76 protein-coding genes, 1 tRNA gene and 1 other RNA gene (2 of these 78 cut by a window edge) are annotated in these 52291 nt (G+C 58.2%); 13 read left to right on the forward strand and 65 right to left on the reverse strand.

Annotated elements, in window-relative coordinates; genetic code table 11:
- The 5 genes from JOE65_RS03250 to JOE65_RS03270 form a co-directional block, all read left to right on the forward strand.
- Positions 1–130 carry the final stretch of a S8 family serine peptidase gene (locus tag JOE65_RS03250; RefSeq protein ID WP_338021538.1) on the forward strand. The gene continues 3026 nt to the left of window position 1, outside the view, so 130 of the gene's 3156 nt are visible here — the last part of the coding sequence; the start codon falls outside the window, past its left edge; it ends in the stop codon at positions 128–130.
- 168 nt (positions 131–298) lie between these two features.
- Entirely contained in the window at positions 299–526 is a 228-nt protein-coding gene (locus JOE65_RS03255) for a hypothetical protein (RefSeq protein WP_239536603.1), read from the forward strand.
- 118 nt (positions 527–644) lie between these two features.
- Positions 645–1589 (forward strand): AraC-like ligand-binding domain-containing protein, encoded by a 945-nt coding sequence (locus tag JOE65_RS03260; protein ID WP_205161886.1) that lies wholly within the window; start codon positions 645–647, stop codon positions 1587–1589.
- 149 nt (positions 1590–1738) lie between these two features.
- Complete coding sequence (locus JOE65_RS03265; protein ID WP_205161887.1) at positions 1739–3169, forward strand: aldehyde dehydrogenase family protein; 1431 nt, start codon at positions 1739–1741, stop codon at positions 3167–3169.
- A gap of 18 nt (positions 3170–3187) precedes the next feature.
- Positions 3188–4714, forward strand: a complete 1527-nt coding sequence (locus JOE65_RS03270) for a GMC family oxidoreductase (protein ID WP_205161888.1) — start codon at positions 3188–3190, stop codon at positions 4712–4714.
- A gap of 35 nt (positions 4715–4749) precedes the next feature.
- Here JOE65_RS03270 and JOE65_RS03275 read toward each other — a convergent pair whose 3' ends face one another.
- Entirely contained in the window at positions 4750–6072 is a 1323-nt protein-coding gene (locus JOE65_RS03275) for an aspartate kinase (protein ID WP_205161889.1), read from the reverse strand.
- Positions 6073–6258: 186 nt separating this feature from the next.
- Between JOE65_RS03275 and JOE65_RS03280 the strand changes: the two genes are divergently transcribed.
- Positions 6259–6699, forward strand: coding sequence for a hypothetical protein (locus JOE65_RS03280; RefSeq protein ID WP_205161890.1), 441 nt, complete (start codon positions 6259–6261; stop codon positions 6697–6699).
- Here the strand turns inward: JOE65_RS03280 and recR are convergent.
- The 4 genes from recR to JOE65_RS03300 form a co-directional block, all read right to left on the reverse strand.
- On the reverse strand, positions 6692–7288 hold the full coding sequence (gene recR / locus JOE65_RS03285; RefSeq protein WP_205161891.1) for a recombination mediator RecR: 597 nt from the start codon (positions 7286–7288) through the stop codon (positions 6692–6694). The two genes, JOE65_RS03280 and recR, sit on opposite strands and share 8 nt — an antisense overlap.
- A gap of 48 nt (positions 7289–7336) precedes the next feature.
- Complete coding sequence (locus tag JOE65_RS03290; protein WP_205161892.1) at positions 7337–9718, reverse strand: DNA polymerase III subunit gamma and tau; 2382 nt, start codon at positions 9716–9718, stop codon at positions 7337–7339.
- 100 nt (positions 9719–9818) lie between these two features.
- Positions 9819–9914, reverse strand: an RNA gene (gene ffs / locus JOE65_RS03295) — signal recognition particle sRNA small type.
- A 7-nt stretch (positions 9915–9921) separates the two neighbouring features.
- A complete protein-coding gene (locus JOE65_RS03300) occupies positions 9922–10506 on the reverse strand; it encodes a hypothetical protein (RefSeq protein ID WP_205161893.1) in 585 nt (194 codons plus the stop codon).
- A 170-nt stretch (positions 10507–10676) separates the two neighbouring features.
- On the opposite strand from JOE65_RS03300, the gene JOE65_RS03305 reads away from it, so the two are divergent.
- Positions 10677–10761, forward strand: a tRNA-Ser gene (locus JOE65_RS03305).
- Positions 10762–10869: 108 nt separating this feature from the next.
- A complete protein-coding gene (locus tag JOE65_RS03310; protein WP_205161894.1) occupies positions 10870–12045 on the forward strand; it encodes a tyrosine-type recombinase/integrase in 1176 nt (391 codons plus the stop codon).
- A gap of 3 nt (positions 12046–12048) precedes the next feature.
- Here JOE65_RS03310 and JOE65_RS03315 read toward each other — a convergent pair whose 3' ends face one another.
- The 7 genes from JOE65_RS03315 to JOE65_RS03345 all read right to left on the reverse strand — a co-directional run bounded on the left by JOE65_RS03315 (position 12049) and on the right by JOE65_RS03345 (position 15233).
- Entirely contained in the window at positions 12049–12216 is a 168-nt protein-coding gene (locus tag JOE65_RS03315) for a hypothetical protein (protein ID WP_205161895.1), read from the reverse strand.
- Positions 12213–12527, reverse strand: a complete 315-nt coding sequence (locus JOE65_RS03320; protein WP_205161896.1) for a DUF6221 family protein — start codon at positions 12525–12527, stop codon at positions 12213–12215. Before JOE65_RS03320 ends, JOE65_RS03315 begins: the two co-directional genes overlap by 4 nt.
- Before the next feature lie 33 nt (positions 12528–12560).
- Entirely contained in the window at positions 12561–12893 is a 333-nt protein-coding gene (locus tag JOE65_RS03325) for a hypothetical protein (RefSeq protein WP_205161897.1), read from the reverse strand.
- 200 nt (positions 12894–13093) lie between these two features.
- Positions 13094–13318, reverse strand: a complete 225-nt coding sequence (locus JOE65_RS03330) for a hypothetical protein (RefSeq protein WP_205161898.1) — start codon at positions 13316–13318, stop codon at positions 13094–13096.
- Complete coding sequence (locus tag JOE65_RS03335; protein WP_205161899.1) at positions 13315–14202, reverse strand: N-acetylmuramoyl-L-alanine amidase; 888 nt, start codon at positions 14200–14202, stop codon at positions 13315–13317. The genes JOE65_RS03330 and JOE65_RS03335 overlap by 4 nt, the downstream gene beginning before the upstream one ends.
- Positions 14203–14220: 18 nt before the next feature.
- Positions 14221–14979 (reverse strand): collagen-like domain-containing protein, encoded by a 759-nt coding sequence (locus JOE65_RS03340; RefSeq protein ID WP_205161900.1) that lies wholly within the window; start codon positions 14977–14979, stop codon positions 14221–14223.
- Positions 14976–15233: a hypothetical protein gene (locus JOE65_RS03345; RefSeq protein ID WP_205161901.1), complete on the reverse strand. Its 258-nt coding sequence runs from the start codon at positions 15231–15233 to the stop codon at positions 14976–14978. Before JOE65_RS03345 ends, JOE65_RS03340 begins: the two co-directional genes overlap by 4 nt.
- A gap of 79 nt (positions 15234–15312) precedes the next feature.
- Here JOE65_RS03345 and JOE65_RS03350 point away from each other — a divergent pair, with 79 nt between their 5' ends.
- Positions 15313–15504, forward strand: a complete 192-nt coding sequence (locus tag JOE65_RS03350; RefSeq protein WP_205161902.1) for a hypothetical protein — start codon at positions 15313–15315, stop codon at positions 15502–15504.
- A gap of 149 nt (positions 15505–15653) precedes the next feature.
- Here JOE65_RS03350 and JOE65_RS03355 read toward each other — a convergent pair whose 3' ends face one another.
- The 4 genes from JOE65_RS03355 to JOE65_RS03370 all read right to left on the reverse strand — a co-directional run bounded on the left by JOE65_RS03355 (position 15654) and on the right by JOE65_RS03370 (position 24020).
- Positions 15654–17561 carry an SGNH/GDSL hydrolase family protein gene (locus JOE65_RS03355; RefSeq protein ID WP_205161903.1) on the reverse strand — a complete coding sequence of 636 codons (1908 nt, stop codon included), beginning with the start codon at positions 17559–17561 and terminating at the stop codon, positions 15654–15656.
- Positions 17562–17625: 64 nt separating this feature from the next.
- Positions 17626–19848, reverse strand: coding sequence for a hypothetical protein (locus JOE65_RS03360; protein ID WP_205161904.1), 2223 nt, complete (start codon positions 19846–19848; stop codon positions 17626–17628).
- A gap of 3 nt (positions 19849–19851) precedes the next feature.
- Positions 19852–20667 (reverse strand): hypothetical protein, encoded by an 816-nt coding sequence (locus tag JOE65_RS03365; protein ID WP_205161905.1) that lies wholly within the window; start codon positions 20665–20667, stop codon positions 19852–19854.
- Complete coding sequence (locus tag JOE65_RS03370; RefSeq protein ID WP_205161906.1) at positions 20664–24020, reverse strand: phage tail tape measure protein; 3357 nt, start codon at positions 24018–24020, stop codon at positions 20664–20666. Before JOE65_RS03370 ends, JOE65_RS03365 begins: the two co-directional genes overlap by 4 nt.
- A 42-nt stretch (positions 24021–24062) precedes the next feature.
- Here JOE65_RS03370 and JOE65_RS03375 point away from each other — a divergent pair, with 42 nt between their 5' ends.
- Entirely contained in the window at positions 24063–24275 is a 213-nt protein-coding gene (locus JOE65_RS03375; RefSeq protein WP_205161907.1) for a hypothetical protein, read from the forward strand.
- A 352-nt stretch (positions 24276–24627) separates the two neighbouring features.
- Here the strand turns inward: JOE65_RS03375 and JOE65_RS03380 are convergent, their stop codons facing one another.
- From JOE65_RS03380 to JOE65_RS15300, 28 genes are all read right to left on the reverse strand, one after another.
- The gene (locus JOE65_RS03380) at positions 24628–25161 is read right to left on the reverse strand and encodes a hypothetical protein (RefSeq protein ID WP_205161908.1); all 534 of its coding nucleotides are present in this window, start codon (positions 25159–25161) and stop codon (positions 24628–24630) included.
- Between the two features lie 11 nt (positions 25162–25172).
- Positions 25173–25448: a hypothetical protein gene (locus JOE65_RS03385; protein ID WP_205161909.1), complete on the reverse strand. Its 276-nt coding sequence runs from the start codon at positions 25446–25448 to the stop codon at positions 25173–25175.
- Between the two features lie 94 nt (positions 25449–25542).
- Entirely contained in the window at positions 25543–26058 is a 516-nt protein-coding gene (locus tag JOE65_RS03390; protein ID WP_205161910.1) for a phage tail tube protein, read from the reverse strand.
- Positions 26059–26253: 195 nt separating this feature from the next.
- Positions 26254–26655, reverse strand: coding sequence for a hypothetical protein (locus tag JOE65_RS03395; protein ID WP_205161911.1), 402 nt, complete (start codon positions 26653–26655; stop codon positions 26254–26256).
- Positions 26652–27056 (reverse strand): hypothetical protein, encoded by a 405-nt coding sequence (locus JOE65_RS03400; RefSeq protein WP_205161912.1) that lies wholly within the window; start codon positions 27054–27056, stop codon positions 26652–26654. The genes JOE65_RS03395 and JOE65_RS03400 overlap by 4 nt, the downstream gene beginning before the upstream one ends.
- Positions 27053–27472 (reverse strand): DUF6093 family protein, encoded by a 420-nt coding sequence (locus tag JOE65_RS03405; protein ID WP_205161913.1) that lies wholly within the window; start codon positions 27470–27472, stop codon positions 27053–27055. Before JOE65_RS03405 ends, JOE65_RS03400 begins: the two co-directional genes overlap by 4 nt.
- Positions 27469–27894, reverse strand: coding sequence for a hypothetical protein (locus tag JOE65_RS03410; RefSeq protein WP_205161914.1), 426 nt, complete (start codon positions 27892–27894; stop codon positions 27469–27471). Before JOE65_RS03410 ends, JOE65_RS03405 begins: the two co-directional genes overlap by 4 nt.
- Before the next feature lie 159 nt (positions 27895–28053).
- A complete protein-coding gene (locus tag JOE65_RS03415) occupies positions 28054–28950 on the reverse strand; it encodes a phage major capsid protein (RefSeq protein ID WP_205161915.1) in 897 nt (298 codons plus the stop codon).
- A 16-nt stretch (positions 28951–28966) separates the two neighbouring features.
- The gene (locus JOE65_RS03420; protein ID WP_205161916.1) at positions 28967–29443 is read right to left on the reverse strand and encodes a hypothetical protein; all 477 of its coding nucleotides are present in this window, start codon (positions 29441–29443) and stop codon (positions 28967–28969) included.
- Positions 29444–29510: 67 nt separating this feature from the next.
- Entirely contained in the window at positions 29511–30722 is a 1212-nt protein-coding gene (locus tag JOE65_RS03425) for a hypothetical protein (RefSeq protein ID WP_205161917.1), read from the reverse strand.
- Positions 30719–32059, reverse strand: a complete 1341-nt coding sequence (locus tag JOE65_RS03430) for a phage portal protein (RefSeq protein WP_205161918.1) — start codon at positions 32057–32059, stop codon at positions 30719–30721. Before JOE65_RS03430 ends, JOE65_RS03425 begins: the two co-directional genes overlap by 4 nt.
- A 12-nt stretch (positions 32060–32071) precedes the next feature.
- Positions 32072–32683: a terminase TerL endonuclease subunit gene (locus tag JOE65_RS03435; protein ID WP_239536605.1), complete on the reverse strand. Its 612-nt coding sequence runs from the start codon at positions 32681–32683 to the stop codon at positions 32072–32074.
- On the reverse strand, positions 32652–33713 hold the full coding sequence (locus JOE65_RS03440; RefSeq protein ID WP_205161919.1) for a terminase: 1062 nt from the start codon (positions 33711–33713) through the stop codon (positions 32652–32654). The genes JOE65_RS03435 and JOE65_RS03440 overlap by 32 nt, the downstream gene beginning before the upstream one ends.
- Positions 33703–34161: a hypothetical protein gene (locus JOE65_RS03445; RefSeq protein ID WP_205161920.1), complete on the reverse strand. Its 459-nt coding sequence runs from the start codon at positions 34159–34161 to the stop codon at positions 33703–33705. The genes JOE65_RS03440 and JOE65_RS03445 overlap by 11 nt, the downstream gene beginning before the upstream one ends.
- Before the next feature lie 117 nt (positions 34162–34278).
- Entirely contained in the window at positions 34279–35097 is an 819-nt protein-coding gene (locus JOE65_RS15425; RefSeq protein WP_338021539.1) for an HNH endonuclease, read from the reverse strand.
- A gap of 69 nt (positions 35098–35166) precedes the next feature.
- Positions 35167–35496: a hypothetical protein gene (locus JOE65_RS03455; RefSeq protein ID WP_205161922.1), complete on the reverse strand. Its 330-nt coding sequence runs from the start codon at positions 35494–35496 to the stop codon at positions 35167–35169.
- Between the two features lie 672 nt (positions 35497–36168).
- Positions 36169–36741, reverse strand: coding sequence for a DUF7341 domain-containing protein (locus JOE65_RS03460; protein ID WP_205161923.1), 573 nt, complete (start codon positions 36739–36741; stop codon positions 36169–36171).
- Complete coding sequence (locus JOE65_RS03465) at positions 36738–36992, reverse strand: hypothetical protein (protein WP_205161924.1); 255 nt, start codon at positions 36990–36992, stop codon at positions 36738–36740. Before JOE65_RS03465 ends, JOE65_RS03460 begins: the two co-directional genes overlap by 4 nt.
- Positions 36989–37135, reverse strand: a complete 147-nt coding sequence (locus JOE65_RS03470) for a hypothetical protein (protein WP_205161925.1) — start codon at positions 37133–37135, stop codon at positions 36989–36991. The genes JOE65_RS03465 and JOE65_RS03470 overlap by 4 nt, the downstream gene beginning before the upstream one ends.
- Complete coding sequence (locus JOE65_RS03475) at positions 37132–37491, reverse strand: hypothetical protein (RefSeq protein WP_205161926.1); 360 nt, start codon at positions 37489–37491, stop codon at positions 37132–37134. The genes JOE65_RS03470 and JOE65_RS03475 overlap by 4 nt, the downstream gene beginning before the upstream one ends.
- 192 nt (positions 37492–37683) lie before the next feature.
- Positions 37684–38931 (reverse strand): replicative DNA helicase, encoded by a 1248-nt coding sequence (locus tag JOE65_RS03480; RefSeq protein ID WP_205161927.1) that lies wholly within the window; start codon positions 38929–38931, stop codon positions 37684–37686.
- A gap of 10 nt (positions 38932–38941) precedes the next feature.
- Positions 38942–39631, reverse strand: coding sequence for a hypothetical protein (locus JOE65_RS03485; RefSeq protein ID WP_205161928.1), 690 nt, complete (start codon positions 39629–39631; stop codon positions 38942–38944).
- The gene (locus tag JOE65_RS03490; protein ID WP_205161929.1) at positions 39631–39840 is read right to left on the reverse strand and encodes a sigma-70 RNA polymerase sigma factor region 4 domain-containing protein; all 210 of its coding nucleotides are present in this window, start codon (positions 39838–39840) and stop codon (positions 39631–39633) included. Before JOE65_RS03490 ends, JOE65_RS03485 begins: the two co-directional genes overlap by 1 nt.
- Before the next feature lie 149 nt (positions 39841–39989).
- Positions 39990–40328: a VRR-NUC domain-containing protein gene (locus JOE65_RS03495; protein WP_205161930.1), complete on the reverse strand. Its 339-nt coding sequence runs from the start codon at positions 40326–40328 to the stop codon at positions 39990–39992.
- Between the two features lie 70 nt (positions 40329–40398).
- Positions 40399–40539, reverse strand: a complete 141-nt coding sequence (locus tag JOE65_RS03500; protein WP_205161931.1) for a hypothetical protein — start codon at positions 40537–40539, stop codon at positions 40399–40401.
- Entirely contained in the window at positions 40536–41222 is a 687-nt protein-coding gene (locus JOE65_RS03505; RefSeq protein WP_205161932.1) for a DNA-methyltransferase, read from the reverse strand. Before JOE65_RS03505 ends, JOE65_RS03500 begins: the two co-directional genes overlap by 4 nt.
- A complete protein-coding gene (locus JOE65_RS03510) occupies positions 41219–41524 on the reverse strand; it encodes a hypothetical protein (RefSeq protein ID WP_205161933.1) in 306 nt (101 codons plus the stop codon). The genes JOE65_RS03505 and JOE65_RS03510 overlap by 4 nt, the downstream gene beginning before the upstream one ends.
- Before the next feature lie 178 nt (positions 41525–41702).
- The gene (locus JOE65_RS15300) at positions 41703–41837 is read right to left on the reverse strand and encodes a hypothetical protein (RefSeq protein WP_275587530.1); all 135 of its coding nucleotides are present in this window, start codon (positions 41835–41837) and stop codon (positions 41703–41705) included.
- 265 nt (positions 41838–42102) lie between these two features.
- Between JOE65_RS15300 and JOE65_RS03515 the strand changes: the two genes are divergently transcribed.
- A complete protein-coding gene (locus tag JOE65_RS03515; RefSeq protein WP_205161934.1) occupies positions 42103–42354 on the forward strand; it encodes a hypothetical protein in 252 nt (83 codons plus the stop codon).
- Here the strand turns inward: JOE65_RS03515 and JOE65_RS03520 are convergent, their stop codons facing one another.
- From JOE65_RS03520 to JOE65_RS03610, 19 genes are all read right to left on the reverse strand, one after another.
- The gene (locus JOE65_RS03520) at positions 42355–42822 is read right to left on the reverse strand and encodes a single-stranded DNA-binding protein (RefSeq protein WP_205161935.1); all 468 of its coding nucleotides are present in this window, start codon (positions 42820–42822) and stop codon (positions 42355–42357) included. It lies immediately after the preceding gene.
- Positions 42823–42825: 3 nt separating this feature from the next.
- Positions 42826–43554 (reverse strand): hypothetical protein, encoded by a 729-nt coding sequence (locus tag JOE65_RS03525; protein ID WP_205161936.1) that lies wholly within the window; start codon positions 43552–43554, stop codon positions 42826–42828.
- Positions 43547–44356, reverse strand: a complete 810-nt coding sequence (locus JOE65_RS03530) for a PD-(D/E)XK nuclease-like domain-containing protein (RefSeq protein WP_205161937.1) — start codon at positions 44354–44356, stop codon at positions 43547–43549. Before JOE65_RS03530 ends, JOE65_RS03525 begins: the two co-directional genes overlap by 8 nt.
- Before the next feature lie 380 nt (positions 44357–44736).
- Entirely contained in the window at positions 44737–44949 is a 213-nt protein-coding gene (locus JOE65_RS03535; protein WP_205161938.1) for a hypothetical protein, read from the reverse strand.
- 133 nt (positions 44950–45082) lie between these two features.
- Positions 45083–45415, reverse strand: coding sequence for a hypothetical protein (locus JOE65_RS03540; protein WP_205161939.1), 333 nt, complete (start codon positions 45413–45415; stop codon positions 45083–45085).
- Positions 45412–45681: a hypothetical protein gene (locus tag JOE65_RS03545; protein ID WP_205161940.1), complete on the reverse strand. Its 270-nt coding sequence runs from the start codon at positions 45679–45681 to the stop codon at positions 45412–45414. Before JOE65_RS03545 ends, JOE65_RS03540 begins: the two co-directional genes overlap by 4 nt.
- Positions 45678–45980: a hypothetical protein gene (locus JOE65_RS03550; protein WP_205161941.1), complete on the reverse strand. Its 303-nt coding sequence runs from the start codon at positions 45978–45980 to the stop codon at positions 45678–45680. The genes JOE65_RS03545 and JOE65_RS03550 overlap by 4 nt, the downstream gene beginning before the upstream one ends.
- Positions 45977–46414, reverse strand: coding sequence for a hypothetical protein (locus JOE65_RS03555; protein WP_205161942.1), 438 nt, complete (start codon positions 46412–46414; stop codon positions 45977–45979). Before JOE65_RS03555 ends, JOE65_RS03550 begins: the two co-directional genes overlap by 4 nt.
- Positions 46411–46554, reverse strand: a complete 144-nt coding sequence (locus tag JOE65_RS03560) for a hypothetical protein (RefSeq protein WP_205161943.1) — start codon at positions 46552–46554, stop codon at positions 46411–46413. The genes JOE65_RS03555 and JOE65_RS03560 overlap by 4 nt, the downstream gene beginning before the upstream one ends.
- The gene (locus JOE65_RS03565; RefSeq protein ID WP_205161944.1) at positions 46551–46796 is read right to left on the reverse strand and encodes a hypothetical protein; all 246 of its coding nucleotides are present in this window, start codon (positions 46794–46796) and stop codon (positions 46551–46553) included. Before JOE65_RS03565 ends, JOE65_RS03560 begins: the two co-directional genes overlap by 4 nt.
- A 52-nt stretch (positions 46797–46848) precedes the next feature.
- On the reverse strand, positions 46849–47097 hold the full coding sequence (locus JOE65_RS03570) for a hypothetical protein (RefSeq protein ID WP_205161945.1): 249 nt from the start codon (positions 47095–47097) through the stop codon (positions 46849–46851).
- On the reverse strand, positions 47094–47249 hold the full coding sequence (locus JOE65_RS03575) for a hypothetical protein (RefSeq protein ID WP_205161946.1): 156 nt from the start codon (positions 47247–47249) through the stop codon (positions 47094–47096). Before JOE65_RS03575 ends, JOE65_RS03570 begins: the two co-directional genes overlap by 4 nt.
- On the reverse strand, positions 47246–47494 hold the full coding sequence (locus tag JOE65_RS03580) for a hypothetical protein (RefSeq protein WP_205161947.1): 249 nt from the start codon (positions 47492–47494) through the stop codon (positions 47246–47248). Before JOE65_RS03580 ends, JOE65_RS03575 begins: the two co-directional genes overlap by 4 nt.
- Complete coding sequence (locus tag JOE65_RS03585; RefSeq protein WP_205161948.1) at positions 47491–47850, reverse strand: hypothetical protein; 360 nt, start codon at positions 47848–47850, stop codon at positions 47491–47493. The genes JOE65_RS03580 and JOE65_RS03585 overlap by 4 nt, the downstream gene beginning before the upstream one ends.
- Entirely contained in the window at positions 47847–48098 is a 252-nt protein-coding gene (locus tag JOE65_RS03590) for a hypothetical protein (RefSeq protein WP_205161949.1), read from the reverse strand. Before JOE65_RS03590 ends, JOE65_RS03585 begins: the two co-directional genes overlap by 4 nt.
- A complete protein-coding gene (locus JOE65_RS03595; RefSeq protein ID WP_205161950.1) occupies positions 48095–48370 on the reverse strand; it encodes a hypothetical protein in 276 nt (91 codons plus the stop codon). Before JOE65_RS03595 ends, JOE65_RS03590 begins: the two co-directional genes overlap by 4 nt.
- A complete protein-coding gene (locus tag JOE65_RS03600) occupies positions 48367–48828 on the reverse strand; it encodes a hypothetical protein (RefSeq protein WP_205161951.1) in 462 nt (153 codons plus the stop codon). Before JOE65_RS03600 ends, JOE65_RS03595 begins: the two co-directional genes overlap by 4 nt.
- Positions 48825–49058, reverse strand: a complete 234-nt coding sequence (locus JOE65_RS03605) for a hypothetical protein (RefSeq protein ID WP_205161952.1) — start codon at positions 49056–49058, stop codon at positions 48825–48827. The genes JOE65_RS03600 and JOE65_RS03605 overlap by 4 nt, the downstream gene beginning before the upstream one ends.
- A 490-nt stretch (positions 49059–49548) precedes the next feature.
- The gene (locus tag JOE65_RS03610) at positions 49549–49782 is read right to left on the reverse strand and encodes a hypothetical protein (protein WP_205161953.1); all 234 of its coding nucleotides are present in this window, start codon (positions 49780–49782) and stop codon (positions 49549–49551) included.
- Positions 49783–49973: 191 nt separating this feature from the next.
- Here JOE65_RS03610 and JOE65_RS03615 point away from each other — a divergent pair, with 191 nt between their 5' ends.
- Together JOE65_RS03615 and JOE65_RS03620 are read left to right on the forward strand one after the other, a co-directional pair.
- Positions 49974–50402: a hypothetical protein gene (locus JOE65_RS03615; RefSeq protein ID WP_205161954.1), complete on the forward strand. Its 429-nt coding sequence runs from the start codon at positions 49974–49976 to the stop codon at positions 50400–50402.
- 28 nt (positions 50403–50430) lie between these two features.
- Positions 50431–50832, forward strand: coding sequence for an ImmA/IrrE family metallo-endopeptidase (locus JOE65_RS03620; RefSeq protein ID WP_205161955.1), 402 nt, complete (start codon positions 50431–50433; stop codon positions 50830–50832).
- A 198-nt stretch (positions 50833–51030) separates the two neighbouring features.
- Here the strand turns inward: JOE65_RS03620 and JOE65_RS03625 are convergent, their stop codons facing one another.
- The gene (locus JOE65_RS03625) at positions 51031–51936 is read right to left on the reverse strand and encodes an oxygenase MpaB family protein (protein WP_205161956.1); all 906 of its coding nucleotides are present in this window, start codon (positions 51934–51936) and stop codon (positions 51031–51033) included.
- 32 nt (positions 51937–51968) lie between these two features.
- A protein-coding gene (locus tag JOE65_RS03630; protein ID WP_239536606.1) for a Cof-type HAD-IIB family hydrolase crosses the window boundary here: on the reverse strand, positions 51969–52291 show its end. The gene runs 574 nt beyond the window's last position; the window shows 323 of its 897 coding nt (coding positions 575–897); its start codon lies beyond the right edge, outside the window; it ends in the stop codon at positions 51969–51971.

The raw sequence follows: 52291 nt of genomic DNA on the forward strand, positions 1-52291 counted from the left end.
AACGTTCGTGACGGTTGTTGTGACTGGCACGTCGTCGGGCCTTCCGGCACTTGAGCTTCCGGAATTGAACCCGGTAGACAAGCTACCTACGGGACCGCGTGAGTCGATCACGCCGACGTCGGGTGTCTAGTTCCTCACGGGACAGCTGATTAGCTGAAAACAGGAAAGTGGCCGGTGCATATGCACCGGCCACTTTCCTGTTGGGAAGCAAGCAACCAGTTCACGATTGCCGGGTCCTTTCTTGTGCTGCGGGCTTAAACTGGGGGTACGCAGCGAAGCGGGATTGAAGGTGGTTCCAATGGAAACCCGTTCAGCACGAAGGCGTTCCGCGGTGGCGCGATTCATGGGGTTCACGGACGTGGCGCGTGCCTGTCTTGGACCAGCAGACCATGGCGATCTGGAATCGCCTGTGGTTCATCGGCACGATGCGCTTGAAGACGCCGCCGAAGAAGAAGTGTCAGACTTCGACATCGAACTGGACTCCCACCACCGCCACTACGCAGTCAGGAAATTGTCGGGGCAGTAGCCGCCCGATCCAACGTCGTGATTCCCTCCATCCATTGCGTCTGTGAACCTTTCCGTTTCGGGCCCGGTGGTTAGACTGAGGCTTCGGCTGCACTTGTGCAGGCTTGGGAAGGGTTGCGATGTATCACGTTCAACAGGTTGATTCGTTTTCCGCTTGGAGAAAGTTGATTTCGAATACTTTCGTGCCGTTGGAAGCAAAGCCTGTGCGAACAGGGCCTTTCAGCGGACGGCTCAGTGGGCGGCAACTGCACGATGTGGGCATCATGCGTTTGGAAGCCGGCCCCCAGACGGTGTCCCGCTCTCCCGAACTCATTGCTCGAGGCGGGGTGGGCCACTACAAGTTGAGCTTGCAGCTCTCGGGGCACGCTCTGCTCCTGCAGGATGGCCGGGAAGCGGTGCTGCAGCCCGGTGATGTGGCTATCTACGACACCCAACGTCCCTACACGCTGACCTTCGATGACAGCTTCGAGACCCTGGTTTTGATGTTCCCGCAGCATCTGCTCGGTCTTCCATCGGACGACGTTTCGGATCTCACCGCGGTTCGCATGGGCAAGGGCAACCGTCTCGCCGAATCCGTTGCACCATTTGTGGCGAGCATCGCTACACAGTTACCGGAACTCAGAAGCCCGATCGGGCACCGGCTGGCATTGAATATTGTCGACTTGCTCTCCACTATGCTGGCCGACGAAATCTACTCACAGCCGGACCAAAATATCGATAACCACGGACGCATGCTCTCCCGGATTCAGCACCACATCGAGGCGAACCTTGCAGACCCGACACTTGGGCCAGACGCCATAGCGAGGACCCACCACATCGCCACCCGTACCTTGCACAAGATTTTTTCGGAGTCGGCGCTGACGGTCGCGGGGTGGATCCGCGAGCGTCGCATGGAGCACTGTCGCAGGGATCTGGTCGACCCACTTTACGAACATGTTCTAGTAGGAGAGATCGGAGCTCGTTGGGGCCTGCCCGACGGCGCCCACTTCAGCCGCGTCTTCCGAACCACCTACGGGCTCTCCCCCAGCCAGTATCGGCGAAGCCCGGCCGCATTGGCGGGTTAGTGCACACCATGTCGGTGCATGCACTGGGGCGCTAACGGTCAAGAAGCGTACGGGGAAAGCCAAGCTTTCTTCATGTGGTGCAGGACACACTGGAGGTAAGCAGCCTTTAGGCCGACATCAGCGGCCAACCCTTACCTCAAGGAGTGCACATGTCCACCGACACCATCAAGACCTTCGCCACTGCCGACGATCTCCTGGCGCTCATCCAGCCGTCTTCCGGCGGACGCGTCATCAATGATCCCGCTACCGGCGAAAAGGTGGGCCGCGCGCCGGAGCACAGTGTCGGCGATCTCAACTCCGCCATTGAGGCTGCCCGTGCGGCTCAAGAGGGCTGGGCTGCGCTTGGTCATGAAGCCCGCATCGTTGCGTTGAACAACGCAGCCGACGCCGTTGAGGCTAGCGCCGAAGCTCTGGCGGTGCTCCTGTCCAGGGAGCAGGGCAAGCCGCTGAACGGACCCAATGCTCGTTTCGAAGTCGGTGCATGCGCGGCTTGGCTGCGCGCCACTGCTAGCTTCGAATTGGAGCCCGAGGTGCTGGTGGATGACGAAGGGGGCCGAGCCGAGCTGCACTACCGCCCTCTGGGAGTAGTCGGTGCCATTGGGCCGTGGAACTGGCCCATGATGATCTCCGTGTGGCAGCTGGCACCGGCCCTGCGCATGGGCAATACCGTGGTCCTCAAGCCCTCTGAATACACTCCGCTCTCCGTACTCGCCCTCGTCCATGTCATCAACACTGCCCTGCCGGAGAATGCGCTGCAGGTGGTTTCCGGCGGTCGCGACGTTGGAGAGGCAATGACCGCCCACGAGCAGATCGACAAGATCATGTTCACCGGGTCCACTAGCACTGGTAAGGCGATCATCCGTTCCAGTGCGGACACAGTCAAACGCATCACCTTGGAACTTGGCGGCAATGATGCCGGCATCGTCCTGCCTGATGCCGATCCGAAAGCCATGGCTCAGGACCTTTTCTGGGGCGCGTTCATCAATACCGGTCAGACCTGTGCCGCGCTTAAACGTCTCTACGTGCATGAAGACATCTACGACTCCGTCTGCGAGGCGTTGGTCGAGGTTGCAGGCCAGATGCCCATGGGAGTGGGGCTGGACGAAAACAACGTCCTCGGCCCGCTGCAGAACGAGGCGCAGTTCAACATTGTGTCCTCGTTGGTACAAGAAGCGAAGGATTCCGGGGCCCGAGTCTTGGTGGGCGGAAATCCGGATGCCGAGCAGCCCGGGTTCTTCTACCCAACCACTCTGGTTGCGGACATTGACAATGCGAACCCGCTGGTGACTCAGGAGCAGTTCGGACCTGCCCTGCCGATCATCAAATACTCGACCATCGATGAGGCCATCGAGATGGCAAACGGGCTGGACGTGGGCCTCGGCGCCTCGGTCTGGTCTAGCGACAAGGCCCAAGCGCGCGAGGTTGCCGCCCGCATTGAGGCCGGCACGGTGTGGATCAACAAGCATGGCGCCGTGGACCCCCGGGTCCCCTTCGGCGGCACTAAGCAGTCCGGGTATGGCCTCGAATTCGGCGTCGAGGGCCTGAAGCACCTGGGCCAGCCACAGGTCATCAGCTACTAGGACGGTAGGAAAACAGACATGGAACTTGATTACCTTGTGATTGGCGCTGGCTCAGCTGGCAACGTCATTGCCCGCCGACTGCTGGACGCGGGCAAGCGCGTTGCTGTCCTCGAAGCTGGCGACCAAGACACCAATCCCCACATCGCCAAGCTCTACACCCTGGGCCTGATCTGGCACAGCGAACAGGACTGGGACTACTACACCACTGAGCAGGCCGGGTGCGCCGGGCGACGCATCCATTTGCCGCGTGGCAAGGTCATGGGCGGCTCTCACGCGCTCAACGCCACCATTTGGGTGCGCGGGGACCGGTGGGATTACGAAACCTGGGAAAAGGAAGGCTGCGCCGGTTGGGGGTGGGGCGACGTCCTGCCCGTCTACAAGGCCATCGAGAACTTTGACGGCGGATCCTCGGAAACGCGTGGCGATGCAGGATTGCTGGATGTCGTCCAGGACTTTGCGCGCAATCCGATCCAGGAAGACATGCTGGCCGGCGCGGTAGAAGCCGGGATTCCACTGAATGAGGACTACAATTCCGGTGACGTGGCGGGCGTTTCCCGCATGCAACTCAATGTCCGCGACGGCGACCGCTTCAACACCTGGCAGGCCTACCTAAAGCCGGTGGTAGACCACCCAAACCTGACCTTGCTCACCGGCGCCCACGTGCGTCGTCTGCTCATTCAGGAGGGCCACGTGGCGGGAGTCGAGTTTGACCATGAAGGACGGAGACAGACGCTGCACGCGGGGGAGACCATCCTGGCGGCCGGGGCCATCAACTCGCCTGAACTCCTGCTGCGTTCAGGCATCGGCCCGGTCGAGGAACTGCGTGCGGCCGGCATTGAGCCAGTGCATGACCTACCCGGTGTAGGCAAGAACCTCCAGGACCACCTGCTCTCTCCTGTTATCTTCTCCACCAAGGCCAAGCCGGTCCCGATGGGCGATGTTGCCCCGGCAGAGGTGCACTTCTTTGCCAAGAGCCGCCCAGAACTTCCCGTGGTGGACACCCAACCGATCTTCTTCTCGGTTCCCATGTATTCGCAGGACTATGGCTCAGGCGAGATGACCGGACCGGACAACGCTTTCTCCATGCTTGGCGGTTTGGTCAGACCAAAGAGCCGCGGGGAAATCACGCTCAGCGGCCCGAACGAGGAAGATCCACTTCGGATTGATCTGGGCGCGCTCTCGGAACAAGCTGATGTTGATGCTCTGGTGGCTTCAGTCCGCCAGTGCCGCGAGATCGGCCGTACCCATGCTCTGGCCGGCTGGGAACCCGAGGAACTATATCCAGGTCCCGACATTTCCGACGACGAACTGGAACAGTACGTGCGCGAATCTGTGGTGACCTATCACCATCAGGTTGGTACCTGCAAAATGGGCGTTGACGCAATGGCTGTCGTTGACCCGAGCACGTTCAAGGTCCACGGCCTGTCGGGTGTGCGCATTGCGGATGCGTCGATCATGCCATTGGTGACCACTGGAAATACCAATGCCCCCTCGGTGATGATTGGAGAACGAGCCGCCGCGGTGCTCGTTGGTACCTCGGTTTAGGCAAAGAGCGCCGGGTCTGTCGTTGCACCCGCACTCTACCTGCCGGTGCCGCCGTAGACAGTTGCTTTCGATCCCGCATCGAGGTCAAAAGCGTGGTGGACCGCGCGTACTGCGGCGTCGAGCTTATCTTCGGCGGTGACCACAGAAATGCGAATCTCTGATGTCGAGATGAGGTCAATATTGACCCCTGTATCGCTGAGGGCTTTGAAGAAGCGCGCTGAGACACCCGGATTTGAGCGCATGCCTGCCCCGATGAGGGACAGCTTGCCAATGTGCTCGTTGTATTCAATGGACTCAAAGCCGACGGCGGACTGAGCCGCTTTCAACGCGGCCAGTGCCTCCTTGCCGTCCACTATGGGCAGGGTGAAGGAGATGTCTGTCCGGCCGGAGCCGTGCGTGGAGATGTTCTGGACGATCATGTCGATATTGGCGTGAGCGCCAGCCATGATGTTGAAGATCTCTGCGGCCTTGCCGGGAATGTCGGGGACACCAATCACGGTGACCTTCGCCTCGGATCGGTCGTGGGCTACACCGGAAATGATGGGCTGTTCCAAGGGTTCTCCCTCTTGAATGGTGATGGACGTATCCGGATCGGGTATGACCCAGGTGCCTTCGTTGTGACTGAATGACGAGCGGACATGCAACGGCACCCCAAACCGGCGTGCGTACTCCACACACCGCAGATGCAGGATCTTGGCCCCAGATGCGGCGAGTTCCAACATTTCCTCACTCGAGATCAGGTCGATCTTTCTGGCCGCTGGGACCACCCGGGGATCTGCGGTGTAGACGCCGTCGACGTCGGTGTAGATCTCACACACATCGGCGCCCAACGCCGCTGCGAGAGCAACCGCCGTCGTGTCCGAGCCACCTCGCCCAAGCGTGGTGATGTCCTTGCTGTCCCGGCTCATGCCCTGGAAGCCGGCAACAATGGCAACGTCGCCCTTCTCGATGGCCGTGCGGATACGGTGCGGTGAGACATCAATAATTCGTGCTCGACCATGAATGGAATCCGTGAACATACCGGCTTGGCTGCCCGTGAACGATTGCGCGGAAGCACCCCGACGATGAATGGCCATCGCCAGCAACGCCATCGAGATTCGCTCACCGGCGCTGAGGAGCATATCCATCTCGCGGGCACTGGACACCAGACCATCGGCTTCTGGTGATAATTCTTCCGGATACAGGGTGACCTGCTCGGCCAGATCCAGCAACTCATCCGTGCTGTCGCCCATGGCAGAGACCACGACAACCACCTGATTGCCCGCGGCCTGAGTGTCCACAATGCGGGTCGCGACGCGTTTGATGCCCTCAGCATCGGACACGGACGAACCACCGAACTTCTGGACAATCAAACTCATGCGTGTACACCCACCGTTATTTTCGCGGACACCGCCTACCGAAGGGCACGGAGCGGCCTGAAGCCAGCTTAGATCCACGAAACGCGCGAGGTGCAACTGTGTCAGCGCATGACGGCTCATTCAACCGGAGTTTTGTGCGCGGTGTTGGCTATTGACCGTAGTTGCTATCCGTTCTAGGATCCCAAGATGCCTGTATCAGCGAACGCAGACCTCGACGGGGCTGGATATTGGGTTAGCCTGGCTGCTCTAGGCCAGGAGCCTCATCTCTCAGAGGCCGAAAAGAACTCTGGACCCAGTGCGCTGGGTACCGAGCGGGTTGTGGCAATGGGCGCTCTCTGCGAGTTCTCGAGGGACCCCCAAGAGGAGGGAGCTCTCAGTTTCTTTGTCACCGAGTTCGTTCGACTGGACGTTGGCAAAGTCATCAACGTGGATCACCGAGGGTTTTCTCTTGGCCCTCATCTCGGAGGTCGCACTACGAAACCTCGTGCCGAACACGAGAGTGTGGATTCCATGGTTCAGTTGGTTCTCAATACTGCATTGCCCGACGACGACGAGGTAACCGAGGACCCCCCTTGGGAATGGCTTGCGCACTGTGCACGAGATCAATGTGGAGTCTGGGTCAGCTAAGCGTTCGGCGTCCCTCGAAAGCCCTCCCGAGCGTGATCTCGTCCGCGTACTCAAGGTCCCCGCCAACGGGAAGCCCTGACGCCAACCGGGTGACCTTGATGCCGATTGTCTGCAGCATGCGAACCAAATAGGTGGCAGTTGCTTCGCCCTCAAGATTTGGGTCCGTTGCGATGATGATTTCCTGAATTCTGTCATCGGATAGTCGGCTGAGAAGTTCCCTGATGCGCAGTTGGTCAGGCCCAATACCGGCAATGGGATTGATGGCCCCGCCGAGCACGTGGTAGCGGCCACGGAAGGAACGCGTGCGCTCCACGGCCATGACGTCCTTTGATTCCTCAACAACGCAGACAATGGAAGGGTCACGCCGCTCATCCCTGCAGATGTTGCAGGTTTCCTGTTCGGTGATATTGCCACAGATGCTGCAGAATTTAACGCGTTCCTTGACGGTGGTGATGGCCTCTGAGAGGCGGACCATGTCTTCGCCCTCGGCTTCAAGAATGTAAAACGCAATGCGCTGCGCGGATTTGGGCCCGACGCCGGGCAGCCTGCCCAACTCGTCGATCAGTTCCTGAACCGCACCCTCGTACACGCGCCCTCGTTTACTCTGCTCTATGGTTTTCCTGGACTTGCTCCGCGGTTACACCGCGTCGAGGCTACGCTCCTCGACCAGACGCCCGTTCAGTATTCGTTCAATCGCCGCACGGCCCACGAGCCCTGACTCCTCGATGGTTTCGTCGTCGGCATTCGGAACGTCTTCAACGTATGCCAAGTCTACGTGGCCGGGACGCTGCTCAGCTGTGCCAGCGGCACCGTGTCTGGCAACGGCGGCCTCGTTCAACATGCGCTGATAACGGCTGAGTGGCTTGCCGTTGTCCGGCTCGGGCACCGGTTGCTCCTCAACCGGCTCGGGCACCGGTTGCTCCTCAACCGGCTCGGGCACCGGTTGCTCCTCAGGTACCGGCGGCTCGCGGGATTCATACGGCTCAGGGGAGTCTTGTGGTGGTTCCCGCAGACCCCATGAATCGTTGGCATCCTGTCCTAGGTCTGCTTCTTTTGGCCGCGCCGGAGCCCAAATTTCGCTTCGTTCTTCCGGTTCCGGCGAACTAGCTGGTCCGTCTTCTGACTCTGCAGGTTTTTCTCCGGCGACAGCGCTGCCGCCCCACCCTGTATTGGAATCTGCAACGCTGGTAGCCGGCCTTTGCCGGCTAGGGGCTTTTGGGTCCGGGTCACCCGCTGCCGCTGAGGCATCGTGCAAAGGGTTGATTTGTATCTGTAGGCCCAGGACCTGGTTGATGGCCTGGCTCAAGTTATCCAGGTGGTTGGCACGATTGAATCCAATTGCGTTCCCCGGGCTCTTGAAGACCAGCTCCAGGGTGGACCCATCGAAGGCGCGCGGGGTGGCTTCGTTGACGACAACCATCCACGTAGCTCGTTTGATACCCGCGAGGGTGTCCATGATTTCCGGCCAGGCTCTGCGGATCATCTCCACTTGGCCAGCAGCTGGCGCGGCTGGGCTGCCCGACTTCGATTCCGTGGACTCAGAGCCTGAAGGAGCCGGTGGGGCGTCGACCGGCGGTTTAGGCGGGCTAGCGGAGACGGGCTCAGGGGCTGGTGTGGGAGCAGGCTGATCCTGATCCTGTTTCGGTGCGGAAGCCTTCGATGTTCCGCTGACGGGAGCATCTTCGGCTGTTGGTTCGGGGATTTGCAGTGCTTCGTCTTGCGTGGGGCCATGTGTGGCCCCGGAACCTGCCGACGTCGTGCTGGTTGCTGCTGGTGCCTTGTCGGCAGAAGGCGCCGCCGAACTGTTTGAGCCAGCGATCTGGCCCGCGCCAGCAGCCGACCCTGCGGATGGATCCGCGTAACTGAGCCTGCGCTCGATGCGGTCCACGCGGGCTGTGACGCCGCGCTCGCCCTGGTCAGCGCCGGGAAGCAGGATCCTTGCACACAGCAATTCCAGGTGCAGCCGAGGCGAGGTGGCGCCGGTCATCTCGGTTAGTGCGGTGTTCGTGATGTCCGCGGCACGCGAGAGCTCGCCCGCCCCGAGTTGGTTGGCCTGTGTTTGGAGGCGTGCCAGCTGATCTGCGGGGACGCCGCGCAGAACCGCGGCCGAACTCTCCGGCATGGCGTTGATGATGATTAGGTCCCGGAAACGCTCCAGCAGGTCCTCAACGAATCTGCGGGGGTCGTGTCCGGTTTGGATGACGCGGTCCACGGCTCCGAATACGGTAGCCGCGTCTGTGGCAGCCACTGCCTCGACGACGTCGTCGAGTAAGGACGCGTGGGTGTAGCCGAGCAGAGAAACGGCCAGCTCGTAGTCCAGGCCGCTCTCACCGGCACCAGCCATCAACTGGTCCAGGACGGAGAGCGAATCACGGACTGATCCACCACCGGCACGGACCACCAGGGATAGAACGCCGGGAGCAACGGGCACGCTTTCCTGCTGGCACAAACTGTCCAGATACCCCATGAGGGGTTCGGGCGGTACCAGGCGAAACGGGTAGTGGTGCGTCCGCGAACGGATGGTGCCGATGACCTTGTCCGGTTCCGTTGTCGCGAAAATGAACTTGATGTGTTCAGGCGGTTCCTCCACGATCTTCAGCAGCGCGTTGAAACCTGCCGACGTGACCATGTGGGCCTCATCAATGATGAAGATCTTGTAGTGGTCGCGCACAGGGGCGAAGGTTGCGCGCTCACGCAGGTCCCGTGCGTCGTCCACTCCACCATGGCTGGCGGCGTCGATCTCGATGACATCCAGGCTGCCCGAGCCACCGCGGGCAAGCTCTATGCAGCTGGGGCACTGGCCGCACGGTGTAGCTGTTGGACCCTGCGCGCAGTTCAAGCAGCGCGCCAGGATGCGTGCAGACGTGGTCTTGCCGCAACCGCGCGGACCGGAAAAGAGATAAGCGTGGTTGACGCGATCTTTCCGCAGGGCGGTCATGAGCGGTTCGGTGACGTGTTCTTGCCCGATGACATCCGCGAAAGTCTCTGGGCGATATCTGCGGTAAAGGGCTGTACTCACGATAAGAACCCTAACGGTTGGCACTGACGTTCCGCATCTCTCCGAACGGGCTTGTGGAGAGCGGACACGGGACAGGCGCGGCAGCCACTGGCCTGAGAAAGTAGAAGACCCCCCGTGCACCTGCCAGAGCCAACTTACCCTTGCTACCTTCCGGTCCTGGGGGAGTTCGCAGGATGACACCACACGAGGGGCCGTCCTCTACCCTACCTGACTTTTTGGTTGATGGTGGAGGGCCTGTTGAGCATGAATGACAACACGAAAGCTAGAACCGCTGCGACGAAAAGAATGAATTTGCCCGTGGTGAGGACGCTGGCCAGTGTTGCTGTGGAGTCGGTGGATCCGGCCGCGTTGAAGGCTGCTTCAAGCGCGAAGTTCTCGGCGATATCAACTGCGGCATACACAACGGCTACCAGGTAGAAGACCCAGCGTAGTGGGTTTCTTCCAGCGAATCGACGAACTATCAGGATAATGAGAGAGGCGAATGCCAGGGGGAACAGCAGATCCCAAAAATAGTGGACGCTCTGGTACCGCTCCATTATTTTGGGGTCCATCAGCTGCTTGACTGAGGCAATATATTCGGCGTCGTAGCCGCCAAACATGGTGTCCGGCAATCGCATACCGACGGCGCGTTCTGCAGAGTGCAGTTGAAGCCAACCCAGAGCGAAGGTCACCACTGAGACGACTGCGGCTACGATGATGCTCCACGTGCCTCGGTGACGGCGTTTCCCAGACGGCTCCTGCGCGCGGTCTCCAGTGGCTCTTACTTCTCCATTGTCAGCGTTTCTCATGGAATCAACCTCCAAGAATAGGTTTGCTTTAGCATTCCATGCAGATCTTGCCGACGCAATGGTTGTCATTCTCCCTCCACCCACTGAGTGGAGCCCAACTACGCGGGCACGATTCGGTATCTGGCACCATATTCGGTAGTCTGATATCTGCTCATATTTGAGTAAAGCCTGGAGGATTCGCCTAGCGGCCTATGGCGCACGCCTGGAACGCGTGTTGGGTTCACGCCCTCGGGGGTTCAAATCCCCCATCCTCCGCACTTACGACCCCCGGAATCTAGCGGATTTCCGGGGGTCGTTTTATGTTGTGCTGACTTTGTTTAAGTTCCTGCTGACTTTGACAGCGAGAGAATGGGATAATAGAACATGGCATGGATCAGAGAACGACGGCGTGGAGACGGTGGAATCACCTACTACGTGACATGGCGCGAGCCCGGGGCAACAGAGGAATCCACGCTCACCATCCGTGATGATCGCGCTGCCGCTGAATTGAACGTGCGCCTACTCGAAGCCAACGGCAACTCCTACAGTGCCGCCCAGAAGGTCCAGGAACACGCCCGTATCGGTGGGCCATCAGTCAAGGGCCACATGATCCGGCACACGCAACTACTCACACGCGCTGGCCCAGACCAATTGAAGCGGTACGAGTCCGCTATTAATAATCACTTCTCTAGCACGCTCGGCAAGATGCCACTGGCAGTAGTTAGGCAAGAGGACGTGATCCATTGGATCAGGTACATGCAGAACAAGCTTTATGCTGGTAAACCTTTGTCAGCTAAGACCATTGCGAACCATCACGGACTACTGTCGGCGGCGATGAAGAGGGCGCACGACACCGGACTGATTGCGCTCAACCCATGCGCCGGCGTGCAACTCCCGGAGGATGACCGCACCGAAGAAGTAATGCGCTTTATGACGGCCTCAGAATCACTGGCGGTAACGCTGGCCCAGCCGGAGCGTTATAGGCCGCTGATGGCGTTCCTGCGGGCTACTGGCGCAAGGTTTGGGGAAGCCACTGCCTTAGTTGGGGGAGACTTCCAATTGGACATACCACAGCCAGTCGTGAGGATTGAGAAAGCCTGGAAGCGCGACAGCAATAATCGCTTTTACGTCGGCAAACCGAAGACCAAAAAGTCTCGGCGTACCATCAGCCTCCCGCCATCCCTCGTGAACTACATCAGGGCCATCGTGGAAAGTGCGGAACGCAAGGGGTTAGTATTCGTCACTGGCTACGGTGGACCCATTCGTCACAGCACCTACTATGAGTTTTGGAGCAAGTCACTAGACCATCTTGGTTACTCAGCCGATGAGCGCCCACGGATCCACGACATGCGGCATACTCACGCATCGATCATGTTGGCGGCTGGCATGGATATGTATGAGCTATCAAGGCGACTCGGGCATGAGTCCGTGACGACGACGGTAGACCGCTACTCCCACTTACTGCCCGATGCCCAATTCCGCTCGGCCACCATTGCGGAGAATGCGCTCGGTGGGTTCCCGGATCTCCCTGAGTCCACTCCCCCAGCTATCGATGCGTGAACGCTAACGGTAGCCAACGACAGCACACTCTAGCGCGCCCTTGGCATCGGTCTTGCTCCCGAACCCGCCGAAGGTGACAGCCCCGCAGGTGCACCTCGCGGCGTACCCTTTCCACTGTCCTTGGTCGCCTGACGTGCCCCGCTCAAACGTGGTGGCCTTGTGTGTGCTCATGGGGAAACGCTCCATTCCTGCTGGTAGTCGGGGTGGTCGGCATAGATGGCGGCGAGGGTGTGGATTGTTTCGCACTCGATCGAATTGAACATCAGGTCGTGCGCATCGCATGGATCGACGCCAATCCGATGCAGCTCCACGATCTCCCGTTTCGCGGCACATTCAGCGAGGGCTCGGGTGGGTGTGAAAAGTTCTTGCGTGCCACAGTCGAACTGGATAGTAATGGCGCTTCGTGACATCTCTATGGAGTCAACAAGTGCAACCCCTTCGTCCGCTACAATCCGGGCCAGTAGAAACTCGGTGATGCTCACTTCATGTGCCTTTCCCTCAGTAGTTCGCATAGCCTAGTTAACATAGCGGGTCAACGCCTTGCGGATTACCTCAGATACGTTGGTGTTTTCCAATGCAGCCTTGTCCATGGCGTTCTGCCAAAGACGCGGTGGGATGCGGACGTTCTTTGACTCCATGGATTCCTGATCCACTTCGCGTTCTCTGATGTCGCCATAGTGTGCCGCAACTAGGGCGTCCATCTCCGCGACGACCTGGTCGAGCACACTCCGTGCTTCCTTGGCGTGGAAGAGCGGGTTGCCACCGCTCCACGCATCGGGGACTTCCTTCCGGAGAGTGAGCCCCTGCGCCGACACCTCGATGATTATGTGATTCTCTATTCTTGTCATACCTACATTGTATGTACTCTGTAGGTACAGAGTCAATAGTATGTAGACACAAAGAAACGCCCCGCCATCCGTGGAGGACAGCGGGGCATCTTTACTGGTCTACGTGCTCGAGCGGGTAGTGGATCGTGTTGTGCGGTCGTGGCGGGTGCCTGCGGTCGTACTCGATGGCGTCACGCTCGGCCTGATCCGTGGGCACGGTGTTAGTCGATGGCTCGGTGTTCGCCGTCGCCGGGTTTCGGGCCGTTGGTTTTGGACGCAACACCTGCAGCGGTGACGATGGCCGCAACCATGGCGGTCACCCATTCGCCCATAGTGATGAGCTCCCCGCCAGCGGACACCTCAGTGACGGACGCGCCGATGACGACGGCTGCTGGTGCGATGAAGGCAATGATCGCCTTCGCGTAATAGTTGAGTTGCTCGCTCATGGTGTGACCTCCTGGTCTTCGGTGGGGATGAGCACGGGGACGTACTGGTCGAAGCTGGCGTCCACTGCCTCACGGAGCACTTCGGACGCTTCATCCTTGGAGAGTCTGCTGCCCTTGACGGCTAGCTTGGTGAGCGCGTCGAGCTTGGCGTCGGTCGTGGCCTGTTTGAGTGAGAGCGCGTCGATCTTCGCGTTCTGTCGTGCTCGCTCATGAGGCGCCCACGCGAAGTAGGTGCGAGCCGTTGACTCCTTGCCGTTGTAGCTACCCTTGAGCGTGATGGGTGCGTCAAGGGTTCCGTTTGCGATCTTGGTTACTTCGCTTGCTGGGATGGACATTTCCCACCACTCTTTCGGTTTGGGTTTTGCGGGGATAGATGGTTTTAGGACAGCGCCGCCGCCACCGGGTTTGCCCCCGGCAAGGATGCGGTTGATGCCCTCGATGATTTTCGGGATCTGCCTGTAGATGTAGTCTCCGCAGCACGCTGTCGGTACATGATCCATGTGCCCGTAATACGTGAGACTGCCGAACTCGCGCTCAAGGTCAGCGCAGAGCTCCATTACGGTTTCGAGCGTGCCTGGTGGGAGGTTCGGGTCTATCTCGAATCCGATGGTGGCACCGTTGCCGAAGTTGGTCCCTGCGTGCCATGCTGCCCGTGTTGGTGCGACGAGGCAGGCAGCACGGCGGCCGGAGATGACATAGTGCGCGCTGGTCCCGCTGGCACGGTTGCGGTCGATGAGGAACGCGATAACACCCTCGAAGGTCTGGTTCCACTCGGGCAGTCCCCACCAATGGAAGGTGCCGCCTGTTGGCCTCGAGGGGTAACCATATGCTTGTCGCGTCGACTGGAACGGCGACGTGTACCGTGTGATCAGTTCGTAAGCCATGGCGTGCCTCCTGTGGCGTTAGGGTGTCGGCACCGGCATGGGTGCTGGTGCTGGTTCGTTGCAGACGTCGGGCACGGAGAGGGTGCGCCCGTCCGTGGTCATGATGATGAGCGAGGTTCCCTCGCACGTCGAGGATTCGATGACCCCATCTGCTGGTGCGGGGTCTCCGGGATCACCCTTGGGGCCGGGGACGGTCGAGTCAGCGCCGTCCGTGCCGGGTGCGCCAGCAGGCCCGGGAATGGTTGAGTCCTTACCGGGAGGTCCGGGGATAAGCGAGTCCATGCCCGGTGCGCCTTGGATCCCTTGCATACCGATTTCGCCGATGATCGATTCACCGTCCGAGCCATCTTTGCCATCTTTGCCATCCTTGCCGTCTTTGGCCGGTGGAGGGTTGCGCCCGTCGATGCCGTCGCGTCCGTCTTTGCCATCCCTACCTGCGACACCGCGTGGCCCTGCATCGCCGCGTGCCGGTTCCGTGACGACACGCTCAAGCCGGAGGCATAAGTCCCGGTCGTAGATGGAAGTTTCGCCGCGTTCACAGATCGCTTGCTGCGCTTCCTGCGCTATGTCCTTCTTCTCGACCTGCTCATTGACGACAGCATTTTGGGCGGTCTCTGTATCACCGCGTGAGATGATCCACAACCCAAGGAAGAAGAATCCGCCTATCAAGCACACCATGGCGAACGCCCATATGGCCCAGAGTAGGTGGCTGCGCGTGTGGACGGACTTGGCGACTTCGTGTTCACGTTCCTGCTGCTCTTCTTCGTATTCACTCACAGCGCGCCCTCCGTCCAATGTGTCGGTACCGGGTTAATGTCATTGGCAATAAGCTGTTCCCGCCATGCTGTTGCGTCGGCTCGGAGTCGCCGCGTCTCAGCTTCCAACGCCGCTATCCGTGCCTTCATATGCTCTAGCAATGCCGTCTCCCGATCCTTGCGTTTAGTGTCGGCCCGCTTGATGAGGAAGCCGAGCCCAGCACCGACGACCGTGAGGGCACCGCCGATGGCTGTGATGATTGCTGCAATTTCCACACGTTAGTCCTCCCCAGATGGCGGTTGTGCACTTCTGACCCCGCTTGCATTGTCGCTAGGGGTTTACTATGGTTAGCGCGTGAGTAAAACAGCACTGGCGCGTGAGGCACAAAACAAACTCAACGCCGCCAATCAGAACTTCACCCGAGCAGCAGCCGAACGTGACCACGCTGTAAGGGATGCACGAAATTCCGGGGTGAGCGCAACGGAATTGGCGGCCCACCTTGGACTATCCCGGCAGCAAATCCACAAAATCATCAAGGGAGCATGACCATGGGAAAGAAACTATTGGAGTTGACCGCCGAATACATCGCACTACGCGACAATGCGGGGACTTACCCAGACCTAATCAGTGGCGAAGAGTCTGCAGTACGCCTTGACGCAATCGCCGAAGAATACGAACAAGCAATCCGCCAACTATTAGGGAAGTAGAACGTCTGCCATGACGTCGTGTAGATCGAAGTACCCCTTGGAGTTAGGGTGCCACTGGTCATAGTAGAAATCCTGCGCTGCAGCAACGGGTCGGCTGATCCAGTGCGCAGTGAGGTCCACGAGAGGCACCCGGTACATATCGGCTACCCTATAAACTGCTGGGCAGTAGTCCTTGACCCATGTAGTCCTCGTTGGATCCTCCACGGGTGTCCCGAGAACCAATACAACATCCTTGCCCGCAGATGTGGCCTCCGACACCATGTTCCCAAGGTTCGATTCTAGGGTTCCTGCGGTCGAACCATGGATGAGCTCATTTGCCCCGAGTTCAATGATTGCGGCGTCGGCTGCCCAGTTTGAGAAGACATTGTTATAGCCGTTATAGAAGCGCTGCGATGATGTGAAGTAATCGCTACGCCAATCAGCGGCCCACGATCCCGAGTACCCAAAATTACCTACCCGCAGCCCGGTAGTGGCGTGAACGGATACACCGAGTAGGTATGCCGCGGCTGTTGTCGTGCTGGTAATAACAACGGTGTGGTTCGTGTTTGCCAGCCCGCCAACGGTAGTAATTTGAATAGCACCAACGCCAGTCGGGGTGATTGTCACGGGCGCAGATCCGTCAATGCTGTAGGTGACTGCCGAACCGTTGCCGAACGTGTAAATTTCCACATTTGTCCCCGCCGTGGTGGACGCATAGGTGTACTGCTTCCCAGCAACAACGCAACGTCGGTGGAGTTGCATATTAGAGCGGGGTGCGCCAATGGAGGCCCATTCAGGATCAAGCGTCACTCGCGCATCAGTCGTGGTGTTATTTACCGCAGGCACCATCCCGGCAGACGAAACTCCAGATTGCGCTGAACGCTGCTGGAATAGGCGAACGTTGTCTACAACCCCAGGAACTCCGCCTTGCCCGGCAACAATGGAATGCCCAAGCCACGCCAACCGAAATGAACCCTCGCCATCTAAAGCCTTTTGGATTCGACGCCGCAATGGTTCCACCGTGGCACCATCAGGCAAGTAGAGCCTTCTATCCCGCGAGTAGCGCCCGGCGCTCACCCCAGCGTGGGTGGGTGCGTTGGTGAATGGCGCGCCAAATTCGGGAGTAGTAATGGCGGCCACTGTTGCGGAGGAATCCGGGGCACCCTCCCAATAAGCATCGCCTCTCGTCCCATCGAAGTAACCGAAGACTCTTGAGTCAAGGGTGACGATTGCCGCGCTAACGTCGAGTGTGTCATTCGTGGAGTATGGCGCCCCGGCGCTGTTCACTGCAGCGCCTATTCTGATGAATGCGGTCCCTGTTGGTGCGGTGTATCCATTGACGTCGAGGCGTGTCCATTGGTTCGGCGACACCTGGTAGAGACGATTGTAAACGTTTGCTCCCAGTTGGGTTCCAGCCTCGTTGTAGAAGGAGAGCGTGGCACCCATGATATTTGGAATCGAAGACCGGACCCAGATTGACCCTGAGTACATAGCCTCACTGGTCGCGGGTGACGCAACAGATCGAATGATCGCAGCGTAATTGGTGGCGGCAGTAGTCCACTTGTGCCGGATGTAAGCCACCTTAGACGGGGCTGTTTGGTCGAGTACAAAAGACCGATCCCCAACTCCACCGGCTCCCCAAGATACCAACCATGATGGGGATGCAGTATTCGGCCCAGGGTTGATTACTATATTCCTTGCTACACCCAGCGGGGATGAATCAATCCTAGCGACCCTTACTGCTTCCGTGTTGTCCATCGCGGACCCCTCAACCCGCGCACCTTCGACCGTGATTGCATCATTCGCCGATAATGCCAGCGACTTCATGTCATCCGCGAGCTTCCCCTCTACGCTGTCCTTTTTGATGAAGTCCCCAGCGAGCGGGTACTGGATGCCGCCTGTGGTGTAATCGGGCATATTTGCCTCCCAGAAATAGGGGAAGCCTACACCAATGCGGTGTAGGCTTCCTGTGAGTTATGCCTTAGACGGCGTCGTTGAATTGCGTGTATGACTGTGTGAGCGGTTCGAGTAGACTCCACTGCTGGTAGGTGAGATCCCCGCCAGCGTCGTTGAACTCCGCGTAGGTCGTGAATGTTGATACTGCGCTGATGATCCGAACCCCTAGTGATTGTGTGAATGACTTGCCCGCCCCGTTGTCAATCCCGACGATCAAGCATTGGAGCTCGACGCCCATAAGTGAAGGCGAGCTAATCGTGATGACGTCGCCGAGTTGCCGGCGCGGATCGTAACCAACCCTCATGCCCGTAATGACTGCACCGGGTTTCGTCACTTGATCAGCAATAAAGTCAGCCACCCGTTGAATGACTATCGTGTTATCTTCGCGTGCCAACCATGGGCCAGTGTCGTGGACCAACTCCGGTGCATAGCTCGGGCCGGTGATCGTAGACGTGTAGGTCTCACCCGCCCAATCCGTGCGTGCGAATGAGCGAACGAATGGGAACGGTTCATTGAGCCACCGCTGCCAAATCGTAGTGCTGGCTTTCGGGTATCGCAGCTCCATGACGTTACCGGCAGGCAATGTCGTTACCTCGTGGGTAAGCTTCAGTGTTCCCGGCGTGATCTGCTCTAGCGACGTGATGAGGTATGGCTCACCGAGAGTGTCTGTTGTACCATCGGTTGCTACCCCGCCAGTCACCGACCCGACACCCTTATTGGAGTTCGCCGCACTGCCCGCATCACCAAGCTCAGGCATGTTGAAAGAAATGCCGATCCAGTCTTCATCCGTGCCTGGACTGATCAGCTCTGTTGTTTTCTGGCCCGACTCAAGTGTTTGGCTTCCGCCTTGATAGCAGAGCCGGTTCTGGTAGATGGACAAGTCAATGAACGGCTTGTGGTAATCAATGCTCACGAGGGAGCGGACAGACAAGAGGTCATCTGACCATGAGAGTGATCGAATATCATCTAAGGTCGTGATGGTCTGCACTGGTGCACGATTCCGCAGGACGTCCGATTGGATAACGCGGAATACGCCAGCCTCGTCAATATGTGTTGCGGTCAATGCGGCGTTGGATATCTCGTCAATGAGCTTCCGTGAAGTCGTAGGCTTGATGACCGGAGCGGCGTCAATGAGGCCAGCGAAACTCAGCGATAGATCCATGACCGCAGTCGGCTTGTAGTTCACCGGATTGAACTCAGTGGATGTGTTCGGGTAGCAGACCTGGAACCCCGCGAGGCGTGACGCAGTATCACCGGAAAAGGTCACCAAGTCCATGATGGTGGTGCCTGGAATCGTGGCCGTGCCTGTCGCCGTCGTACCGGTGTCGGTTCGCAGCGTCCAGACGCCAGCCTTTATCAGCAGAGACACGGTGACGGCTGAGCCCATTACAAGACTGCAAACTTCCACGCCATTTAGGCGAGCAAAGACCGTCCGTGATCCGGCAACTGCGAGCTGCACCACAGAACTGCCGTAGATGACGTTCATGTTTGCATTTCCGTTATGATCCGGGGCCACCATGAACGTCAACTCGACCGGGCTCGACGGAGCTTCCCTGATGCGAGGCCCAACCTCGACTAGGAAGTTAGCAGCAGACAAACCCCACGGTGCAGGCCAGAACGCGGCGTGAGATGTTCCACCCGAAAGATCCGAGGCAACCGTCAGGGTGCCATCCTCGGGCCACATTGAGAACTGCGCCGGAATGCTAACCGCTGCTCGTGCTTCCTTTGGTGGTGTCGCATAGAACCCGGCACGACGTAGAGCCGCATCCAAATAGTAGGCGTACCCCAGACCAATGCCACGCCGGACCCCACCGTTATCCCGTGGCGGCATAATCCGCAGTAACGCATCATGTGAGAATCGGGTATTCAGGTTGTCGATGTCATCCACGATGGTGGACTGTGCCGACTTGCCAACATCACCGCTCGTCGTGTCGATGCGCCCGGTGAACTGGATCCACTCAGTGGCGGTATCGCCCGCGTAAATCTCCACGCGGTCACCAGACTTTGGCAGCCAGCCCGTCGAGGCATTCCACGGATTCGCGGACCGCTCGGACACGTCCGGACCAGTTTTCCACGCGATTGTGCCGGTTGCCTGTGTGATGCCCGAGACCGCCATGACCTGATCTGGAAGATCGCCGGAGAGCTCACGCGTGATGCTCCAAGTCTTGTGCTCGCGCTGAATGCCGTTGACCAGGACTCGGGACGTGTATGACTGAACATCTGAGGTAGCGAGAGTTCCAGCCTGCATCGGTTACCCCACTTCTTGGATGGTGAACGATGGCGACGAGTAGCGGCCATAGCCAGGTTCTCGCAGAGCGAGGATCACCTGACGGGAAAGTCCGTGGATAACAGCCTTGCTGCAGCCATTGCCCGCTGACCACTCGAACAAGCCGTCTGTCCAAGTGATCGCCGGACGTTCACCTTGACTAGTATTGACGCCCAGTACGCGGCATGAGGCTGCACCAGCTGGAGCCGTAGCTGTCACCCATGAGCGGACCACTATCCCCGCCGTAGCGGTCACCGTAGACGTCACGAAAGCCCCGAGCCAATTGCCGCTGGAGTCGTAGAAGTAGAGCCGAGCAGCAGCACCAGCGCCGCGCACATAAGCGGACGCGGTGACTGGCTCGCCGGGGATGACCGGCGTGTAGTCGAAGCCGAAATACATTAGTGAGGCGGGCGTGCTGTTTACATAGGAACGCCCAGCCCAACCATCCGGAGTTTCCACCGGACCGCCAGCTGATTCATTCGCGCCATAGATGACAGACGGATCGCAAGAGGCTTGCTCCGGGGTGAGCATGTTCGTAACTGGGGTATCAGTTGAGATCCACAAGAACGGACCGTGGCCCCACTCACCGTCAGCAAACGCCATGAGCGCACCGACGTCGGCAGGGGTTGCAACCCCAATATCAACTGCCCACCGCCTGCGCCCACGAAACGCCCGAGACTGCGCCTTGACACGGCCCTCTAGCGTCTGCTCAAACGTGAATGTATCCTCCGGTGCCTGTGCTTCCCCGGACGGGCATTTCAGTTCAACCAGACGGCCCAACTGGCCCAAGTAGACGCTCATAGACGCAGCTCCTTACGGCCAACAATGTTCGCTTGTGCTACGTCCCTATTGCCGATCCGAAGATTAGCAATGACCGGCTTGGCGTTGATTAGTGAAGCTAGACGCTCATAGTCAATGGATGCACCAACCCCAGAACCACCCGCATAAGCCGGCGACATTGGCGCGTAACCACTTGATACTCGACCGCCACCAGCGAGCGCTGGGATGGAAGACAAGCGCGGGTCGTCACGATGGATCGCCCACAGTAGACTCGAGTGCTTATTGGTCATCGCACTCGATGTGATCTGCTCTCCGCCATCCAGCAATGAAATGGGAGTGCCATTACCTAGCACCCCAAGGATCCCGTCAGTCGTGTCAGTACCCGGCCCAGTCGTCGGCAACCGTCCACCCGTAGCGTTGCGCGGTATGCGCCCACCATTAGCGTTCCTACCTACCTGCCCCGGGCGAACGATCTCGTTGCGCTCGGTAACGTTGATGACCTTGTTCGTGTGCGTGGCGTAGGTGTTGACGCTGCGCCCATCCACACGGTCAAGAGACGCCTTGAGCGCGTCGGCCTCGATGCGTGCATACGCTTCCATGTACGACGAAACAGATGCGCCCTCAGGGATGCCCAGCACCCGCGCTGTCGTCTTATCTGCCTCATTGCGTGCAGCCGACGACATGTAGGAGTCGATAGCCTCGGACTCAGGAATACCCAACGCCGCGGCACGAGTCCGTATCGCCTCGATGAACGCCTTATCTGACATCCACGAATCGATAGTCTCCTGCTCGGGCACATCGTCAGCGGACTTCTTCGTCGCATCCGCAGTTTCTTTCGCAGCTGCCGACATGGACGATTCGATCCGCACCGAATCCGGGATGGCCTCAGCCGCTCCCGTGGTTTCCTCAGCCATACGCTTGGCGCTGTCTGACATCCACGTATCAATCTTTGCCTCAGCCGGGATGCCCATTACGTCACGCGCCAGCGCGTCGGCCTGTTCGCCCGTAATGCCGAACTGACCCGCCGCGGTGATCAGCGAATCATAGGTGTTGCCGAGCTGTGTCTGTAGCTCTTCCTGAGTGCCCCCCGCGTCTGCCATGGCCTGCGTATTCGTCGCCGCAGCACTAGCCAGCCCGTCGAACATGGTCTCAGCGTCACGGCCAGCCTGAGTATCCCGATTGAAACCGTCCGCGGTCGCATTGAGTACGCCAGCAAGTGATCCGTTGTCCGCGATCAGCTTTTCAATGCCGATACCGACAGCATCAATCGCTTCCTCGTACCCACGCGCTGCATCATTAGCGGAGAGGGTAAGTAGTCCGGATTCCTGCAAGACGCCAATGAATGTTTCCAGTGACGTGACAGTACCGTCAGCGGAAAGACCAACCTCTGCAAGGGCCTCTTCCATTTCCTCTGACGCTACCGCCGCTTCCTCAGCAGCGGCGGCTGCTTGCTCGGCGGCTGCTGCTTGCTTCTCAGTGGACCCAGCGGCGGCCTCCATAGCTGCAGGCACTTCACCCATCGCCCAGTTCAATAGTTCCTGGTCAGTCAGGGCAACACCAGCACCCGTAGCCAGTTCGCGCAAGCTGTTGATATATTGCGGAAAACTTTCCGCCGTAGTCTCCAGCGAAACACCAGACGCCTCTGCATCCTCGGCAATCCTACGGAACCCATCCGCAGCTGCTTCTACATTGCCGGAAGAGACGTAACCGAGTAATGCCTCATCAATACTGGTTAGAGATTCCCGAACCTCATTGGCTGGCCCCTTCATCCCGGTCAGTCCGTGAACCCAATCGTTCATGGTGTCACCGAATGAGAGGTCATTTACTCGGGCTACTGCATCCCCGACCCCTCCAATATCGTCTTGGAAGTTGGCAAAATTATTTGCATTAGAGAACGTGTCACTAGAAAATACATCCTCCAAGCTCTTGCCTTCATTCTTGGCGCGGAGAAGTGCCTGTGCCATCTCTTCAGCAGATTTAGCGCCGCCGCCGAGTGAGTTATTTACAGAGGAAGCGGCCTGTAATGCAATGAATCCGACAGCGGCGATTCCAGCAGCCTTGCCGAGCTTCCCGAGAGCGGATGTGGCCCTCGGTGCCTTGGCCCGAAGGTCGCTGATCGCACTAACCGTATCGGCTATACGAGGGACCGCTGTAATGAACGCACCACCCAGCAGGAGTGCGCCGCCGGTTAGTCCAGCGACCACACCAACCGCAGATAGGACAGGCGTAGGAATCTTACCCACTGCGTCCACTACGTCTTCAAGGGTCTGCACGAGCCCACGGAGCGCATCGTTAGCGCCCGATCCGGCCTGCAGGAACACGGTGTCAAATGCCCCGCCCAGCTTCTCAAGGTCACCGGCTAGGTTGTCCTGCATTAATGCGGCAGTTTCAGCGGCATAGCCAGCATCCGAGACAGCTTCTTCCCACTTCTCGACGCCCTTAGAACCCTGCTCGTACAGTACCGAGGCGGCGAGGACAGCATCGGATCCGAAAAGTGTAGCCATAGTGGAGTTACGTTGCTCTGCAGTCATGTCACCGAGCGCGGTCTGCAACTCGCCCGCATACTCGGAGAGCCCAATGAAGTCACCCTGAGAATTATAGGCCGACAACCCAAGTTCAACCATTTTATCTTTAGCTTCTTTCGACTGCGGAGTTAGTCGCTGCAACATCGACTTGAATGATGTACCAGCACGCTCGCCAACCAAGCCAGCGGACGCGAACGCCGCCAGCCCGCCCGTGGTCTCCTCAATCGTGAGCCCGACACCATCCGCGACGAGACCAGCTTGCTTGAGTGCCTGCCCCATATCCTGAACAGAACCCTGAGCCTTGCCAGCACCAGCGGCCAAAAGGTCGGCAATGTGAGGAATATCCTCACCGGAAAGACCAAACTGCGTCATGGCAGTAGAGGCCAGCTCCGCAGCCTCGCCAACCTCCAGCGACCCCGCAGCGGCCAGAGCTAGCGCACCGTCAAGTCCGCCGCCGAGAATGTCAGCGGTCGAGACGCCAGCCTTAGCCATTTCCTCGATACCTTTGGCGGCTTCCTCAGCGGAAAACGCCGTGTCAGCGCCGGTCTTGATTGCAGCCTCGCGCAGTAACTCCATGTCACCAGTCGTCGCGTGAGTAGCAGCCTGGACCCCAGACATCGCCTTATCGAAGGACGCGAACTTAGTCAGCGCTAGACCAAATCCAGCAGCCAGCACACCACCGGCAACCATTCCGGCCTGTCCAACTTCTTCTAGCGACTGGCGATTGTTTTGGGCGAACTTCTGCGTCTGCGAGCCGAAGTCAGCAGTAGCCTTCTGTGCTGTCCTGTAACCAGCGACGAGGCCCTGCACGTTGGCCTGGATGCGAATTGTTACTGACCGATCAGCCATACCCTATACCTCCAAATGATTACGTGTGCGAAGATTGCGGGCATGACTACACAGCAAATGGCGCGACGTGCGCCCGGAACTTTGACGATCAAGCTCGGCCTTTTCATTGCAGCAATTGGCGCCGTCTTCATCACCATGACGATGACGCAAGGAACTTTCGGGGCACCTACTACATGGGGAATGGTGATTATTGGGCTAGTCATAGCTGCAGTAGGTTTCGCAAGACGAGTACTCGCAGCACTCGAAAAACGCTAGTTTGGAATACCAGCCGTATAGAGCAATGCGCCCTCATACTTAGGCTTGACCTGACCAGATGTTTGCGACTCCTGCCGCCTAAGGCGCGCCGTGGTGAAGTGGCAGCGCGACGGCGGCGGAGACTTGACTTTCATCTCATTCTCAGGGTCGCCACAGATTGACCGTGGCATCCCGCAGAGCGGACATAACCCATCCCGGTAGTACTGCAACGCGAGCATCCACGTCTGCTCCGGCTCGTCCCATTCGATTTCCGGGCGGGACGACACCAATCGGTCACCGTCGTAGGTGTAAGTCGTCTCCGGCTCCCAACCAAGGAACCGTTTCAGCGAGACGCCTAGACGTTCTGCGGTCTCTACGTCTTGTCGGAGTCGCTGATCCTCCTGTAGGCGTCCAGCGAAAAAGGGACTTCCTGCCTCCCGCGATTCACGCTCAACACAGCAACGACGAAATCCTCATACTGGATGTCCGTCATGTCGTCGGCGGTCGGGGACCAATCCTCGGCGGGGGTGAATTCGATGGCCTTGTCGTCTTTCGTCACGCTGATGATGGACTCAGGGATGGCCTCGATCATCACAGCCTCGACGTTGAACCCGTGGGCCTTATCCACGGCGTCACCGTCGCGGGGTGGATTCTCAGCCATCAGGGTCGCCCAACGTTTACGGGGCATCCCGCGCAGCAAGAACCGCACCGACTCGCCGCGGATTTTGTCACCAAGAGCAATCAGCTTCCGGGCAAGCTCGACAGCGGGGTCATTCAGCCGCTTATCGGCCATCGCTTTACGCCGGGCAAGGTCTAGCTCTTCTTTGGCTGTTTCGTACTCACCGTAGAGGTCTCCATCAAGGCAGAACTCGACGTACTTCTCAGGGCGCTTCACTTCAAGTTTCATGTTCCAGGCTCCTACTTTTCGCGAACGGGAATGATGATGGTGTGTTTGGCGAATCCGTGCTGAGCTGTGCAGTCGTCGTCGGTTCCATCAACGGAGCAGATGCACGCCGGGTCATCAGCGAGGAGGTACGCGCCGTCGCTGTTGCGAGCCTTTGCGAGGATTTCAACGCTGTCCGGGAGGAACTTGAGGGCCATCGTCTGGGCTGGGTCAACTCCAACGGCTGTGAAGAATGAGATGTACTGCTCGCGAGTGAAGAACTCGGGCACACCTTCGATGGTCTTACTCATGAGAATCAGGCTCCTACTGTGATGATTCAGGCTCGGGAAAGTTGGTGGGCTGGCCGAGGGAGCCTGAATTCACCCCGGCCAGCCGGTCGTAGGGTTAGACGGTGGCGGAGATCTTCACCGACCGCGCAACAGGGCCAGTCACAAACTGCTTCTGGCTGATCTTCAACACAGAGTTTGCCTCCGGTGGGAGCTCGTGCTGAATGCCAGCCTTGATAGGCCAGAGAGTCACCGTCTGACCGGCGGCGAGTGCGTCCTCGTATGGCACACCGCGGCGCACCAACAGAACGTGAGTCGAATCGGAGATGAGCGTCGTCTTAGCCATGTTGTCGGTCAGCTCATTCGGCGCATTCGTGTTGTCGATATACGTCAGGTTGAGGGAGTTGGTGACTCGGCCCGGCTGCTCAAAGATCTGGGTTGAGCATAGACGCTCATCGGGGACGCCTGCCTGATCGACGCCGGGCGTGTACCCGTCCGACGTGAGGTAACAGGAAATGTCAGTCGCGCCCGCCGCGTTTAGCTCAGTGAGCTTCGGTGCGTCCATGTCTGCGACGGCGGGAATGAGTTTGACGAGGACGTTACCGTCCGCTGGTGTGCTGGGTAGTTCTGCCATTGTCGGCTACCTTTTTCTTAGTGGTCGCCCTCGTGGGCTCGGTGTGATATTTGGGTTGGCGGGGACGAATAACCGGCGGATACCGATCTGCCTTGACGAGCTCGAACGCTGACCCAATGCGCGGGTCACTTTCGGGCACATCAAACTCGTGTTTCGTGTCCTGATCCTTGACGCGAACAAACAATGCGAGCCTCCTTATGGGCTGGTTCGTGAAGCGACGGCGATAAAGTCCAGCGGGTGATACATCGGATTGCCATAACCGGGGACGTTTACGTCAGTGTCAACCTGGATTGGCTGGTCATTCGGGATATTCTCAACCCGCCCAACATTCCAGCCAGTGACCACAGGGCGCACACCCTCCAAGGCATCAACCACCTTCTGGGAGCCCCACCGAACACCGACCGAATCAAACGCCACAACCGTGGCCCTAATCCGCGCATCAACCGACTGGCCCGAGCGAGCTAATGAACGCTCACTAGCGAGTGGCAGGGGCGCATTCAGCAGCACGTAAGGATAAATGGGAGTCGATGGAGCCTCGCCCTTGTAGGTTTGGATCCCGACTACAAGGTTCTCCAACGCGGCGGCAAGATCACTCACAGTTGACTCCCGAACTGGTCAGCCAAATCAGCGAGCGACTTCTCAAGGCGTGGACCCTCAGTACGCAACGGCTTCTCAAGGTCACCGGAACCACCACCACGGCTTGTGCCGAAGTAGTAGATATTGCCGAGCGCACCACCGCGACGGGACTTATCCGGGCCGATCTCGTAGGCGGGTTGGCCTATCCGATAGTCAGAGTCGTAAGACATGGAGGACTCCAAGCCCGGACCCTTCTTTCCGACAAAGTGAGTCGAACCCCTGACATCAGCAGCTAATTCCTCTTTGATGTTCTGCGCACCCTTCTTGAGGACCGCATCAACATCCTTCACCGCTGAACCGGCAACCTTTCCTAGGTTTTGAGAGAGTACGCGCAACCCAGAGGAATCAATATAGAAGCTCATGACATAACCTCCACGGCGTAGGTGCGTTTCGTCTCGTGCGTCTTCTCAGATAGCCCAGTGATCCGGTAGACATTGCCGACTAGAACTGGATTCACTGAGTCTGTAATCTCGGCTAGATCACCAACATTCAGTGAGACGCCAGCGGGCACTTGTAGTGTCACGGTCTCCACTGTGAACACCGCGCCGCCCGCTTCCGGGTTCGCCGGTTGTGGACGTGATGTCTGCATTCGACAACGGCCAGGATTACCGGCCGCAACCTGCTCAGGAGTCGGATAAATCACCATGGATGATGGCTCATACTGGCCCGTGTCCGGATTGAACACCGGGTCGCCGGATCCGCGAGTGGCGGCGCAAGTGTCCACCATGAACGTTTCAGCGAACGCCTGAGCCTGCGCTAGTTCATCACTACTAATCACAGTGGCACCCACACATCTGGGCTAACCCACTGTCCCTGCCGAGCCGTCGCACCATAAGGCCGGATAGTGAATGCGTCACCCGAGGATCCGGGCAAGAGTAGATTCCACTCTTCATCCGTCAAGTACAGAATGTCAGTGCTTGCCGAACCTGAAACCTCAGTCCGGGAGTAGTCATCAAATGCGAGCGTCCGCGACTTCAAGCCCTTCGGATTATCAGCAGCACGCTTTACCGCGCCAGCAATAATCGCCTTGACTAGAGCCATGGACGGTGAGCCTGTGAGGATCCGCTCAGCGAGAGTTGGTACCCGTGCGTTTACCTGTTCCTCAATGTCGGAAAGCCACGCCTCAACTTGGCCCCGCTCAAGGGTGGAAAGGGTGCGGCCAAGGCGCGCCTCAACATCACTCACTGTTGCGTATGCCATGACCGCACCACCTTCCTACTTGTCCAACTTCTGCGTGCTCTTACTTGCTGGCTTGGGCTCCTTGACAGCAACCCACCCAGCGGCCTCATATCGACCCACAAGCTCATCCGGCACGTCAACTACGGCGGTAGAGTTTGGGGCCTTCAATTTAGCCACGGGTTACGCCTGAGTAGCGTTGGTCAGCTTCGCGAAGTGGGCGATGTCGCGGACGCGGAAACCGATCTCGATTTCAGCGCGGATCGCAAACATGTCCCGCTGCCACAAGTTGAGCTGTGTCCCGCCGTCGTTGATGGTTGCCTGATCGGAAACGCTGATCTGGACACCCTCAACCGTGCCGAACATTGCCGAAGTCCAGTCACCTGCGTAACCGAGCTGCGAATCAGTACCAACGCCGGCGCCGTCGATGTCTGCCAGGTAGACAGCCTTCGAGGTGTAGACGGGAGCACCAAGCAGAGCCGGAACAGCCCCGTCTGTCTGGACGTTATTGATGAACAAGGGACGGCCCTGCGCGTCAACAGCGCCGAGCAGGAGCCCGCGTGCCTGCGGGGAGAGCGCCCAACCATTCAACAGCCCACCGCCGGTAGCGACAGCCTGATCAGCGGCAACGAGGCCACCATAAGTGTCGCCCGAGATTCCAACTGCAGCGGCACCTGTGAGGACATCGAAGTTCGAGCCCGGAGCGGCACCAGCCAGAACCGTGGAGTCAAACTTCCGCGCCAGTGCAGACGGGAGTCGGCGGGCCAACTCCGCGTACAAGCCGGGAAGATCGCGGCGGAACTCGTTCGAGAACGGCTCAATCACAGCCAGCTTGTAGGGGGTGATGAGCTTATTGCCGAGAGTTGCACGAGATACCGGCTTCTCAGCGGTCTCAGCTACCCAGTCAGCCTCAGCGTCACCAGTGATGATCGGGATGGATACACCCGAACCGGGAAGAGTGATCTGACGAGAGAGCTGCATGACAGCAGACTCGGTGATCGCATTCGACCAGATTTCCCCGGAGACCTCCGGGGGGAGTAGTACGCCGGATGTACTCCGGTTGATGTCGATACCAGCCATGGCCAGTCCCTACTTTCTATGCTTGGTTATTCAGCGCGCCTTCAATGGCGCTAGCAAATTGGTCCGCGGTCGAAGACTTAGCGGGTTCGCCCTTCGCCCCTTGTGAGGGGTCGGGCTTCGGGGTTGTCGGTCCGGGCACAATGTCAGCAACGAAAGCCGCAGCATCTTCACGCAACGCTTCCTCCGTGTCACCCTGCAAGCGCCCAATATGCTTAGCGGGTACGCCCGTTTCGAGTGCCACTTTGTAACGGAGCGTGTTGCCTTCCGCTGATTCGGCGCGTGTTACTGCCTCTGTTGCCGCCGTAGTTGCGGTATTGAGAGCGGTTTCGTGTGCTGACTGCAAGGAAGTAACCTGGTTTTCCAGTTCACTCACCCTGCGGTCGGCTACCTTGCGGGCATTCCGCTCGGTGTCCAGTGCCTTCTTCCCGCCGTCAGCCAGCGCGTTAGGGTCGCCCTGATTTGTGGTTTCCTGCGGGTCGTTTGGGTCCGACATTTTGGTTCCTCCATCGCGGATAGAAAAACCCCCGAAGCATCGCGCATGGGGGAGTAATTGGGTCGGCCTAATAGCCGAGGATGTATTTACGGAAATCTCGCTCAACACGGGCGGCCACATCTGGGGTTACCTTCGCGCCGCTTGAGTTTGTGAAAGGATTTCTGCCGGCGCGCACTGCGTCCCAGTTGGCCCGAGCGTCAAAGCTGCGACGCTCTGCGGCTGTCATGGTCGCTCGGATGCTCGGGTTCCTTACGCCGGTCCTACGCGCCTCTAGGATGGCCTCTCGTGCGCCAACTCTGGCACCGCCGCCGCCTAGCTGTCCGAAGCCCTCACGCCCGCCTCTAATGACGCCCATGGGGTCCTGACCACCCGGCAATATGTAGCCATTGCGTTCCAGTAGGGCTAGTGTCTCTTGGCGAGATTTGCCCTGCGCGTAAATTCCCTCCGGCGTCAATCTTCGACCGCGGCCAAAATTGCCACGGCGTGAAGTGCCCTCAGTGGTCAGTAATCCACCAGGCTTCATCCCGCGGCGTGAATTGACGACCTGAAAGATGTCTGAGCCATCACGGATCGCAGCCGCTCCGGCTTTTGTGTAGATCCGGTTCTGATCGGCTTCGGATAAACTCTGGAAGTACTCGTATGGGTCATGGATTAGACCTTCACTGCCTGCGCCGTCAACCGCTGATTGCGTAGATGTCACATGGACACAATCACAGCTCGGATGCCTACTAAAGCCAGCGTTCCAACGGTAGAATCGGCCAGCGAGGATAGAGCATCGTGAGCACGACGGCGGGTTCAACATCCGCACATAGCCAGTGCCGGGACGTGCCGCAATATCGACACCCGCAGCAGCCCTGCCTGCGTCGGCAACCTGCGTCTTGACGATCATGTCCAAAAACTTACGGCCCTGATCCTTAGCTACATCCGCTGCCATTCCCCCGCCAATGAGGGCTTTCGTGTGCGGAACCGGAGCGTGCAGCAGGCTATCTAACGGCCTACCATCCGAGGCATAGCCACCGAACCCAGAAGGATCAACGAACGCTTCCGGCGCCACATATAAGCCTTGTTGCGCCAGTGTGAGCGCGGAGTAAGAAGCCCCCGCAGATGCGGCCTCGACTTGAACTACCGACAATGCCGCCGTGACCTCCGGTAAAGACGCTTCCCACCCGGAAAGGTTGCCCAGATCAACACCAGACCACGCACGACGAGCGGCCAGCACTGCGACTGATTGCAACCGCTGCATCTGCTTGTAATGCGTAACGGCTGCACTCGGAATCACAACGCCTCGCTAACGTCCTTCTCAAGAGAAGTAATAGCCATACGGGATTCACGCTCGAAGTATCCACGCTCCTGCTCCTTGCGCGCCTCAGACCATCCCATCTCATCCCAAACACCTTCACGGGAAAACACGCCATTGCCGTTTGCGTAGAGCTTCGAGAGTGCGTCTGCGGTCTGTGCCTTCGTGGGTGTGCCGGCGTCGTACCAGTCGGTCTTGATCCGGTTACCTTCAGGCCACTTCTCGGTGCGGAACCGCTCATAAAGGGCCATAACCCAGCCCCAACCGTCACCGAAGTTCGCTTGCTTGCGTTCCACGTTCAGGATGAGTCGGGCCTCGTCAGCGCGGATCGCACCCTCAGCGGGAGGATTCACGCTATTCTGCCCAAAATAACGGGTGGGCAGTCCAGTCACGGAAGCCGCGAGCTGTGCATAATGATTCACTGTCGCGTGGAAGTTGCTTAGGTCTGCGGAATCGAACTGACCGACCTTCGCGTCCTTGTTCCCATTAGCCCAGATAGCGCCAAAGTAGGCTTGCCACTGCGGGATCGGGTTGCCTTCCTTATCAACGAAGTCACCCTTAGTCATCCCGAGCACCCACTTCTGGGGAACGGATACGGTCTCGGCTGCGATCTGCAGGTTAGTCAGAGAGCGGGCGGCGGCATCCACTAGCGGGATTACGTCGGTCATCTCCGAAACACCATTCCAACGCCCAATGCGTCGGCGATTCAAGAACATCACAATCGGGACACGGCCCAGATTGTGATCATCTCGTGATATGTCCGTCCATCGCCCGTTGTTCTTCTCTAGCCAGACGGTCGAGTTCGGGCGGTAGAGAGTCGCATACTTTGGTGTCAGGTCGGTCTCGTCTTGCCCGTATAGGCGCAGCGCGGCGTTTATCCTACGGTGTCGCTTATCGACGTCCACGGTGATTTCACGCGGCGACTCGACGGTGATCAGCGGATGCTCGGGGTCTTCCTCATTTGTGCCCACGGTTACATAGCCACGGCCAAGTATCATCGCCTCTTGGTGATGAATAACAGACTCGGAATCCAGGTTGTTATAGTCCCAACCCTCACGAAGCGCTGCAGACGCGACTTCCTGCCCCGGCAAGTAGAAGCGCCGCATAGCCAGCCGATCAGCCACGGAATCAACGGTCGTCCTTGACCAGTTCACCAGCGTTTCAAACCGCCGCAGCTCTGGTGGCACGGCTAGTCCGATATGCTCCAAGCGTTGCGAGCCCTCGTAGTATCGGTCATTCTTCAAGTCAGCCTGAGTGTTGGCTGATCCCTGAATAGCCAAAGACGAAACGAGATTAGTCTCTTCAACGCTTAGCGCCACAATGGACTCCTCTCAAAAAACGAACATACGATTATCAGTAGTTTCAGCATTCCATCCAGCCTCGCGCGCATCAGCGGCGGCAGTGTGGGCCAGGATCTTCGCCATAATCGCGTCGATCTTCTGATGGTTCGATGGTTTGCCCAGCACGTACTGCTGGGCAGGCTTGCCAACCTTCTTCGCGTTCGCGGCGTGGACGGTTGCTATCGGGCACCCGTCGTGCTTGATTCGCCGCTGAGCTAAGTCAATCTCGAAGCGACGGATCTCAGGAAACATCCGTGGGACCTTATTTGTCGGCCACTCGAAAACGTGATTATCGCCGTACTCGATTGACCATTGCCCAATCTCCGAATACCAGTCGTGCGGGTCGCAATACATGCGCTCCACCTTGTACCGCTCGAATATCTCAGCAACGGCAACGTGTACCTGATCGCGGGGGATGAACCCGCCTTCTTCCGCTGGATTCCATACAGCAGGGCGACTATCTGGACCGTAGCGCGGCGTGAATGAGAAACCGTCAATAGTCTCAGCCTGCAATGCGGTGAAATCGTCATTCTCACTGCCATCGAATCCGACGCATATAGCGGTTCCCGGATCAGGATTGGGCAACCAGAGCATTTCCGGCATATGAGCCCTCCCAGATACCATCCTTGAGCCACGCACCGAGACCATGCACGATACGGTTCCCGTAGAATCGTTCAGCCTGTGCCGGGTCAGTCTCCATAAGCTCCGCAGCCTCAGCCTCAATTGCGTTCAGATCAACCCAAGGAGAGCCTTCGTAAACGTACTTGTGGATCTTGTGCCGCTCAGCCTTGTTCTTGTAGCTCAGATCGGCGGGTGGTTTCCGGTAGAACCTGAAAATGTCAGTGGATTTCGACTCGCTGGTCCGTTGAGCCGTCGAGTTCTCCGATGGATCCCAAGGGTTCGTCCACTCAATCGACCGCCCACCCATACCAGCCAGGCCGCGGCGCATAGTCTCAGCTACCCGAACCATTTTGTTCTGGATCGTGTAAATGCCGGACTCATCGAAGTTCGCAAAGTTGATCGGATTACCAAGACGAGATTGGGCCGAGCTCGTAACAGCCTCGATCTTCCCGTCATTCGGTAAACGGACGAACTGCTCGCCAGTCTTCATGATCTCAGCGAGCGGACCACCTCGGACCATCGACTGCAAGGGCCGGTAAACGTTATCCACCTGCTCTTCAGACGTCGCCACGAGCTGAATCAGGGAAGTGTTACGGGGAATGCCCATTGCATCGCCGGGCTCATACTCATAGATGAACCCACAGCCGCAACCATGATCGCGGCAGTCGTAAACCTCACCGCCAACAGCCCAACCGCCGAACACAATTGGCCCAGCAGCCTCCAGTAGCGTGACCGCAGCGGCAAGTGGACCCTTACCCGTCTTCTGCGGCGCCACACACTGCGAACGGCGATACGTGAACGCCGGCGCAAGGATGGGCCGGGATGGAACGAACTTCACGGCCCGCTTGATCCGGTAATGGTTCACGATAATGAACAACTGCCACGTTGACGGAACGAATGGCGCGCCCTTATCGAACCCGTCAGGGACCGAACAGTGAGCCTCTATCCAATCTGCGCCGAGAAAACCTAGAGTCTCGGACGGGGAAAATGACAGCGACAGATCATTCGTCATTCCCCACAACCTTTAGCCGGGTGCGAGACGACGATCGCGTCTTGCCGGTAGTTCCAGTGGCCTTCTGCTCACCCTCAGTAGGCGCAATCTTCCAGCCATTCTCTCGGAGTCCAGCCGGTGTTAGTCCGATTTGATCCCCAAGACGAATAACCTGAGAAACAAGCGCGGCGTTAGCCTCGGCGTCCTCCATACGAACGGACCAGCGAACATACATCGAGACAACACGCCACCGCCATGATTCCAGCGACCACGCGGATGCTTGCGGTGTGCGCCAAAGTTCAGCCCAAACCTCAGCCTCACGCTCACTGACATTCGGCAATAAGAAATCGGGGATCTCACCTTGAAAGCCGCCCGCAGGTAGTGCATGAAAGACAACACCCTGAGCGGCAGACGTTAGCGAGTTGGGGTCTTTTTGTGGACCAGACCTATTTCGAGATCCACCCTGCATGGCGACCTCCTAAATGGCTGAACCTTCGAATATTTGAACCCCTCGCGCAAAGCAGCGCTCTCACCGTCGGTTTTTCTTTCAGGTGGGCTTGGTGGGGATGCGTGGGGGTTGTGTAGGTTAGGAAACCAGATCCCAGATGGACGAGGCGCCACTGTCTGATCGGATTGAATTACACCATCGGTGTGCTGTCTTTAGGTTGGACTCGTCATGAGTGCCGCCTTTGGAACGTGGTATAACGTGATCCAATGTTGCTGCCCAGTCGTCACGCTTGCCGTCAGCTTCGAGATCAACCTGTTCACCACATAGCCAGCACATGTAGTTGTCACGCTTATAGATTGCAGCCCTTATCGCAGGCCTTATCCATCCGTGATGCAGGTAGGTTCCGCGCTCGTCTTTCGCCTTGTCTCGGCAGTAGTCTGTGCAGTAGATGCGTCCTTGGTATGGGCTGGTGTATTGGTCGCCGCATCTCGCGCACTCTCTCACCATTGAGTTAGTTTGGGATGAACTGATTGTACCGTCCGCACTGTCGCGCCAGCACGACCTGCAAGTCTTAGTGCAGTACTTTGCGTTCACATTATTGGCGGGGAATCGCTTAGCGCAATAGTCGCAGTCTTTCCATCCGCCCCTCGGCCAAGAACTTGACCTCCCGAACCACAGTGCCCAGTGATCGTCCGGGAGCTTGCTGCGTCGGTCCCGCGCTCGTTCTGTGCTGCGTCGGGTGCGCGTAAGTTCTGACCTGCATTCGTAGGAGCATACGACCCCATAGATACGCCCTCCGCCTAAACCCTTGAGTACTTCCACACCACAAATAGCACAAGGCACCATTTTCTTTGGGTGCCTATTCTTCATGTGCGTCTGGTTATAGTGAGCCCCACATAAACCGCGTGCTTGGTGCTTGCGGTCGCATCCATCTTTAGAGCAGGTACGCTTATTCATGTAGTCGCTCCTTCTAAGCGATTGCCATAGCCCCGGACTGTTGACGCAGTCGCGGGGTTTACTTATTGGTTAGTCGATCCGGTGCGCTTTCCGTCCGGCTGCGGCTCGGTTGCATAGCGCGTGTTCAGGTCCGGCGTACTTGGTCCGGTCGTCGTCATCATGTCCGAGGTCGAACGGTTCGCTTGGTGGGATGATCTGATTGCAACGCCAGCATGTCAGCGTGCCCGCTTGATGGGCTGGCATATAGCTTGCCCTCAGCGCCTTGTGTGCGCTTCCGTATCCGCGCCGGTAGGAGTTGCCGCGCTTGGCTTCGTACTCGCGCTCGTGCTCGGCACAGTAGCGTTTGACTACAACGTGTGGGCATCCGGTCTTAGGGCAGATGCTCTTGGCTCTTGCCATCTCATCCCCCGTTAGCTAATCCCCGCAGGTTAGCGTCGTCGCTGGGAAGGAATAACCAGCTCTGCAGTCCTTCGCCGGAGTTGCACGGCGTTGACGGGAAATATGTGCCCCGGTTGCTCGTCGCTTGCCTTGGCGTGTTGCGACCCAACCGGGAAGTGTTATTCGTTGTTTGCGGTTGCTATTAGGAATGCTTTGGTGTTGATCGGCACATGGTTGGGGAAGTTGCAGTTAGCGTCTCCGCATGTGCTCGGGCCGAACAAAGGGTGCAGTAGTTCATGTGCTATCCATGCCTTGTTGGACTCAAGGATCTTATTCATGCCCACCTCCAGGAAGTGTGGTGGCTCCTGCATGGAGTAGGCGTGTGGCGGACGCCTCGTTCTTAGGCCCCCAGCAGGCTCAGTCCTCAGCTACCGGAGTAGCATCACACGCCTTACTGTTTGGCACCCGTTTAGGGAACTTGCCCTAGTACATGCGGGGGGTCTCCATGCAGGAAGTGTGAGTGCCCCGCCCGGCGTATGAGGTCGCACGGGCGGGGCTGCGGTGTTATCCGCGAGGCCAGCGAGGGACTGGGGACACCTCGGCTGGACATATAAAAAAAGACCCTCGCCGTATTGGCTGGGCCTTGTGAGACTTCTGGGGAATGCACTTCCTAAGTTACACGGTTGTCATTCATTACGCAACACTCATTAGCGCGTGTCGTACCCATTTCATTTCGTCCGGCCCCCATCCCGCGTTGCAGTGCGTGCATTGCGCTGTCCATTTCCCAATTGGCAGCATCACATCATCGGGTCCCCAGCAGTGAATACTCATCCCCGGCCCTTCCCCGTCCGCGTTGTAGATCATGTCGCAGCTCGGGCATGGGACGGCTGGTCGGTATGGCGGTTTGTGTGGCCTGATGATGCCCTCGATCTGATCCACCCAATCCATCGTGACGTGTTCCAGGAATGCCACCCAGTGCATGTCCTCGACGTCGGCCCATGACTGGATGACGCCCACCAATGTTCCGGTGCTGGATCCTGTTAGGTCGTGTTGGATATCGCGGGCGTCTCGGTCGATGTCCTGTTGGATCGATACAACCTCGGCGCTGATTGGTATTGGGGTCCCGTTGCCCTTGCCGCCCTTGGCTCCGTCGTAGACCGCCTTGGCTAGCTGATCCAATAGCGACGGCTCGGGCTTGCTGTCCAGTGTCGCGCCTGCGGGTAGGTGTGGACGGGTGAGTGTGTGGATGTTCTGACTTAGGCTCATGGGTGCATCTCGCATTCAGTGAGCGCGCCTAGTGTCGCGGACCACGCGCCCACCTTGAGTTCTGTCGTCTGTTTGCCGGGAGCGTAGGTGGGTTCCTGATCGCATAGGCGCTGCTCTGTGATCCAATCGGTGTGTTGCTGCACGAAACACAGTGGCCCGGTGACCGTAGTGGATTGCGGGTAGTCCACATCTAGGGTGATCGTGATGCTCCTGCCGCAGTCGGTCATGTCAAGATCTTCAAGTTTCCTCATTTCCGTCTCCGTTCCAGTTCTATAACCACTGCCGTCGTTAGGTGTAGCGCCTGCTCGTCATTGAATCCGGCGTCCTGATATGAGACGAAGATTTCGCGGTGGATGTTTGCAGCTGCCCGAAGTTCAACGATGTAGTTACTCATTTCCCTGCCTCCCGTTCCAGTGCGTCGGCTAGTTCGCGGATGATGGGGCCGTCTTCGGTGTGTGGTGCGAGTGTCCGTGCCCGTTCGATGAGCTCGGCGGTGGTCTCGTGTTCCATTTGGTGGGATGCACTGCCCCATTCACGTTTCATTGCGTCGGCGACGATGGACCAATCTTCAGCCATCTTGCGTGCGTGTGCCGGATGGTAGTTACCCGTTGCGTAGATCATTGGGCCTCCGGGTAGATATTTGGGGCCTCCAGCAATGATCGATTGGTAGTCATTGGGTTGTTTGGTGTTGAGGCCAACGCGTTTGGCTGCTGCCCATTCGGCGCTGTTGTATTTGCGTTCCATAGTCATGCGCTCCTGTGTGCCTCTGTGCTGGCGTTGTTTGGGTTGGATGGGTTCGGGTGACGCTCGGGGGTTGCGGGGCTTTCCTTGGGTTGTGTGTGATTCTCTGGTGGCACAAGTAAGGCCGCCCCGTCTGGAGCGGCCCCGAATAGTTGGCTCAGAATCTCACCGAGCCGAATTGGATCTTCTAGGTGTTCTCGTTCAGGCATCCCGAACCTCCGAGTAATGGCCGGCGAACTGCATATGCGCCATGCCCGTCGCGCCATGCCGGTTCTTGGCAACGGCGAAACTAATATCGTTCTTCTTGTCGCCCATGATTTCCCGATGCAGGAGGATCACGACGTCGGCGTCTTGCTCGATGGATCCAGACTCGCGCAGGTCGGATAGTCCGGGGCGTTTGTCTTCCCTCGATTCACTGGACCGATTGAGTTGGGATAGTGCGATGACCGGGACATGTAGGTCCATGGCTAGGATCTTCAGTTGCCTCGACATCTCGGATACGAACTCATGTCGTGGCCGCCGATCACCGATGGGCGCGGACATGAGTTGCATGTAGTCCACGACGACGCCCGCCAATGGTTTACGCCGGTTGACGTTGCGAGCGAACGCCCGAATGTCGGCGATGGTCGATCCGGAGTTGTCATTGATCGCCAGTGGTACATGCTGACGCTTGGGCATCCATTCCGAGATCCGCTTCCAATCGGTCGGTGTCAGGTCATGACGGACGATTCGGCCCATGTCGATCTTGAGCTCGTTCGAGATGAGCCGTGATGTCAGATCATTGACAGACATTTCCAGGGACACGAACGCGACAGAGCCGACCTTGAGTAGCGCTTGAGCCATTTGCATAGCGACGACTGACTTGCCCACACTCGGCCTAGCCCCGACGACGTAAACCGCACCTGGTCTTAGCCCGGTGATGATGTCATTCAGTGAAGGCCAGATTGTCGGGACTGAATCAACTTCCTCATCCAGGTAGTTGATCGTCGCTTCCATCGTGTCTTCGAGGAATGACACCCGCTGGTTTCTGGATCGAGGCTGCGTGCCGTCCATGAGCTTGCGGGCTTCCTCCACAATCACATCCGCGTCCCCGCCGTCGTGAACCATTTGGTGGACACTCGTTGCGGCTGATTGGACCCGGCGGAGTGTTGCGGCGTCCGTGACGATCCCGGCGTAGTGGGTTGCGCTGGCTGCTGATGGTGTCGCTTGCATCGCTTCATGTAGGAATGTTGCTGGTATGGGTTCCTTAGCCCGTGCGAGTGCATCCATGACTGTCAGCGCGTCGATGGGTTGATTCGCGGCTTTCATCTCCGCAATAGTGCGATGCACAACTTCATGGATTGGCTGGTGGTAGTCGCGTGGGTTGAAATCCAGCTCGTCAAGGATTTTTCCATTAGTGAGCAGTAATGCCCCGATGATCGATTGTTCAGCCGCGTTTAGATCTTGCATTCATTCCTCCTTACGAATCCCATAACGGGTTGTGCGGGATTTGCTTCTTGGTGGTGCGCTCGGCCTTGAGTAGCCAGTTACGAAAGCCCGCGTCCCAATCACGTAGTCGTCGGTCGTTGGCTTCTGCGTGTGCTCTAAACCGATCAGCCTCGAAGTCCAACCTGATGCCCTCAACTTCGGTGTATTCCTTATGCGCGCTCGTTGGAGCCCAAGACACTGGGAGTGCCACGTTGGGCCTGCGGTTGCCACTGGTAGGCACACTCTCTTTAGAGAGTGTGGGTCGGGTCGGGTCGGGTCGGGTCGGGTCATCGACTTCGCATTCTTTTGCCATAGCATCCGCATGCGGTTTGCCATGCGGTTTGCCATCCCACCTAGCCCTTGCGCCCGCCTTCCCCGCGTCACTACGGGCTTTTCTCTTTTTCTTCTCATCTTCGGCTGATGGCTGAAATTCGTCCCAGTCATGGAAGCGGTAACCTCCGTCAATGCGGTTCCATAAGCCCGCATTAACAAGCGCATCCACACCGCATTCTTTTGCCATGCCATTTGCCATAGCGTTTGCCATGTGGTCGGGGATGAATCCGTCGGTTAGTTGAGCCGCTGACCATGAGCCAGCGCGGACCCATAGTCCAACCGCCTCATTGCCTGCGGCCATAACCTTCGCGTTAAAAGCGAACTGGTCGTCTACCTTAAACCACGGCACTACTTCACCGCCCGCTTGAGCATCTTCCGGACGCCTGCCTCTGTCATGCCGTAGGCGTCGCCAATCTCTTGGTGCGTGAGTCCGTACTGGTGAGCGAGACAGGCAAAGTATGGCCGGTGGATCTGGTTTTGCTGGTGGCGTCCCTGCTGTAGTTCAAGGAACTGTCTAGCAAGATTTTTAAGCTCTACGGGGGCCGTTTCAGCTATCATTGCTGAAGCCCTCCTCTCTGGTGACATCAGAAGGATGGTTAGAAGGATCTGCGGTGTTGGTAGCACTGCGGGTCCTTCGTCTTTATCCTTCTATTGTATCGAACTAATGTCCGCTTAACCCATTTTTATCTGGGTCCTGCACTACTAATTCATCGCAATATTAATTTGATCGCTTCGGTGTCGCGTGGTCGCCAAACATAAGAAGTGATTCCGGCATGGTCGAAAAGGAATAACCATTCTTTCTGGTCCTCGCTAACCCTCCCGGTCTCGGTCTTGAGTTCGGCAACAATGACCCGTTGCCCGCGTACGGCGATAAGGTCAGGAAATCCAGCCTTGACGCCCTGTATGCGCCCGTTGACGGGTCGATTGTCTGGCGCATGAAACCACTTCCACTTGTAGGCAGTCATTAGGTTCTGCACAGTGGACTGGAATCGCCTCTCCGTAATAGCCCGTAGCTGGTTGTCAATGTCGGTAAGTCGCGATGCCATTAGTACCCCTTCCGGGCATAAAAAAACCGCCTATGGGCGGTCGGTGGATATGGGAATATCTCAATGATCATCACGATCCCCCTTCCGGTAATACGACGGTGATGATTGTCCCGTGCGGTAGCTCGTGTGCGCCCTCCACGAATACGGTGATGAGAGTTTCGCCTGATGGTGTCCGGGCGAACTGTGCGGGGCCGGTAAGTTCGCGGCTCATGCGAAGGCACCGAAGACGAGTGCACCCTGAGCGCATCGTTTGGCGATGATTTCGCAGTCTCGTTCGTCGAGCTCGACGCCTATTGAGTGACGCCCAAGTGCCTTCGCTGCCACGAGTGTTGATCCAGATCCGGCGAACGGGTCAGCGACTACCTGCCCTGTCGTCTTGGCTATCAGGCACTCCATGAGCTGGACCGGCTTTTGGTGTGGGTGGAGCCTGCCGTTCTTTGACATTGACTGGACGGGCGCGTAGCTCAGCACGTCATCGCCGGTGTAGCCGTGGCTGAATACGTCAGTGTCTCGCTTGCCCTGCCACTCGCCATCACCTAGGACGTAGATTTCTTGATGAGATGGTTTCCATGGGATGCGGAGGTCGCCCATACCAAGCGCGCCTTTCGTGTCCCAGATCAGGAGTGCCTTGGTAGTTGCTGGGCGGGTGATCTTCCATGAGCCAAAGGCAAGTGCCGGGCGTGAGCCCCATGCCTCGAGCGCGGCATCCCGGTTTGCCGTGTCTGTGTCGTTGAGGATTGACGCCTTGAGCGTGTCTCGACGGGCGCCTGATTTGTAGCTCACCCCGTATGGCGGGTCAGTAACCAGCACGTCAGCACCCAACCATTCGCGGTGTTCAGTGAGACAGTTGCCGTGATATAGCGTCACGTAATCGTCCTGATAATAAAGCGTCATAGCAGTGTTCCTCCCTCGTTCGGCACGATTTCGCGCATGGCAGGCGCTTCTAGGTGGTGGGTGGCCCAGTGTCCGAGGTCTTCACCGAGCCGTAGCCGCCTGAATGCTTCGGCGGCCTGCTCGGCGATCTGCTGAGTGTCAGCTTTGATGCCGATGGAGCTGTGGTCGCGGACCGTCATATGGTCGGCAGTGACCTTCGCTACCACCGTCGTGCCGAGCTTGCGGGATAGGACCATCCATGTCAGGGACTGATTCGCTGTGCCCCACAGTATGGCCGTGGAGTCGTCAAGGGTTTGCGTCATTTCGTTTCCCCGTCGTTGGTCTCGTCGGTCCAGCCCATTTCCCGTGCTGGCCGTTTACAATCCCGGCAGAATGGGCCGAGTGCACGCCCGCCGACGCCGCGTTGTCGCATGATGCCGCATCGGTTGCAGGGCCGCATCTTTCCGTGCACGCGGGGTGATTCAGTAGTGGCTTGGAAACTCATGCCTCAACCTCTCCGTCATCGCAGCATTCGATATACGCCGGGGCTTCTTCACCGCATGAATTGCAGTGACCATACGGATTTCCCAATTCATCTAATACGAATCCTTCTTCGTCATACTCGGTTTCGTTCATGTCAGGTCCTTTCGTGTAGTGGTTTCAGGGTGATCTTCGCGTTCCCATCCGCAACGTGGACACCATCGCTGCGCGTACGATTTGCCTTCGTCGTACCCCATCCATTCGGGGCACACTGGGACAAGCCGCCCGCAAATGCAGTCTGGGTTGCTGCACCACGTCAAACCTGTGTGGAAACTCATGTCAGGTCCTTCCTCGGTATGCCGTCGCGCTCGACCTGTTCGGCGCGTTGTGCTAGGTAGAATGCGGCGATGGGTCCGCATGGTTGACCGATGTCGCCGCGTGCTTTGGCGTCGAGTGCGGCTTGTCGGAGGGCGTCGAGGTATCCGCGGCGGTAAGCACGGTTTACTCGGGTGGCGGTTGGCTCATGACCGACCGATCCCCTCCCGTGATGATGAAGATCGCGTCAAATTCAGTGCTCATGGGTTACTCCTGGTATGTGAGGGTGTCGCCGCCCATGGTGGTGGACGGCGACACGAGGGGGTTTATTGGCTTTAGTACGGTTTATGCGGATTGATTAAAATGGGGGCGAGTTGCTGTCTGGACCGTTACCCCACCCGGAGTTATCCGGTGCGGACTGTCCCCACGGCTGGGATGCCTGCTGGTTCTGCTGGGCTTGCGGCGCGGACCCATTGGATTGCCCATGGGGTGCCTGCTCCAGTTTGCGGAGGGTGTTCAATGTCAAGGACGGCTTCGAGCGTTTACCGCCGCCGTTCTTGTCCTCCCATGACTGAGTTTCGAGGCGGCCCTCGACGTATACCTGGTCACCTTTACTGAGCCCCTGAGCGAACCGGGTAGCGCGGTCATCCCACGCAATGGCCTCCACCGCGAAGTTGCGCGGGGTCTCCCACTGCTGAGTCTGGTCGTTGTACTTGCGGTCAGACATACCGATAAACAACTTGAGGATCGGCATACCGTCGGGGGTTGTGGTTTTCTCCGGGTCGGTGAGGATTCCGGCGATGCCCTGAATGGTGGGAATACTCATGAATTACGCCTCTTCCTGATCGAATCGTGCGGCTTCCTTCTGGATGCCTTGGAGTATGCCGGCTGATTCCCCGGCTGATTGTGCTTCCCTATATAGGGAGTGCAGTTGGTCGAGGGTGGTCGTCGACTTAGCCTCGGCGGTCCAATCACGGTCCACGATCTCCCCGGTGGCCTCGTCGGCTTCGGGCTCAACCTGAGTAAGTCTGGTGAATGCCGAGTCTGGCGCGGGTGTTGTTGGCTCGCCGAGTGATTCGAGCTCTTCCGTGGAGTGCTGGATGCCGTGCATAGCGTCCGGCGCTCCTGCTCTACAAACTTCAGCGATAGCTCGGGATCGGAGCATTGCGCCGGGGTATGCCTTCCAGGTTGCCGTGTTGAGGTTCGCCTGTTTGGCCTTGGCCATGTCCCAGCGGGCTTTGAACTCGAAGTCCGGGTCATCCACGCGGATAAGTGTTGCCTCGGCGTAGGTGTCATCCCCGGTGACGCGGAGCTTGTGCCCGGCCTTGCGAACCATCGCCCCGATGAGGTCAGCGGACGCGCTCGGTTTCCCATTTATTACGTGGACCGACGTGATCGCGTGGATCGGCTTCATGCCCAAGGCTTCAGCGAATTCTATTGCGAATAGCAGGTTGGCCGGGTTGTTCTGGAAGTGCTTAGGCAGGAGGTTCGACACGGCGAGCGTCTTGGCGTACTCAACTTTGTTCCCCGTTGATATAGGGACGATTTCGTTACTCATCGATCATCATGTCCTCTAGTTGGTATGTCGCCCATTTGGGCAGCGATACGGTGGTGAATGCGGGGTAGCCCGGCCACTTGTCGGCGGCTTTGCACTCCCGGTAGATGCGCTTGGCCCGGTCGATCATCTGGCGTCCATAGGCCAACGCTTCGGCGTCGAACTCGGTAACCGATGTTAGGTATGGCTTGGACTTCTCGACGTTCACGAAAGCGAAGGCGTGGTCTTCCCCGGTCAACTCCTTGACACCATCCACGTACATGGCCGCGGACATGAAGTATCCGAAGTCGTAGCCGGTGCGCGGAAAGTCTTTCGGGTTAGCCGACTGGCAAGTTTTGAGGTCCACAATCAGCCCTGACTTTCGTGCGTCCGGCCTAACCTTGTACATCTGGCCCTCTTCCTCCCAGAAGAACGACTGCTCGGCGACGTGTCCGGTGAAAGCGTTGGCCGCGAGTGGGTTACGCATGACGCTCTCCGCTATGGCGTGAACCTCGATGAGGTCCTTGGAGAGCATCGGGGTCAACCCGTCCGTGTATGCCTTATCTCGGTCGCCTTGCGCGGCTTTGGTTCGGTAGCTGTCGTATTCCAGTTCAACGACTGTCTTGAACTCACCCTCAAGCACGAGCTCGTGAACCGCCGTGCCGACGTCGTACGCCTCTTTGTGTACTGGGTGTTCTGACTCCCACTTCCAATGCGCGGGGGTCCGGGTGGCGAGGGTCTTTAGGCTGGTGGATCCCATTGCTGGATCCGCGTGATAATCGGCATTGCTCATACCGTCGTAGATACCAGGCTTATAGTCACTCATGTTCATCCTTGGTGTAGTAGAAGAAGCCGCCGTCGGGTGGGTTGTGTACTCCGCAGCTTCCGTCTGGGCTGGTGCGGCAGTCGCAGCGGTATGGGTTGAGTTCACTCATCGTCGTGTCCTGTCGAGGTTGTGTATGGCTGTCCATGCTGTTGGGTCACGGTGCCCGCCTGACTGCACCGAGTCGGCGGCGGCTTGACGTGCGCGGGCTATCTGGTGGTGCTCGCATCCGTAGCGCGTCAAACACACGCCTTGTGGTGTCCGGCATCGACTGCAACACCCGTCGCCGTTCATGTCGTCGTGTCTTTCATTCGGCCTCCATTGGGCATAAAAAAAGCCGCGTCGTGGCGGCTGTGGGTTGGCGGGTTGTTAGAGGATTCAGGTCATGGCTTCAGTACTCCAATCGTCCATGCTTCCTTGATGGTTTCCATGTGCCATAACGCGAGGTCGTACATGACCCGCCAGTCACCCGTATTGTCGGACGCCCACAACCTGCCGGTGTCGTCCCTGACTTCCATGTAGTAGCAGTACATGAAACCGCGGCGGGAGAACTTGTTCGGTTGACGACGGGCGCGGATAGTTGCCCGGAGTCTCATGGCTTGCCACCCTTGTGGATAAGTGGCTTATATCCAATGCCGCGCCTGACCTGACCGCATGTCGCGCAGTGGCGGTATCGGTAACCCCACCCGGTGCCAGGGTAGTAGTTCGACCAATGCGAACCACTCCGGGTCACGGTCGCTTACCTGCCCGCGTGCGGATCCAGTTACCTATAAGAACGCGTAGCAAGCCTGGGATGGTCCCGTCTTTGAACACGGCGTCTGCCGCCTCCAGTAGTGCCGCCCGTTCCCGTTCGGCCCCGTACGCCTCGACTAGTTCGGCTACTACCTGCGCCCGATGCCAGTTCAGCCCAACTACTCCGGGTGGTCGGTCAACTCCAGGGCGTTCTTCCCTGTTCCAGTATCCGCACTGGCAGGTCTCCCCGCTCGCTACTTGCATCCCGGTTGTGAGCTTGTGCGCTGATAGTGCCTTGGCGATTACTTCCGCGCTCAGTTCCCCGCTCATGACTGGTTCTCAGACTCTTCGGGATGCCATTTCTGTTGGTACTCAAACCAAAGCTCCCGAGCCTCGTCCATCCCGCCACCCATAGCATGAGGGACCATGGCATACAGAACATTGGCAACCTCTCGTAGCTTCAATTCAGCGGTTCTAGAGTTGGCAGCGAGCAGTCTGACGTCCATACGATTTCCGGGGACGATGGAGGCGAGGTTGCTAACCTCGCTGCCGATCCGCATAGTCAGTTCGTCTCGGGTGAAGCGGTAGGCGCTCATGGTTGGTCCTCGTCGTGGTTGCAGTTGCCTTCATCATCGAAATGTTCTTCGTCGGCGTCGTTGTGTAGGATGATCATGCGGGAGACGATCAGCGGCCCGTTCCCGTACGGGTCCAGATACTGGGTGGCTGTGTGCTCCCCGTCAGCGACCCACGCGGTGATGTCGTGCCCACGCCCGGGTCGAATCTCCTCTGCGTATCTGATCGACCAGTCGCCCAGATGGGTGCCAATAATTTTGTGGATCCGGGTGTGTGCTTGAGTCAGTGCTTCGACCTGTCGAATGGTCAGCTCGTTACTCATTTCCCGGCCCCGTCCTGAGCTTCGATGACCATGTCCACGGTGATGCGGCTCCATGCGTCGGGATTTAGTTCCTCATATCGTTCGGCGCATGTAGACCCCCGACGTGCCCGAATCTTACCCAGCACCTTATTCCGGCGTTCGGATAGCTTGGCCTCGGCTTCCCGCGTCTCTTTCGCATCGAACCATTCGGCGCGTGCGAGGAAGAATGCAGCGTCGATGCGACGGCTAGCCCCGTCCTTATAGCTGGCTTTACTCACCCACCAACCCGCAGGCGTCTTCCCGTCCTCATCCAGTACTGGCATCTGGTCGCGGGGGATGACGGCGTACTCGGTGAGGAACTGTTGGACGGCTCCCAGTAGTGATGCGTCGGGCTTTGGGCCTATAGACCGATCATGGTAGATTTCCATGAATCGTGTTTCGGCGTCGGTGTTCATCGTGTTTCCTGTTCGTGTAGGTCGTTGATGTGCGTTCTTGTGGCGGCCCGTAGGTCTGCGAGGGCCACGGCGAGAGCGTAGGAGTCGGCGTCATCCGCAACCGCGAAAATGAACGCTAAGAGAGCTTCGTCGAGGGTCATGGCTTCTCCATTGGCGTCTCGTCCACCGTTACTGGTGGCGCTTCCCAGTCTTTCGGGGTAATCTGTTCCGGCATTTTCCCAACAACTGCCATGTACCACTCAATACTTTTGCCACGCATCTCGATTTGCTCAACGGGTGAAAGGTTGTGGATACAAGATGATGAGTGGAGGTGCTTTCCTCCATTCTGGAACCGGCGGTTGAGCGCAGCAATAACTAAATCTTGAACCTGGTTTGTTTCCATGACGTTCCTTACTTCCGGGGGTAGTCGTGGTAGATCGGGGCGCACGGGGGTCTCATGAGAGGTACACCAACCCGAATACGGCGAATAGGACTGTGAAGCCGAGGAAGATCAGCGCGCATTCCATGACGTCGTGACGTAGAGTTCGGTGGCCGGGGAAGCACCGCTTACACTCCGGGTCATCCACGACGGGGATGCTCGGGTGCTCGATGTACCTGTGACGCCACAGCCCGTTCTTGGCTCGGTCGGGGCAGGTGCACGGGTTCACCGGGTCGAGAGTCTCGTCGTGCTGTTGGGAGCTCATGGGGTCACCTGCACGGCCATGAGTGCGTCCCGGAAAGCGTCGTCAGCGGCATAGGCGGAATCCCAGGATCCTTCTTTGATGACCGCCGACTCCCATGTCGTCATTGCTGCCCGGTGGAGGTCTAGCAGGTTATTGCGCTCTTGCTCGCTCATGGGGTTTCCTCGTCTAAAGCTTTGATGGTTGGGCAGGGCCAGATGCTCCAGTTGCCGTCGTCTTGACCACAGCCTGTGCAGAACAGATCCACGTGCTGGGATTTGCCGGCGTACATCACGGCGTCCATTGGTGCGTGAATATCGCGGACCCGCTGAATGGCTGCGCATTGGGCGTCGATACGGGAATGCAACTTATTGGTCCCCTCTGCGATCTTCGCTATGAGTGATTCCGTGTGAACATTCACGACGCTGCCCTGTCCTTCATCCCGTAGGTGACTTCATAGATGACCGCGTTCAGACTGTGCTTGCACTGGTCGAGGACTATGTAGCGGTCTGCGTCGTAGTCCATGTACGGGTTCAGGTTCTCACCCGCTGTTATGTCGGAAACCGCACGGGTTAGCGCCATTGCTTCGTCAACGTCACCAGTCGTTAGATCCCGGTGGAGGATGGCTGAGAGTATCCGGCGTATCTGCGGCACCGCGTCTATGTCATCCGTGAGCTCATGATCCGCGAGGGTGAGTGCCTTCCGGAGTTGCTGCTGTGCCTGCTCACGGTTGGGCGGGGTGTCGGTGAGGTGCGAGATGATGTCTTCGAGTTTCATTTCTTCACTCCAAACTTGTAGTGGCGGCCCGGCTGTAGTTGCTGGGTGAGCGCGTCGTATATGCGGCGGGTGATGGCCCATCGGGTGGGGCGAATGGGGGTCGCCTGAATGGCATCCAGTGCGTCCTTGAATGATTTATCGGCGGCTAGTGCGTTGGGCCAAAGCCTGGGCTCTGCGACTGCGCGCCTATAGAGATATATGGCGCTCAAATAGAGGTTGGATAGATTGTCGCGCTCTTTTTCAGTCATGACGTTTCCTTCGGTGATGCCACCCAGACGCGAATAATCCCGCTCTTCCTGGATGGGGTGGTTGACTCTCGGTAACCGGCACAAGTGATGACGCCGGCCTTTCGTGCTGCTTGGAACGCGTTGCCGTAGCAGGAACCGGACGGGGCGGGCCTTAGTGCGGCGCGGACATCCTCGACAGTGAACGTCAATCCCGATAGCGCATAGGTTTCGATCCACCGCAGCGCGTCCTGATGCCACTCGTCGCGGTCATCGAGTACGGCGGGGGTACTCATGGGGTGGTGCTCAGGTCGCCTGTGCGGTCGTCGCATTTCCTGATCAAGTCAATAGCGACCTGCATTGACCTAGACAGCGCGTCGTATCCAGTTGGTGGCGTATTCTCGCCGTATGCCGCTCGGCCAATTCTGGCCGCTACTGCATCCCTGCTTTTAGATAGACGTGCTTCGTCTATAGACCTTTCGTGGTTCAGTCTTAGTGCAATCGCTATCCAGTGCCGCGCCATGATCCAAGCATCATTTTCGTCCGTAACCGAAGGTGCAGACTCAGTTATAACCCCGCAATTCTCGTGCGTCGCCCACGCATCCGATACGCTGGTGGGGTCGTATGTTACGCGCCCCAAGTCTCGGATAGGGATGATGACATTCTCATCAAGGATTGCCTTAGCCATTCCGTCCAATGAGCCGAACGGCTGCATGGAACTTATCAATTGCTGAACTTCTTTTTCGGTGCTCATGCGGCTGTCCTCCGTGCTGCGTTGATGGCGTTCTCTGCCAGAACGTTGTCCGTGGCAAGCTCCCCGGTCTCGTCTGCGTAATCCAAGAAGTACGATTCGATCTCGACGTGCAGCCCGGTTTCGTCGTTGAGTTTCTGCATCCGGCGCGCAGTCTTTTTCATCTCGGAGAATGTAGCGGTGATGTTGTTCTCTTCGTTGTATTTGGCGAGTTGGGTTAGGTAGTTGGGCATGACAATTAGCCCTATCTCTCCGCAAGTGACACGGAGGTAGTGGTGTGGGGTGGTGCGGGGGTGTGGTTAGCTATCGTCGGCGAGCTGATGCGCCGGAGCTGAGTGCGAAGATACTTGGTGCTTGCTTCGCCCGCCGTGCTTGGCGTGCTATTGATGCAGTGCTACGACAGTCATCGCAGCGGCACCCTTTGTGGTAAGCCCATTCAGTGCCACATTTAACTTTCACGGCACGTTCTGCGCTGGTTTTGATCTGGTGGTGATTAGAGCAAAGAACTTGACACTTGGAAGTTTCTTCGTGGATACGTTCGGAGGACCAAGACCAAATGCGATGGGATACTTTCTGCGTTGGATCAATGTGGTCAAGTTCAAGTTCGGCGGTTGACCCGCACTTTGCGCAAGACTTCCCTGCGAAGAATGCTGCGCGACGGTTGGCGTACCAACTGCGCTGGTACTCAGCTCGATCTGCTTGGCTATTGAATGGCATGACGGCCTAGGCTGCGAGTGCGCGGCGCTTGCGCTTTGGCTGGTTGGTTGCGATCTGTGGTTTGAACTTCTCATCAATGGCGACAATGTCAGCCTCGGAGAATCGGATGGACCGGCCTTCGCGCTGGTGGGGCCATCCTCGGCGGTCACCTTCGCTGTACTGGCGGCACTTCTTCCAGACCGTTTCATCTGTGTATCGGTAGCGTTCCGCTACCTCCAGGACGGTCATAAGCTTTTCCATTTGCGGCTTCACCCTTCTGGGTTCGAGTTGTGTTTTGCTGGGTATGTACCCATCTAAACCCATCTAAACCCAACTTGCAACCCGCGAACTACATCCATGTAATTAAATCAAGGGGTAAAAGTGCCTCTGACTAGGTGTGATGTACGTAAAAAAGACTTTTAAATAACCTGATTCACACCTATGCTGAACCCATGAGTAACCAAGTAGAACCAACTCGGCGGCGACTGATAGCCCTAGCCAGAACCGAGCGAGGATCACGGACCCGCAATGAGGTCTGGGCAGGCATCGAAGGTTTAGCGTTCAACACCTACGCCAACTTCGAGTCAGGCAAGAGTTGGCCTCGAAGTTCAAGCCTGCGCCGGATCGAAGAAGTACTTGGTTGGAAAACTGGGGCAATAGATGAGGCTCTTGCCTCGGATATGGAACCGGCACTCATCACAGTGGCCCACATGCGGGGTAGTGAGCCCTTCGTTGTGTCAACCTCATCCATCCAGGGATACAGCGACAGCGACCTACTCCATGAGATGATGCGGCGTGCGGCGGCACGCGAGAGGTACGACCTTGCGGCGTCAGATGAACTCGGCGGCATCAGCAAAGGTGACGTAGGGGAGGGCTCATAATGTCAGTGCGACGTGAGAGGGTTTCTCCATGTTGGAGGCATGGCGTTGGGTCGAAGCGCTCGGGGTGCGCATCGTGGATGGCAATCTTGGGGAGCTCAATGGTGCCTATTTGCACGATCACCGAACAATCCTGATGGATCTCAACCTCGCGCCAGTCCAATACCATTCAACGCTCATGCATGAACTCGGGCATGCGTTCCATGACCACGACAGGACAACACCCAGGAATGAATGGGAGGCGTCCCAATGGGTGGCGCGGGCACTTATCCGGGGCTGTGAGTATGAGGCGCTAATAAAGGTGTTTGAGTGCCCCCAATCGATTGCCTTCGAGATGGGGGTTTTGCCCCGTGATGTCGTCAATTATCAGCAGTGGCGGGAAACGGTAGTCAGATCACCTGGCTGGTCCGAATCTGCGGAAAATAGCTGCTGACTTTTACAGCAGATACACACAAGACCACCGACCTACACCCAGCTAGAACCAACAATTTTTAGATCAGTACCCAATTTAGACCCTAGTTTCCGGGGCACCAATGGGGGTTCAAATCCCCCATCCTCCGCCAGAGAAAAAGCTCCATCGACCACGGGTCGGTGGAGCTTTTTCGTTGTCCGCTCCCGAGCCAGCGCCGAGTTAGCCCTGCGCGGCCAAGCGTGCGTGACGACGGAGGGCGGCTTCTTCGCTCGGTCCCTCGGGGCCCAACCCAAGCTTGATCAGGCCGAGGACCACCATGACTGCGGGTTTCACGGGCAGCCGGACGGGCCCGATGCGCGGAACGTCCAGGCCGAGCATCTCCCGTTGCCATGGCGTGAGGGTGGCGACTGCTCCGGCAAACAGCACGCGATAGCCGAGGCGCTGTGAGCGGGGCAGCGGTGGTCTGCGGATGAAGCCAATGACGTCACGGACTTGGTCGCTGCCCGTGAGCTCGGGCCTGAACTCCTCGAGTTGCGCCTGAAGTTCCGCTTCGCTCTGTGGCGGGTTCTCCACCCGCATGAGTTCTCCGGCGCGCGCCCATTCGGCCACATACTGGTCCGGCCCGCCCGGTATACCGAACCCGTACTTCTTGTGCGCGGTGAGGAAGGCGTCGGTGAAGGCAAGGTGTACCCAGCGCAGCAGGTGGGGGTCATTGGCGGAGTAGTCGCGGGTTTCGCCGCGGCTGTCACGGTAGGTTCCATTGACACGCTCGTGCAGTTTCAGCACCCAGTTGCTCCCGGCGCGTGCGGCATCCGTTGACCCGTAGGTCACGGTAAAGATCCAACGGATCGTACCCGCGAGGCGGCCCAGAGGATCGGCCTTGTAACTCGAAAAATCGTGGACGCCCGCCATCGCGCCCGGGTGAAGTGCCTGGACCAGCAGCGCACGGATGCCGGCAACGGTCGGCGTCATCGAACTGTGGATGGTCCAGGTTGCCGAATCGGGTGAAAAGTACCCGACGTCGTCGCCCTGTTCCAGTGCCTGCGTCCATTCAGGGGGTTCATCGCCAGTGCCGGAGAATGTGTTGCGAAGTTCGGTGCGGAGCCGGGAGAGCAGTGAAGCCATGTCACCAGTATGCGCTCAGCGGGGACGGAACGTCAGACGACGGCGTCGTCGCTTTCCGCTTCCCCGGCCGCCATGGCGCTCCACCGGCGCAGGTAGGCAGCGCCAGCGTCGTCGTTGATCAGCTCACCAGCTGTCAGGATGCGGTATGCCTTTGCGGGGATACCCTCTGCCGGCCGCACGTCCACATGGGTTACGGGATGCCCGTTGCGGTGGAGCCAGTCCGCCATGGCGTAGTCGGTTCGGGAGTCTCCGACCGTGCGCCATTCCTGGGGGAGGATACCATCTTGTGCCAGAAGCTCGACGGCGCGGCAGGCGCCAAGGTCTTTACCGACCCGCACCGATTCGATGTCGGTAG

It is taken from the genome of Arthrobacter roseus (assembly GCF_016907875.1).
GTDB lineage: Bacteria > Actinomycetota > Actinomycetes > Actinomycetales > Micrococcaceae > Arthrobacter_J > Arthrobacter_J roseus.

Coding starts and splice junctions, on each gene's coding strand:
- JOE65_RS03255 (WP_239536603.1), top strand. CDS start 299: ATGGAAACCCGTTCAGCACGAAGGCGTTCCGCGGTGGCGCGATTCATG.
- JOE65_RS03260 (WP_205161886.1), top strand. CDS start 645: ATGTATCACGTTCAACAGGTTGATTCGTTTTCCGCTTGGAGAAAGTTG.
- JOE65_RS03265 (WP_205161887.1), top strand. CDS start 1,739: ATGTCCACCGACACCATCAAGACCTTCGCCACTGCCGACGATCTCCTG.
- JOE65_RS03270 (WP_205161888.1), top strand. CDS start 3,188: ATGGAACTTGATTACCTTGTGATTGGCGCTGGCTCAGCTGGCAACGTC.
- JOE65_RS03275 (WP_205161889.1), bottom strand. CDS start 6,072: ATGAGTTTGATTGTCCAGAAGTTCGGTGGTTCGTCCGTGTCCGATGCT.
- JOE65_RS03280 (WP_205161890.1), top strand. CDS start 6,259: ATGCCTGTATCAGCGAACGCAGACCTCGACGGGGCTGGATATTGGGTT.
- JOE65_RS03300 (WP_205161893.1), bottom strand. CDS start 10,506: ATGAGAAACGCTGACAATGGAGAAGTAAGAGCCACTGGAGACCGCGCG.
- JOE65_RS03310 (WP_205161894.1), top strand. CDS start 10,870: ATGGCATGGATCAGAGAACGACGGCGTGGAGACGGTGGAATCACCTAC.
- JOE65_RS03315 (WP_205161895.1), bottom strand. CDS start 12,216: ATGAGCACACACAAGGCCACCACGTTTGAGCGGGGCACGTCAGGCGAC.
- JOE65_RS03325 (WP_205161897.1), bottom strand. CDS start 12,893: ATGACAAGAATAGAGAATCACATAATCATCGAGGTGTCGGCGCAGGGG.
- JOE65_RS03330 (WP_205161898.1), bottom strand. CDS start 13,318: ATGAGCGAGCAACTCAACTATTACGCGAAGGCGATCATTGCCTTCATC.
- JOE65_RS03335 (WP_205161899.1), bottom strand. CDS start 14,202: ATGGCTTACGAACTGATCACACGGTACACGTCGCCGTTCCAGTCGACG.
- JOE65_RS03355 (WP_205161903.1), bottom strand. CDS start 17,561: ATGCCCGATTACACCACAGGCGGCATCCAGTACCCGCTCGCTGGGGAC.
- JOE65_RS03360 (WP_205161904.1), bottom strand. CDS start 19,848: ATGCAGGCTGGAACTCTCGCTACCTCAGATGTTCAGTCATACACGTCC.
- JOE65_RS03365 (WP_205161905.1), bottom strand. CDS start 20,667: ATGAGCGTCTACTTGGGCCAGTTGGGCCGTCTGGTTGAACTGAAATGC.
- JOE65_RS03370 (WP_205161906.1), bottom strand. CDS start 24,020: ATGGCTGATCGGTCAGTAACAATTCGCATCCAGGCCAACGTGCAGGGC.
- JOE65_RS03375 (WP_205161907.1), top strand. CDS start 24,063: ATGACTACACAGCAAATGGCGCGACGTGCGCCCGGAACTTTGACGATC.
- JOE65_RS03380 (WP_205161908.1), bottom strand. CDS start 25,161: ATGAAACTTGAAGTGAAGCGCCCTGAGAAGTACGTCGAGTTCTGCCTT.
- JOE65_RS03385 (WP_205161909.1), bottom strand. CDS start 25,448: ATGAGTAAGACCATCGAAGGTGTGCCCGAGTTCTTCACTCGCGAGCAG.
- JOE65_RS03390 (WP_205161910.1), bottom strand. CDS start 26,058: ATGGCAGAACTACCCAGCACACCAGCGGACGGTAACGTCCTCGTCAAA.
- JOE65_RS03400 (WP_205161912.1), bottom strand. CDS start 27,056: ATGAGCTTCTATATTGATTCCTCTGGGTTGCGCGTACTCTCTCAAAAC.
- JOE65_RS03410 (WP_205161914.1), bottom strand. CDS start 27,894: ATGGCATACGCAACAGTGAGTGATGTTGAGGCGCGCCTTGGCCGCACC.
- JOE65_RS03415 (WP_205161915.1), bottom strand. CDS start 28,950: ATGGCTGGTATCGACATCAACCGGAGTACATCCGGCGTACTACTCCCC.
- JOE65_RS03420 (WP_205161916.1), bottom strand. CDS start 29,443: ATGTCGGACCCAAACGACCCGCAGGAAACCACAAATCAGGGCGACCCT.
- JOE65_RS03435 (WP_239536605.1), bottom strand. CDS start 32,683: ATGCCGGAAATGCTCTGGTTGCCCAATCCTGATCCGGGAACCGCTATA.
- JOE65_RS03440 (WP_205161919.1), bottom strand. CDS start 33,713: ATGACGAATGATCTGTCGCTGTCATTTTCCCCGTCCGAGACTCTAGGT.
- JOE65_RS03445 (WP_205161920.1), bottom strand. CDS start 34,161: ATGCAGGGTGGATCTCGAAATAGGTCTGGTCCACAAAAAGACCCCAAC.
- JOE65_RS15425 (WP_338021539.1), bottom strand. CDS start 35,097: ATGAATAAGCGTACCTGCTCTAAAGATGGATGCGACCGCAAGCACCAA.
- JOE65_RS03455 (WP_205161922.1), bottom strand. CDS start 35,496: ATGGCAAGAGCCAAGAGCATCTGCCCTAAGACCGGATGCCCACACGTT.
- JOE65_RS03460 (WP_205161923.1), bottom strand. CDS start 36,741: ATGAGCCTAAGTCAGAACATCCACACACTCACCCGTCCACACCTACCC.
- JOE65_RS03465 (WP_205161924.1), bottom strand. CDS start 36,992: ATGAGGAAACTTGAAGATCTTGACATGACCGACTGCGGCAGGAGCATC.
- JOE65_RS03470 (WP_205161925.1), bottom strand. CDS start 37,135: ATGAGTAACTACATCGTTGAACTTCGGGCAGCTGCAAACATCCACCGC.
- JOE65_RS03475 (WP_205161926.1), bottom strand. CDS start 37,491: ATGACTATGGAACGCAAATACAACAGCGCCGAATGGGCAGCAGCCAAA.
- JOE65_RS03480 (WP_205161927.1), bottom strand. CDS start 38,931: ATGCAAGATCTAAACGCGGCTGAACAATCGATCATCGGGGCATTACTG.
- JOE65_RS03490 (WP_205161929.1), bottom strand. CDS start 39,840: ATGATAGCTGAAACGGCCCCCGTAGAGCTTAAAAATCTTGCTAGACAG.
- JOE65_RS03495 (WP_205161930.1), bottom strand. CDS start 40,328: ATGGCATCGCGACTTACCGACATTGACAACCAGCTACGGGCTATTACG.
- JOE65_RS03500 (WP_205161931.1), bottom strand. CDS start 40,539: ATGAGCCGCGAACTTACCGGCCCCGCACAGTTCGCCCGGACACCATCA.
- JOE65_RS03505 (WP_205161932.1), bottom strand. CDS start 41,222: ATGACGCTTTATTATCAGGACGATTACGTGACGCTATATCACGGCAAC.
- JOE65_RS03510 (WP_205161933.1), bottom strand. CDS start 41,524: ATGACGCAAACCCTTGACGACTCCACGGCCATACTGTGGGGCACAGCG.
- JOE65_RS15300 (WP_275587530.1), bottom strand. CDS start 41,837: ATGAACGAAACCGAGTATGACGAAGAAGGATTCGTATTAGATGAATTG.
- JOE65_RS03520 (WP_205161935.1), bottom strand. CDS start 42,822: ATGAGTATTCCCACCATTCAGGGCATCGCCGGAATCCTCACCGACCCG.
- JOE65_RS03525 (WP_205161936.1), bottom strand. CDS start 43,554: ATGAGTAACGAAATCGTCCCTATATCAACGGGGAACAAAGTTGAGTAC.
- JOE65_RS03530 (WP_205161937.1), bottom strand. CDS start 44,356: ATGAGTGACTATAAGCCTGGTATCTACGACGGTATGAGCAATGCCGAT.
- JOE65_RS03535 (WP_205161938.1), bottom strand. CDS start 44,949: ATGAGACTCCGGGCAACTATCCGCGCCCGTCGTCAACCGAACAAGTTC.
- JOE65_RS03540 (WP_205161939.1), bottom strand. CDS start 45,415: ATGAGCGGGGAACTGAGCGCGGAAGTAATCGCCAAGGCACTATCAGCG.
- JOE65_RS03545 (WP_205161940.1), bottom strand. CDS start 45,681: ATGAGCGCCTACCGCTTCACCCGAGACGAACTGACTATGCGGATCGGC.
- JOE65_RS03550 (WP_205161941.1), bottom strand. CDS start 45,980: ATGAGTAACGAGCTGACCATTCGACAGGTCGAAGCACTGACTCAAGCA.
- JOE65_RS03555 (WP_205161942.1), bottom strand. CDS start 46,414: ATGAACACCGACGCCGAAACACGATTCATGGAAATCTACCATGATCGG.
- JOE65_RS03560 (WP_205161943.1), bottom strand. CDS start 46,554: ATGACCCTCGACGAAGCTCTCTTAGCGTTCATTTTCGCGGTTGCGGAT.
- JOE65_RS03565 (WP_205161944.1), bottom strand. CDS start 46,796: ATGGAAACAAACCAGGTTCAAGATTTAGTTATTGCTGCGCTCAACCGC.
- JOE65_RS03570 (WP_205161945.1), bottom strand. CDS start 47,097: ATGAGCTCCCAACAGCACGACGAGACTCTCGACCCGGTGAACCCGTGC.
- JOE65_RS03575 (WP_205161946.1), bottom strand. CDS start 47,249: ATGAGCGAGCAAGAGCGCAATAACCTGCTAGACCTCCACCGGGCAGCA.
- JOE65_RS03585 (WP_205161948.1), bottom strand. CDS start 47,850: ATGAAACTCGAAGACATCATCTCGCACCTCACCGACACCCCGCCCAAC.
- JOE65_RS03590 (WP_205161949.1), bottom strand. CDS start 48,098: ATGACTGAAAAAGAGCGCGACAATCTATCCAACCTCTATTTGAGCGCC.
- JOE65_RS03595 (WP_205161950.1), bottom strand. CDS start 48,370: ATGAGTACCCCCGCCGTACTCGATGACCGCGACGAGTGGCATCAGGAC.
- JOE65_RS03600 (WP_205161951.1), bottom strand. CDS start 48,828: ATGAGCACCGAAAAAGAAGTTCAGCAATTGATAAGTTCCATGCAGCCG.
- JOE65_RS03605 (WP_205161952.1), bottom strand. CDS start 49,058: ATGCCCAACTACCTAACCCAACTCGCCAAATACAACGAAGAGAACAAC.
- JOE65_RS03610 (WP_205161953.1), bottom strand. CDS start 49,782: ATGGAAAAGCTTATGACCGTCCTGGAGGTAGCGGAACGCTACCGATAC.
- JOE65_RS03615 (WP_205161954.1), top strand. CDS start 49,974: ATGAGTAACCAAGTAGAACCAACTCGGCGGCGACTGATAGCCCTAGCC.
- JOE65_RS03620 (WP_205161955.1), top strand. CDS start 50,431: ATGTTGGAGGCATGGCGTTGGGTCGAAGCGCTCGGGGTGCGCATCGTG.
- JOE65_RS03625 (WP_205161956.1), bottom strand. CDS start 51,936: ATGGCTTCACTGCTCTCCCGGCTCCGCACCGAACTTCGCAACACATTC.